Annotated in this window: 54 protein-coding genes and 1 riboswitch (1 of these 55 running past the window's edge); of the genes, 43 read left to right on the forward strand and 11 right to left on the reverse strand. The window is 38.5% G+C overall.

Going from position 1 to position 57671, the window contains the following annotated elements:
- From ACSKT4_RS17295 to ACSKT4_RS17420, 26 genes are all read left to right on the forward strand, one after another.
- Positions 1–183: hypothetical protein (locus ACSKT4_RS17295; protein ID WP_465823695.1), on the forward strand; the 183-nt coding region annotated here is incomplete at its 5' end.
- Between the two features lie 221 nt (positions 184–404).
- Positions 405–3794, forward strand: a complete 3390-nt coding sequence (locus ACSKT4_RS17300) for a phosphodiester glycosidase family protein (protein WP_465823696.1) — start codon at positions 405–407, stop codon at positions 3792–3794.
- 348 nt (positions 3795–4142) lie between these two features.
- On the forward strand, positions 4143–4442 hold the full coding sequence (locus ACSKT4_RS17305) for a hypothetical protein (RefSeq protein ID WP_186870688.1): 300 nt from the start codon (positions 4143–4145) through the stop codon (positions 4440–4442).
- 122 nt (positions 4443–4564) lie between these two features.
- Positions 4565–5659, forward strand: coding sequence for a nitric oxide synthase oxygenase (locus tag ACSKT4_RS17310; protein WP_255488155.1), 1095 nt, complete (start codon positions 4565–4567; stop codon positions 5657–5659).
- A 345-nt stretch (positions 5660–6004) separates the two neighbouring features.
- Complete coding sequence (locus ACSKT4_RS17315; RefSeq protein WP_186870690.1) at positions 6005–6142, forward strand: hypothetical protein; 138 nt, start codon at positions 6005–6007, stop codon at positions 6140–6142.
- A gap of 13 nt (positions 6143–6155) precedes the next feature.
- Positions 6156–7496 carry a cytochrome ubiquinol oxidase subunit I gene (locus ACSKT4_RS17320; protein ID WP_186870691.1) on the forward strand — a complete coding sequence of 447 codons (1341 nt, stop codon included), beginning with the start codon at positions 6156–6158 and terminating at the stop codon, positions 7494–7496.
- Positions 7493–8524: a cytochrome d ubiquinol oxidase subunit II gene (locus tag ACSKT4_RS17325; protein WP_186870692.1), complete on the forward strand. Its 1032-nt coding sequence runs from the start codon at positions 7493–7495 to the stop codon at positions 8522–8524. Before ACSKT4_RS17320 ends, ACSKT4_RS17325 begins: the two co-directional genes overlap by 4 nt.
- An 11-nt stretch (positions 8525–8535) precedes the next feature.
- Complete coding sequence (gene cydS, locus ACSKT4_RS17330) at positions 8536–8643, forward strand: cytochrome bd oxidase small subunit CydS family protein (RefSeq protein WP_425516502.1); 108 nt, start codon at positions 8536–8538, stop codon at positions 8641–8643.
- A 218-nt stretch (positions 8644–8861) separates the two neighbouring features.
- A riboswitch (Lysine riboswitch) is annotated at positions 8862–9039 on the forward strand.
- 192 nt (positions 9040–9231) lie between these two features.
- Positions 9232–10632 (forward strand): YfcC family protein, encoded by a 1401-nt coding sequence (locus ACSKT4_RS17335; RefSeq protein ID WP_186870693.1) that lies wholly within the window; start codon positions 9232–9234, stop codon positions 10630–10632.
- A 295-nt stretch (positions 10633–10927) separates the two neighbouring features.
- Positions 10928–12091 carry a M20 metallopeptidase family protein gene (locus ACSKT4_RS17340; protein WP_186870694.1) on the forward strand — a complete coding sequence of 388 codons (1164 nt, stop codon included), beginning with the start codon at positions 10928–10930 and terminating at the stop codon, positions 12089–12091.
- A 442-nt stretch (positions 12092–12533) separates the two neighbouring features.
- On the forward strand, positions 12534–13604 hold the full coding sequence (locus tag ACSKT4_RS17345; RefSeq protein WP_465823697.1) for a phosphate/phosphite/phosphonate ABC transporter substrate-binding protein: 1071 nt from the start codon (positions 12534–12536) through the stop codon (positions 13602–13604).
- A gap of 80 nt (positions 13605–13684) precedes the next feature.
- Entirely contained in the window at positions 13685–14467 is a 783-nt protein-coding gene (gene phnC, locus ACSKT4_RS17350) for a phosphonate ABC transporter ATP-binding protein (protein ID WP_186870696.1), read from the forward strand.
- On the forward strand, positions 14460–15275 hold the full coding sequence (gene phnE, locus ACSKT4_RS17355; RefSeq protein WP_186870697.1) for a phosphonate ABC transporter, permease protein PhnE: 816 nt from the start codon (positions 14460–14462) through the stop codon (positions 15273–15275). Before phnC ends, phnE (ACSKT4_RS17355) begins: the two co-directional genes overlap by 8 nt.
- A gap of 15 nt (positions 15276–15290) precedes the next feature.
- The gene (gene phnE, locus ACSKT4_RS17360) at positions 15291–16097 is read left to right on the forward strand and encodes a phosphonate ABC transporter, permease protein PhnE (protein WP_186870698.1); all 807 of its coding nucleotides are present in this window, start codon (positions 15291–15293) and stop codon (positions 16095–16097) included.
- Between the two features lie 555 nt (positions 16098–16652).
- The gene (locus ACSKT4_RS17365) at positions 16653–17318 is read left to right on the forward strand and encodes a sugar transferase (RefSeq protein WP_255488157.1); all 666 of its coding nucleotides are present in this window, start codon (positions 16653–16655) and stop codon (positions 17316–17318) included.
- An 89-nt stretch (positions 17319–17407) separates the two neighbouring features.
- Positions 17408–18592: a glycosyltransferase family 4 protein gene (locus ACSKT4_RS17370; protein ID WP_186870699.1), complete on the forward strand. Its 1185-nt coding sequence runs from the start codon at positions 17408–17410 to the stop codon at positions 18590–18592.
- A gap of 18 nt (positions 18593–18610) precedes the next feature.
- Complete coding sequence (locus ACSKT4_RS17375) at positions 18611–19615, forward strand: polysaccharide deacetylase family protein (RefSeq protein ID WP_186870700.1); 1005 nt, start codon at positions 18611–18613, stop codon at positions 19613–19615.
- Positions 19616–19643: 28 nt separating this feature from the next.
- Positions 19644–20915: an O-antigen ligase family protein gene (locus ACSKT4_RS17380; protein ID WP_186870701.1), complete on the forward strand. Its 1272-nt coding sequence runs from the start codon at positions 19644–19646 to the stop codon at positions 20913–20915.
- Positions 20912–21661 (forward strand): YveK family protein, encoded by a 750-nt coding sequence (locus tag ACSKT4_RS17385; RefSeq protein ID WP_186870702.1) that lies wholly within the window; start codon positions 20912–20914, stop codon positions 21659–21661. The genes ACSKT4_RS17380 and ACSKT4_RS17385 overlap by 4 nt, the downstream gene beginning before the upstream one ends.
- Positions 21662–21686: 25 nt before the next feature.
- On the forward strand, positions 21687–22319 hold the full coding sequence (locus ACSKT4_RS17390) for a CpsD/CapB family tyrosine-protein kinase (protein WP_465823698.1): 633 nt from the start codon (positions 21687–21689) through the stop codon (positions 22317–22319).
- 21 nt (positions 22320–22340) lie between these two features.
- On the forward strand, positions 22341–23168 hold the full coding sequence (locus ACSKT4_RS17395; RefSeq protein WP_186870704.1) for a GNAT family protein: 828 nt from the start codon (positions 22341–22343) through the stop codon (positions 23166–23168).
- Between the two features lie 42 nt (positions 23169–23210).
- Complete coding sequence (locus ACSKT4_RS17400; RefSeq protein WP_186870705.1) at positions 23211–24047, forward strand: peptidoglycan bridge formation glycyltransferase FemA/FemB family protein; 837 nt, start codon at positions 23211–23213, stop codon at positions 24045–24047.
- A gap of 37 nt (positions 24048–24084) precedes the next feature.
- Positions 24085–25380 carry an oligosaccharide flippase family protein gene (locus tag ACSKT4_RS17405; protein WP_465823699.1) on the forward strand — a complete coding sequence of 432 codons (1296 nt, stop codon included), beginning with the start codon at positions 24085–24087 and terminating at the stop codon, positions 25378–25380.
- Between the two features lie 20 nt (positions 25381–25400).
- Positions 25401–26462 carry a UDP-glucose 4-epimerase GalE gene (galE, locus tag ACSKT4_RS17410; protein WP_186870707.1) on the forward strand — a complete coding sequence of 354 codons (1062 nt, stop codon included), beginning with the start codon at positions 25401–25403 and terminating at the stop codon, positions 26460–26462.
- A complete protein-coding gene (locus ACSKT4_RS17415) occupies positions 26452–26805 on the forward strand; it encodes a helix-turn-helix domain-containing protein (RefSeq protein WP_465823700.1) in 354 nt (117 codons plus the stop codon). The genes galE and ACSKT4_RS17415 overlap by 11 nt, the downstream gene beginning before the upstream one ends.
- A 76-nt stretch (positions 26806–26881) precedes the next feature.
- Entirely contained in the window at positions 26882–27436 is a 555-nt protein-coding gene (locus tag ACSKT4_RS17420; RefSeq protein ID WP_186870709.1) for a metallophosphoesterase, read from the forward strand.
- A 454-nt stretch (positions 27437–27890) separates the two neighbouring features.
- On the opposite strand, the gene ACSKT4_RS17425 is transcribed toward ACSKT4_RS17420, so the two are convergent.
- Positions 27891–29009, reverse strand: coding sequence for a C39 family peptidase (locus ACSKT4_RS17425; protein ID WP_186870710.1), 1119 nt, complete (start codon positions 29007–29009; stop codon positions 27891–27893).
- Positions 29010–29259: 250 nt separating this feature from the next.
- Between ACSKT4_RS17425 and ACSKT4_RS17430 the strand changes: the two genes are divergently transcribed.
- Positions 29260–29589, forward strand: coding sequence for a hypothetical protein (locus tag ACSKT4_RS17430; protein ID WP_186870711.1), 330 nt, complete (start codon positions 29260–29262; stop codon positions 29587–29589).
- A gap of 201 nt (positions 29590–29790) precedes the next feature.
- On the opposite strand, the gene ACSKT4_RS17435 is transcribed toward ACSKT4_RS17430, so the two are convergent.
- The 4 genes from ACSKT4_RS17435 to ACSKT4_RS17450 all read right to left on the reverse strand — a co-directional run bounded on the left by ACSKT4_RS17435 (position 29791) and on the right by ACSKT4_RS17450 (position 33735).
- Positions 29791–30558, reverse strand: a complete 768-nt coding sequence (locus tag ACSKT4_RS17435; protein ID WP_465823701.1) for a LamB/YcsF family protein — start codon at positions 30556–30558, stop codon at positions 29791–29793.
- 14 nt (positions 30559–30572) lie between these two features.
- Positions 30573–31523 (reverse strand): 5-oxoprolinase subunit C family protein, encoded by a 951-nt coding sequence (locus ACSKT4_RS17440; protein WP_465823702.1) that lies wholly within the window; start codon positions 31521–31523, stop codon positions 30573–30575.
- A complete protein-coding gene (gene pxpB, locus ACSKT4_RS17445) occupies positions 31504–32211 on the reverse strand; it encodes a 5-oxoprolinase subunit PxpB (RefSeq protein ID WP_186870714.1) in 708 nt (235 codons plus the stop codon). Before pxpB ends, ACSKT4_RS17440 begins: the two co-directional genes overlap by 20 nt.
- Before the next feature lie 555 nt (positions 32212–32766).
- Complete coding sequence (locus tag ACSKT4_RS17450) at positions 32767–33735, reverse strand: sugar phosphate isomerase/epimerase family protein (protein ID WP_186870715.1); 969 nt, start codon at positions 33733–33735, stop codon at positions 32767–32769.
- A 172-nt stretch (positions 33736–33907) separates the two neighbouring features.
- Here ACSKT4_RS17450 and ACSKT4_RS17455 point away from each other — a divergent pair, with 172 nt between their 5' ends.
- From ACSKT4_RS17455 to ACSKT4_RS17490, 8 genes are all read left to right on the forward strand, one after another.
- A complete protein-coding gene (locus ACSKT4_RS17455; RefSeq protein ID WP_186870716.1) occupies positions 33908–34894 on the forward strand; it encodes a LacI family DNA-binding transcriptional regulator in 987 nt (328 codons plus the stop codon).
- Between the two features lie 36 nt (positions 34895–34930).
- Positions 34931–35938: a Gfo/Idh/MocA family protein gene (locus ACSKT4_RS17460; RefSeq protein ID WP_186870717.1), complete on the forward strand. Its 1008-nt coding sequence runs from the start codon at positions 34931–34933 to the stop codon at positions 35936–35938.
- Between the two features lie 86 nt (positions 35939–36024).
- Positions 36025–37008: a Gfo/Idh/MocA family protein gene (locus ACSKT4_RS17465; protein WP_211742546.1), complete on the forward strand. Its 984-nt coding sequence runs from the start codon at positions 36025–36027 to the stop codon at positions 37006–37008.
- 46 nt (positions 37009–37054) lie between these two features.
- Complete coding sequence (locus tag ACSKT4_RS17470; RefSeq protein ID WP_186870719.1) at positions 37055–38017, forward strand: ABC transporter substrate-binding protein; 963 nt, start codon at positions 37055–37057, stop codon at positions 38015–38017.
- 381 nt (positions 38018–38398) lie between these two features.
- A complete protein-coding gene (locus ACSKT4_RS17475; protein ID WP_186870720.1) occupies positions 38399–39919 on the forward strand; it encodes a sugar ABC transporter ATP-binding protein in 1521 nt (506 codons plus the stop codon).
- On the forward strand, positions 39916–40989 hold the full coding sequence (locus tag ACSKT4_RS17480) for an ABC transporter permease (RefSeq protein WP_186870721.1): 1074 nt from the start codon (positions 39916–39918) through the stop codon (positions 40987–40989). The genes ACSKT4_RS17475 and ACSKT4_RS17480 overlap by 4 nt, the downstream gene beginning before the upstream one ends.
- A 53-nt stretch (positions 40990–41042) precedes the next feature.
- Positions 41043–41711: a hypothetical protein gene (locus tag ACSKT4_RS17485; RefSeq protein WP_186870722.1), complete on the forward strand. Its 669-nt coding sequence runs from the start codon at positions 41043–41045 to the stop codon at positions 41709–41711.
- 5 nt (positions 41712–41716) lie between these two features.
- Entirely contained in the window at positions 41717–42691 is a 975-nt protein-coding gene (locus ACSKT4_RS17490) for a Gfo/Idh/MocA family protein (RefSeq protein ID WP_186870723.1), read from the forward strand.
- 314 nt (positions 42692–43005) lie between these two features.
- Here the strand turns inward: ACSKT4_RS17490 and ACSKT4_RS17495 are convergent, their stop codons facing one another.
- From ACSKT4_RS17495 to ACSKT4_RS17510, 4 genes are all read right to left on the reverse strand, one after another.
- Positions 43006–44181: an amidohydrolase gene (locus ACSKT4_RS17495; RefSeq protein WP_186870724.1), complete on the reverse strand. Its 1176-nt coding sequence runs from the start codon at positions 44179–44181 to the stop codon at positions 43006–43008.
- Positions 44174–45412, reverse strand: a complete 1239-nt coding sequence (locus tag ACSKT4_RS17500; RefSeq protein ID WP_186870725.1) for a Zn-dependent hydrolase — start codon at positions 45410–45412, stop codon at positions 44174–44176. Before ACSKT4_RS17500 ends, ACSKT4_RS17495 begins: the two co-directional genes overlap by 8 nt.
- A 21-nt stretch (positions 45413–45433) precedes the next feature.
- Positions 45434–46630, reverse strand: a complete 1197-nt coding sequence (locus ACSKT4_RS17505) for a hypothetical protein (protein ID WP_186870726.1) — start codon at positions 46628–46630, stop codon at positions 45434–45436.
- A gap of 265 nt (positions 46631–46895) precedes the next feature.
- On the reverse strand, positions 46896–47087 hold the full coding sequence (locus tag ACSKT4_RS17510) for a hypothetical protein (protein WP_186870727.1): 192 nt from the start codon (positions 47085–47087) through the stop codon (positions 46896–46898).
- A 262-nt stretch (positions 47088–47349) separates the two neighbouring features.
- Here ACSKT4_RS17510 and ACSKT4_RS17515 point away from each other — a divergent pair, with 262 nt between their 5' ends.
- Positions 47350–48174, forward strand: coding sequence for an aldo/keto reductase (locus ACSKT4_RS17515; RefSeq protein ID WP_186870728.1), 825 nt, complete (start codon positions 47350–47352; stop codon positions 48172–48174).
- A 113-nt stretch (positions 48175–48287) separates the two neighbouring features.
- On the opposite strand, the gene map is transcribed toward ACSKT4_RS17515, so the two are convergent.
- Positions 48288–49028, reverse strand: coding sequence for a type I methionyl aminopeptidase (gene map / locus ACSKT4_RS17520; RefSeq protein WP_186870729.1), 741 nt, complete (start codon positions 49026–49028; stop codon positions 48288–48290).
- Between the two features lie 644 nt (positions 49029–49672).
- Between map and ACSKT4_RS17525 the strand changes: the two genes are divergently transcribed.
- Positions 49673–49852 carry a hypothetical protein gene (locus tag ACSKT4_RS17525; RefSeq protein ID WP_465823703.1) on the forward strand — a complete coding sequence of 60 codons (180 nt, stop codon included), beginning with the start codon at positions 49673–49675 and terminating at the stop codon, positions 49850–49852.
- A 62-nt stretch (positions 49853–49914) separates the two neighbouring features.
- Here ACSKT4_RS17525 and tkt read toward each other — a convergent pair whose 3' ends face one another.
- Positions 49915–51912, reverse strand: coding sequence for a transketolase (gene tkt / locus ACSKT4_RS17530; RefSeq protein WP_211742554.1), 1998 nt, complete (start codon positions 51910–51912; stop codon positions 49915–49917).
- 243 nt (positions 51913–52155) lie between these two features.
- Between tkt and ACSKT4_RS17535 the strand changes: the two genes are divergently transcribed.
- The 6 genes from ACSKT4_RS17535 to deoC all read left to right on the forward strand — a co-directional run.
- Complete coding sequence (locus ACSKT4_RS17535; RefSeq protein ID WP_465823704.1) at positions 52156–54225, forward strand: BglG family transcription antiterminator; 2070 nt, start codon at positions 52156–52158, stop codon at positions 54223–54225.
- Between the two features lie 39 nt (positions 54226–54264).
- On the forward strand, positions 54265–54753 hold the full coding sequence (locus ACSKT4_RS17540) for a PTS sugar transporter subunit IIA (RefSeq protein ID WP_186870733.1): 489 nt from the start codon (positions 54265–54267) through the stop codon (positions 54751–54753).
- On the forward strand, positions 54753–55037 hold the full coding sequence (locus tag ACSKT4_RS17545; RefSeq protein WP_186870734.1) for a PTS sugar transporter subunit IIB: 285 nt from the start codon (positions 54753–54755) through the stop codon (positions 55035–55037). The genes ACSKT4_RS17540 and ACSKT4_RS17545 overlap by 1 nt, the downstream gene beginning before the upstream one ends.
- Before the next feature lie 91 nt (positions 55038–55128).
- Positions 55129–56388 carry a galactitol-specific PTS transporter subunit IIC gene (locus ACSKT4_RS17550; RefSeq protein ID WP_186870735.1) on the forward strand — a complete coding sequence of 420 codons (1260 nt, stop codon included), beginning with the start codon at positions 55129–55131 and terminating at the stop codon, positions 56386–56388.
- A gap of 88 nt (positions 56389–56476) precedes the next feature.
- Positions 56477–57508, forward strand: a complete 1032-nt coding sequence (locus tag ACSKT4_RS17555) for a zinc-binding dehydrogenase (RefSeq protein WP_186870736.1) — start codon at positions 56477–56479, stop codon at positions 57506–57508.
- Between the two features lie 32 nt (positions 57509–57540).
- Positions 57541–57671, forward strand: partial view of a deoxyribose-phosphate aldolase gene (gene deoC / locus ACSKT4_RS17560; protein WP_186870737.1) — the 5' portion only. 541 nt of this gene lie beyond the right edge of the window; 131 of the gene's 672 nt are visible here — the first part of the coding sequence; its start codon is at positions 57541–57543; its stop codon lies off the right edge, out of view.

The following is a 57671-nucleotide window of genomic DNA, read 5'->3' on the forward strand; positions in this document are numbered from 1 at the left end:
TCCATTTTTGCTTCGAAGCTTTGGACACCTCGTATGATACCAAGAGGGCTCTTTTTGTTTCAATCCTCAAATTTCTTCATTACAGGAATGCTCCTATTTCCTTGTACAAGAAATATTCTCAAGATGAGTCTAGCTATTTTTAAGGTAGCAATACCTAGGAGAGAAATCGTTCTATTATCCTAAATATTTTTAATCCTACTTAACACTGCTTTGTTAGCATAAATACTAGTATTAGTAGAGGGGAGGCACGTATGTAAAGACGGTTCTTCATACTTAAGTCTCAGGTTTGGGTTTATGTTTCTGTCGGATTTTGCCGATGATTTAGTTCTATTGCTGTGTATAGCTAATTTCAGACTATTAGTACAATAAGAGTGAAGGATAGTTTCATAGAGGAGGGGCTAGTATTGAATCGAAAATGGTTAAGTGGGTTCTTAGTTGGGGTACTTGCATTATCTAGTTTTACACCAGTAGTAGGAGCTGAAAGAAGTCCAATTGCAGATGCAAGATCAGCTTCATCGAATAAGTATGAACCAGTTGTTACGGTCGGTCCTAGTGGGAAAACGATACTAACAAATGAAGAATCGACCAAAATTGGTCCCGGAATGGAATTGACCGCATTCGAACGGTTTGATGCACGTGGCTGGTTGAATGGAGAAGTGATGACCATTGATTTAGGTCATCGTGCTGTTTCAACTGATTTATTGTATTCTGGAGTAGTTACAGATGCAAAGCCGGTCTCGGAGTTGGTTAAGCAATCGGGTGCAGTTGCGGGGGTGAATGGGGATTTTTTCGATATTAATAATACAAATGCACCGTCTGGGGCAATGATTCAAAATGGTAGTTTATTAAAAGGACCACAAGGGTCGCATACGTTGACTGCTGGGGTCGATGAAAATGGAATTGGAAGCATTTCTAATCTCTTCTTAGAAGGTACGGTTCAGCTTCCTTCCGGTAGTGTAGAGCTGGCAGCGCTCAATCAATCTAGTATTCCGACAGGAGGTATTGGTCTATATACATCCGTGTGGGGACAGGCTCAGCGTCCAGGTGGGAGTACAGGATATGAGGTTGTAGTACGTGATGGTGTGGTAGCGTCAACATCTAGTCAGGTTGGTCGTGGTGAAATTGAGGAAGGAAGCTTTGTTCTTGTTGGTAGGGAAGCTGGCGCAAATAAATTACAATCGATATCGGTTGGGGATGAGGTTGCGGTATCCTATGCACCTAAGGTAGATGGCGATTCGTTAATGAATTTTGCAATTGGTGGCAATGCTATTTTAGTAGAAAATGGCGAGGTTCCAAGAAGATTAGATGACAGTACTACAGCTCCTCGGACAGCAGTTGGTTTTTCAGAGGATGGACAAACGATGGTGTTAGTGGTCGTAGATGGTCGCCAATCCAATAGTCGTGGGATGACATTAAAGGAATTAGGGCAATTGATGGCAGAATTCGGTGCTCACCAAGCATTGAATATTGATGGCGGTGGTTCCACAACGATGGTAGCACGTATGCCAGGGAAGGAAGATGCAGAAGTTGTAAACAGTCCATCAGATGGCACGGAGCGTTCAGTACCTAATGGAATCGGAGTTTTCGTGGAAGCTGGAAGTGGTGTATTAAAGAGCTTTGCTGTAGAAACGGTGATGAACAACGAGCAAAGTGATCGTGTATTTCCTGGGCTAACAAGAAGTTTTATTGGAAGAGGGTATGATGAGAATTATTCACCTGTTTCAGTTGATAACATCAAGTGGAAGGCACTACCAGCTAATGTCGGATCGTTTGATAAAAATGGTGTTTTCCATGCGGAAAAGTCTGGTAAAGCTGTTGCTCAAGCACAGGTTCGTTCTTCTAAAGGGACGACGGAACTTACTGTACTTGGTGCGTTAGACCGGATTGAGCCTTCTTCTTCCTATATTGGTTTAGAAATGGGAAGAACTGCTAGCTTTTCTGTTAATGGTTATGACAAGAATGGCTACTCAGCACCAATTGAACTACGTGATATGACATTGGAATATGATGAATCTGTAATCTCGTTAGAGGAAAATGAAAATGGTAGTTATACTGTTATTCCAAATGAAGATGGTGGAGCAACGACAATCCAGATAACCGTACTGGATAAAGTAGTACAGCTACCGGTTACAGTTGGTCTTACCACAGTAGAGATTTCTGATTTTGAAACGACAGAAGGTTGGAGCTTTACCAAGTATCCAGACGCAGTAGGTGCTTCCATAGAGTTAGTGGAAGGTAGAAGTGGGAATGGGATTCAGCTAAACTATGATTTTTCAACAACCACCGCGACGCGGGCAGCTTACTTGCAGACCTCTCCAATGCTAGAGCTACCTAGAGATGTACAAAATATCGGTTTGTGGGTACATGGTGATGGAAATGGTGCCTGGTTACGTACAGTAGTAGAGGATGCCACTGGTACCCGGTATACGTTGACACTTGCTGATGCAGTAAATTGGACAGGCTGGCAGTACGTGGAGACGACTTTACCAGAGGGGATTCAATATCCAGCGAAGCTATGGCGAGTTTATCCAGTTGAAACAAATAGTAATAAGCAATATACTGGCTCACTTATCTTTGATGATTTAACCGTGAAAGTGCCGCCTGCATTAGATGAGGTAGAAGAATCAAAGGTGATACCGGATTCCCTTATTGTACAACAGAATGGATTTAATCAAGATGCTTGGAAGTTTGCTGTCTTAAATGATTCTCAATTTGTAGCACAGGCACCTAATAGTGAGCAGGTTCAAATGGCTCGGAAGGCATTACGTGAGATTGTGGCACAGGAGCCAGAGTTTCTTGTTATTAACGGGGACTTAGTAGATACAGCTTGGAAAGAGGACTTTGATTTAGCTAAGGAAATATTAGAAGAGGTAGTTGGGAATACAATTCCTATCTATTATACTCCTGGAAATCATGAAATTGTTGGAAGTGGTTCTTTAGATAATTTCTTAGAGGTATTTGGTGATAATCGTTATACCTTTGACCATAAAGGAACACGATTTATATTACTTGATTCCTCAACAGGCAGCTTTAGAACAAGTGATTTTGACCAAATAATTGAATTGAGACAGTCATTGGTTGATGCTGCTTCCAATCCAAAGATTAATAATGTAGTAGTATTCGGACACCATCCAACCCGTGATCCACTGCCAACCAAAAATAGTCAATTGTCTGATCGTAAGGAAGCGGAGCTGATTGAAAATTGGTTGACCGAATTCCGAGAAGCATCCAAAGGAAAAGGGGCCATTTATATTAGTGGTCATGCTCACACGGTTCATTTAGAACGCGTTGAAGGGGTACCGTATATGGTGACTGGTTCAGCAGGGAAATCACCGTATGGTTCACCAGCTAATGGTGGATTTTATTCTTGGACGATGTTCGGTGTGGATCCTACACCGACTCCGGATAAACTATTCGGACCAGAGCATGCCTCTTCTAGTAAGGAAAAAGGGGCGGAATGGATTCAAGCAGAAGTACGCCCAATTTTAGAGGACATTACGATTGATGCACCAGACAGAATCCATGTCGGTGAATCAGTAATCATTTCTGCCGATGGACACCAATCAGGAAATCTTGTTTTCCCACTTCGCTATCCAGCATCGGTTACATGGGAAGGCAGTGCGGACGTATTTGTTGGCACTGGTGCTGCGTTAGAACGTGCGAAGGATTCTGGCAAGTATATAGCTACTTTTAATCCGAGTACTAGGGAATTAACCGCTATAAAGAGTGGATTAGTGGAGTTAGCGGTAAGTTCTAATGAGATGAAGGCTGTGGTCGAGGTTGTAGTAGAGTAAACAAATTAATGCATATAAAAATCTATTTTCTAATGTATAAATTGTTTACCTTGTGGAGATAATAATTGATAGATTCATATTTTAATCTCCCCCTTATTATAGGAGCACAAATGATACAGATCATTTGTGCTCCTTTTTATTTTTGAATGATATAGCTTTGGTGACACTAATATGATCCCTTAAAGTATCAGCCTGAATCAGCAGGGTTGCAATTATTAGTCGCAACTTGTTCAGCCCATCTATTTATAAAACATAAATCAGGCTATAATTAGGTGAATATTAATATTGCTTCATGTATGTGCTTTAGACTATCTTTAAAAGTAAGCATATATTCGGAGGAGCCTGTTCATGAAAAATAGCACCTTTATCTTATATCAATCTCTATTATGGGTTGTGCTTCTAGTAACTAATATTGTATTGAATCCATATATTGGACCTCCATTTGAGTGGATAGATGTCGTTTCGATGATGATGTTATTCCTCAGCTTTTTCATCGTGTTTCTTCTCTTAAAGAAAGTATTTATCCGACATGTACGATCGGTGCGGTATAAAATAGGCCTATCTATCCTTGCTTTTATTATTGCCGTACTGTTTTTAGTGGTATTAGAAAATGTGTGGTTTGAAGTAACTGGTAAGATGTTGTTTTAAACTACTCTATTCAGCTTTTTCATAGAAGTAGGACTAATTTCCTGAAAAGTTCATAAAATCGGCTATTTCTCTATCATTTAGTCGTTATGCTTCGTGGTAGACTAAAGTTGGAGTTGATGAAGATGAATACAACACATGATGAAAAATTAATAAATGAAGCAATAACATTCATTAAAGCCTGTTATGATGAACTTCAACTTTCAGAGGAACAACAACAAGAGCGAATAAACGAGATTGAAAAGGAAATTCTCCAAACAGGGAGTTATACCCATAAAACGTTTGAATTGACCCACGGAGCAAAAATGGCTTGGAGAAATAGTAATCGTTGTATCGGGCGTTTGCTCTGGAATACATTACATGTGTTTGATGAGCGGGACATTCAAACAGCAGACGAAGCGTTTGACAAATTAAAGAGACATATTGAATTTGCTACGAATAATGGAAAAATCCGGTCAGCTATCACCATATTTCCACCACGAATGAATGGAAAAGATCCGCTTCGTATTTGGAACCATCAATTAGTCCGCTATGCTGGATATGATGAAGGAGAGCAAGTTATTGGTGATTCCACATCTATTAAATTTACTAAAATGTGCCAAGAATTAGGATGGGAAAGTAAGAAAACCCCTTTTGATATCCTACCTCTAGTTATCCAAGAAGATGGAAAAGCGCCTAAATTATACAACCTACCAGAGGAAATGATTAAAGAAGTACCTATAACCCATCCGGACTATCCTGATCTGAAGAAATTAGGTGTAAAGTGGTATGCTGTTCCGATTATTTCCGATATGCGTATGGAAATCGGTGGTATTGATTACCCAATGGCACCATTTAACGGCTGGTACATGGAAACGGAAATTGGTGCCCGTAACCTTGCAGATGAAGAACGCTACAATCTTTTGCCAAAGGTAGCAGAAATCCTAGGCCTAGATACAAGGTCCAATCACTCCCTTTGGATGGATAAAGCATTGGTAGAGCTAAATATTGCCGTACTACATTCTTATCAAGAGGCTGGTGTTACACTCGTAGACCATCATACCGCAGCAAAACAGTTCAAAAGCTTTGAACGAAAGGAAAAAGAATCCGGGAGAGAGGTGACTGGCAACTGGGTATGGTTAATCCCACCTGTATCACCAGCCACTACCCATATTTTCCATAAGCGATATAACAACCAAGTGAATGTACCAAATTATTTCTATCAAAACGAACCAAGCTAATGTAATAGGAGCAGAGGGATTGAAACCCTTCTGTTCCTATTTTTATGGATTAGAAATTCTCCATTGTTTAAGTTGCAAATGATTCATTAGAAAGAGTGCGTTTGTATGATGAATGATAGAAACACGCATTTACTCAAGTAGGAAGTAATGAAGTAGGAGAATAAAAAATTGCCAGGTGCGTGTAATTAATCAATTAACTCGAAATGAAGTTAATTGTACGAGGAGTCTCTATTTCATTCCGTTGTTTCCGATGATCTAGCTCAATATCTTAATAACAGAATAAAATTAGAAATACAACTCATAATAACTCTGATACATAATCGCAAGAAAGTAAGGATGATTATAATGAGACGAGTGGTTACGGAAAGAAAACAACTATCCAAGCCCAAATACCAATCCCATGAAAAGAAATTAGTTTGGTTGTCCTTTATTGTTGCGGCAATTATGCTGTTATCGATTATCGGAAGATTGGTTAGCGGCTAAAGGAGGAAGAATATTGATTAACGAGGAAGCGGTTTATTACAGTAGAATCTTAACGGAGGTTACGCTTTCCTTTCATATTATTTATGCAACCATTGGGGTAGGGGTTCCGTTATTGATTATGATTGCCCATTGGGTTGGGATTAGGAAAAATGATAATCATTATATATTACTTGCTAGAAGATGGACACGAGGCTATGTTATCACGGTCGCGGTTGGGGTAGTAACTGGTACAACCATAGGTTTACAGCTTTCACTATTATGGCCAAACTTCATGGAGCTCGCCGGTAACATCATTGCACTCCCAATGTTTATGGAGACCTTTGCATTTTTCTTTGAAGCAATCTTCCTTGGGATTTATTTATATACATGGGATCGGTTTGAAAATCAGTACAAGCATTTGTTGCTGTTAATACCTGTTGCTATCGGCGCTTCATTTTCAGCTGTATTTATTACGATTGTTAATTCGTTTATGAATGCTCCTCAAGGGTTTGATTTGGTAAATGGAGAAATTGTGAATGCAAATCCAATCTTAGCGATGTTTAATCCAGCAATGCCGACTAAAGTTTCCCATGTGGTTGGAACTGCCTATATGACTTCTGCCTTTGTACTTGCTTCGATTGCTGCATTTCGTTTGATAAAAGGTTCTAATCACATATATCACAAGAAGGCACTCCTATTAACGATGAAAGTAGGATTTGTTTTTACTGTTACCATCTTAATCACAGGAGATTTATCTGGGAAATACTTGGCAGAATACCAACCGGAAAAATTGGCCGCTGCAGAGTGGCATTTTGAAACGACTGAATCTGCGGAACTAATTTTGTTAGGAGTAATGAACGATGAGGGGGAAGTGAAATATGCGTTACGAATCCCTTATGCGCTGAGTATTCTTGCTCATGGCTCACCGACAGCGGAAGTAATTGGGTTGGATCAATTTGCTGAAGATGAAATACCACCGCTTTCTATTCATTATCTATTTAATATTATGGTTGGTGTTGGCATGCTAATGATAACTATATCCATTCTATTTATTTTCAGTAAGTATCGAGGTTGGTCATTTGTAGATACGAAACTTTTTCGTTGGTTGATCGTGTTAGGTGGACCGTTAACGATTATTGCAATAGAAGCTGGTTGGTGGTTAGCAGAGGTTGGTAGACAACCATGGGTCCTTAGAGGGATTATGCGTACAGCAGAAGGGGCAACAACTAATAATGATGTTGATCTTATGCTCATTTTATTCTGTGGGCTGTACGTTATCCTTGGAATTGGTTCAATTGTTATTTTGACAAGAATGTTCCGTAAGAACCCGGTGGAAAGAGAACTAGCGGAACGAAAAGGAGATGTTCCATCATGAGTGTAGACCTAGAGATTATTGGAATAGTTGTATTATGGACATTTCTCTTCGGTTATATATTAATTGCATCGATAGACTTCGGTGCAGGTTTTTTCAATGCTTATGGTCTCTTTACCAATAGACAACATATTCTAACTAAAATCATCCAACGCTACCTTTCTCCGGTTTGGGAAGTGACCAATGTATTTCTTGTTTTCTTTTTTGTTGGGGTAGTTGGATTTTTCCCGAGTACGGCTTTTTATTATGGGACAACGTTACTTGTTCCGGTGAGTATCGCGATTTTGCTTCTGGCTATTCGGGGGTCTTACTATGCATTTGAAACATATGGTTCCCGTTCCCATAAGGGGTATGCATTTATGTATGGATTATCCGGCCTCCTTCTACCTGCTGCTTTATCTATTGTATTGACGATATCAGAAGGTGGTTTTGTGTTTATGCAGAATGGGAATCCGGTTCTCGATTATTGGGCATTGTTTAGTAGTCCGCTGACCTGGAGTATTGTGGTGTTAAGTGTTTCCGCGGTACTTTATATCTCTGCCGTATTCCTTACCTGGTATGCGAATAAAGCTAATGACAAACCCGCAACCGCTTTACTCCGTCGCTATGCATTAATCTGGGCATTGCCAACCATTATTACTGCTGGTGGAATTATTTATGAGCTTAGATTTCATAATCCAGAGCATTATGAGCGTCTCCTGGGGTTGGGGTGGATGTTTTTGATTTCAGGAGTATTATTTGTGGGAACAGTGTGGCTTGTTTGGAGACGGAAGAATTATGGAGTAGCGTTTGTTCTCCTCTTTGGGCAGTTTGCATTTGCCTTCTATGGGTATGGTATTTCACATTATCCGTATTTGTTGTATCCACATTTAACACTATACGACAGTTTTACGAATGAAGCTATGGCGATTGCGCTCATTATAGCATTTATTGCTGGGCTGGCTTTGTTGATTCCATCACTATATTTAATACTTCGGCTCTTCTTGTTTAATAAGGAGTATGTCAGTGGAAAATCAAAACAGGAACATTGAGGTGACTTTGCATGGATTTTTTTCTAATCTTTATTGCGCCATTTCTTGTGCTCCTTACAGGGATTGTGGTGGCGTTTTGGTGGGTGCTTCGGGATGAGGGAGTCCATAGAGGAAAGTAATAAAAAAGATGGCACTAGAAAAGTTTGGGTAGGAATAGATAGAATACCTTGAGGACAAATAATGCACCCAAATTATAAGTGAAATGTTGACAACTAGCTAGTATGTGTAAGCGAATGGGATTCCAAATCTAGTTAAATTTCATGAGTAAGCTTGACAAATCACTTTATTCTGGTAATATAGTGAACTATATTTCAATTTCATATTGAACCTTGTCATTCGATGAGGTAGAGGTGCGGGTAATAAGAGTAAGCAATCGGAGTATGACATCGATGAGGATTGCCTGAAAGGATTATTTGCCGAAGCGTAATGAAGGTCAAATTCATTATTGCTGGTGTGTCTTCTGAATAAGAAGCATACTGTCATGCAATTTTAGTGCATGGAGAACTACTGATCAGGATGGAGGATAACGTATTGTGTAAAGACAATGGTAGGTTATTTTCCTATTCGTTGTCTTTTTTGTTTAGTCTTGTTCGTTTGCTTTACCCCAGCTAGCGGAACGTTACTCATAACAAAAAGACCTCAATCATACCTCTCTCAAGTTTTCTATGCACACCCAAAAACGTTATTTATAGAAAGGGATGTGCATCATGAGCAAAAACTCACCAAAAACACGGAAAAAATTTGAATTTCCACATAGCTTTATTATTTTATTTGGCTTAATGATTATTACAGCTATTACGACCTACTTAATTCCAGCAGGACAATATGAGCGTGTAGTAGATGAAAACGGTCGTACGATTGTAGCTGACGGAACCTATCAAACAATTGAATCTACCCCAACAGGCTTTATGCAGTTATTTGAATCGTTGCATCTGGGAATGGTTGATGCAGCGGAGATTATATTCTTTATCTTTATCGTTGGTGGTTCCTTTGGAATATTAGCTGCAACGAAATCAATTGAAGCAGCATTTGGTTCCCTTACGAAAAAACTAAATGGGAAAGAAATCTTCTTGATCCCGGTTATTATGCTATTCTTAGCGATTTGCGGTGGTTCTTGGGGAATGGCGGAAGAAGTTATTCCATTTATTTTAATTGCGGTACCACTTGCATTACGTATGGGATTTGACTCGATGACAGGTACAGCAATGATATTAGTTGGGGTATATGCTGGGTTTGGATCAGCGTTTATGAATCCATTTACTGTAGGAGTTGCCCAAGGAATTGCAGGCTTACCTACATTCTCTGGAATGGGAGTCCGTATTGTTTTCTGGCTTATCTTTGTTGCAGTAGCTATTGCTTATGTGATGATTTATGCAAGAAAAGTAAGAAAGGATCCGACTATCAGTTTAATGTATGAAGAAGATAAGAAACGTGATATTAGCCTTGATGACCAAAGCAGTCAAGGACTAACAAAGCGCCAGGTAGCAATTTTAGTTGTTCTTGCGCTGACACTAGTTGGACTTGCTGTAGGGGTTATTACACAAGGCTGGTATATTACTGAAATCGCAGCATTATTTGTCATCATGGGGATTGTTGTAGGGATTATTGCTAGATTTAGAATGAATGAGATTGCTAATGCCTTTGTAAAAGGCTGTGAAGAAATGGTACAAGGGGCATTAATTGTTGGCTTCGCATATGGTATTTTAAGAATCCTACAAGATTCTAATACAATTGATACCATTCTTTATTTTGTTTCTAATCTAGTTGCAGACTTACCTACAGCACTTGCAGCAATTGGTATGTTCATCGTACAAAGTCTATTAAACTTTATTGTTCCTTCTGGAAGTGGACAGGCAGCAATCAGCATGCCAATTATGGCTCCACTTAGTGATTTATTAGGGGTTAGTCGCCAAACTGCAGTACTTGCGTTCCAATATGGTGATGGAATTTCGAACGTCTTCACACCGACAGCTGGTGTTTTAATGGCTTCATTAGCTCTTGCGAAAATTCCTTGGATTAAATGGTTGAAATGGATTCTACCATTAGTATTAATTCAATATGCTCTAGGGGCAATATTTGTAACGGTGGCTCATTTATTTATATGGTAGGTGGATTTTTAAGGTTACCAAGTAATGGGTGATATGTCCGTGGGAGATAGAACTTACATGGACATATTGGAAAATAGTGACAAGGAAGTATTGTTAGTACATCAGTGACTCGTGATGGGTTGGAATAAAGGCTTTGTTCAATGAATCAACCATTGTCTTACCCTATAATTCCTTTTCATTTATCATGCACTTTTAAGGGATAGAGAGAAATAGCGCAGAATTCTACCAAAAAGGGTATAATATATAAAACATATTTATAAACGAGTTAACCAGTAAGACATCGGAGGAATAGAATATGCTAGAATCAATATTTACCAGATTAGAAGAAATTTATCCAGAGTTAGTTAAGCTTCGTCGTGATTTTCATATGTATCCAGAGCTTTCCCATCAGGAAGTGAATACGCCTAAAAAGATAGCGACATATTTAGAAGGTCTAGGAATCGAAGTGAGAACAGAGGTCGGTGGAAGAGGTGTCGTTGGGACGTTAAAGGGTGGTAAACCTGGTAAAACGATTGCGTTACGTGCGGATTTTGACGCCTTACCAATTCAAGAAGAAACCGGACTTGCCTTTCAATCTCGTGTGCCCGGTGTGATGCATGCATGTGGACATGATTTACACACTGCTTCACTACTTGGGGTTGCTAAAGTATTAAGTGAATATAAGGATCAGATTCCTGGAACAGTGAAATTTATCCATCAGTTTGCTGAAGAAGCTACCCCAGGTGGAGCACTACCGATGATTAAGGATGGTTGTTTGGACGGTGTTGATGTCATTTATGGTGCCCATGTGATGTCTACGGAAGATTTAGGGACGGTAAGTGTAAAAGAAGGTTACTTCTCTTCTGCACAGGATGATTTTAATATTACGATTTATGGAAAAGGTGGACATGGTTCACAGCCACATCTAACGGTTGATCCACTTGTCACAGGTAGTCAACTCGTCGTTAATTTGCAACAAATCGTAAGTCGCCGTGTCGATCCACAACAAGCGGCAGCTGTAACGGTTGGTTCATTTGTTAGTGGGGAAGCGAATAATATTATTCCGGATACAGCTGTCATAAAAGGAACAGTTCGTACATTTGATGAAGAGGCACGCACAATCATTGAGGAAGCATTGGAAAGTGTTACACGATCTACCTGTGCACAAAATGGCGCGAAAGTAGATTATGAATATATTAAAGATTGTCCATCTATTTATAATGATCCAACCGAAACAAAGCGAGTAGAGGACGTTGCTAAAGGATTGTTTGGTGAGGAAAATCTATCGACGGATGCACCAATGATGGGGAGTGAGGACTTCGCGTTTTATACGAAGGAAGTTCCCGCTGTTTACTTTACTGTCGGTGGTCGAAGTGAAGCGTTAGCGGGTGATTATCCGCATCATCATCCAAAGTTTGATGTAGATGAACGTGCGATTATAAATATTGGGAAGATGTTTATTTCATTGGTAACAAAATAAAACTACTTTAGCACTAAGGCGCATCTTATGACGTCTTAGTGCTTTTTTAATCTATTAGAGGGAGGACAGTCCCTACTTCAGGAGAGAATCTTTCCTCATTTAGGGCACATACAGCCTCTCTCTGTTCCCTTTTTTCGCGTTCTTTCTGGTACCAACCGAATATATAATTGAGTAGAAGGAATATACCATGAAACGAGACTTAATGAGGGTGGAAGGGTTAGAAATGCTAATCGTGCCAACAGAGTAATTCATAGAAGGATCAAGTCACACCCCAAACTTTTTGATTTAGAAGAGCTATTAGTGTATAGGTGCTAGTAGCTCTTTCTATTTGGAAAGATTCTATTATGCTATGAAGTATTTTTTACAAGTATCTCATATAAACTTCATATTCTAGCTTTATAATTAAATCGGTTAACACAATATGATTATGGGGGAACAAAAATTGAAAAAATTATTGTATGCCATCGTGTTTGGTATGTTTATTAGCTTGTTAGCAGCATGTGGATCTTCGGATGATGCAGAATCAAATAAGGCAAAAAATCCAGATAATAATTCAAAGGAAGGGTCTAGTAATCAAGCAATTGATAGGTTATCAATTGGATTCGTTCCATCGAGGGAGCCTGACGAAATTATTACAGCGTCAGAACCACTGAAGAATTTACTAAAAGAGGAATTAGCAACCTTAGGTTATGATATCAATGAAGTAGAGATAACAGTAGGTACGAATTATGAAGCAGTTGGGGAAGGGCTATCAGCTGGAACTATTGACGTTGGTCTAATCCCTGGTGGTACCTATGTATTATATGATGATGGTGCAGAGGTTATCTTAACTTCAACTCGTGCCGGCTTAAGTATTGATTCAGAAGACGCTAAGGATTGGAATGATAATAAACCGACAGAAGCTTCGGAAGAACAAGTTACATATTATCGCGCATTAATGATAGCAGGCCCTTCTGAAAAAGGGCAAGCTTTAGCAGAAAAGGTTAACAATGGTGAGGAATTAACATTTGAAGATGTAAACAGTGCTTCATGGGCAGTTATGTCTTCTTCTTCTCCAGCAGGTTATATTTATCCTGCGATTTGGCTAAAAGACAACTTTAGTAAAACAATTACTGATTTAGAAAAGGTCGTACAAATAGATTCATATGGTAGTGCATTTGCTCGTCTAGCAGCAGAGCAAATCGATGTGATGGTTACTTATGCAGATGCTCGACGTGACAATGCTGATGCATGGGAAGCAGATTTTGAACGTGAAGCATCAATTTGGGATGAAACGAATGTAATCGGTGTTACACCAGGAATTTACAATGACACAATCAGTGTCAGCAAAAACTCTGAATTTATGGATGAAGATTTCAAAAAGGCTATCCAAACTGCATTTATAAACATTGCAGAAACTGATGCTGGAAAAGAAGTAATTTCTATTTATAATCATGAGGGGTATCAAGAAGCAACTTCATCTGATTATGATAATGAAAGAAAAGCACAAGAAATAGTACAAAGCCTAAATTAATTCTATTTTCTACTATGATGAAAAAATAAATGAGAGCATCCAATGTGATGTTCTCTTTTTTACAAGAATGGGGATTATACATGATTGAATTTAAAAATGTAGAGAAAATTTATTCGAACAATGTAAGAGCATTGCAAAATATTAACTTAACTATTAATCAGGGGGAGTTTGTGGCGATTATCGGCTTATCTGGAGCAGGTAAGTCTACATTAATCCGATGTATTAATAGAATGCATGACATTACCAGTGGACAATTGTTCGTAAACGGCATGGAGGTAAGTTCTCTCAAAGGAGGAGAAATCCGTAAGTTTCGCAAACGAATTGGTATGATATTTCAATCATTTAATTTAGTAACCCGTATGTCTGTACTGAATAATGTTCTTGTTTCGTTTGTACCGGAACTTCCATTTTGGAGAAAACTTACAGGAGTTTTTCCAAAAGAATATAAAATTAGAGCGTTAAGTGCATTAGAACAAGTTGGCATATTAGATAAGGCGTTTGTTCGGGTCGATCAGTTATCAGGAGGTCAACAACAACGAGTAGCACTGGCAAGGACATTAGCACAAAATCCGGAAATTATACTAGCTGACGAGCCGATTGCTTCATTAGATCCTGTTACGGGTAGGCAAGTATTGAATGATTTCAAGCGAATTAATCAGGAGATGGAGCTTTCCGTTATTATGAATATCCACCATGTAGAGATTGCCCTGGAATATGCTAATAGGATTATCGGTGTGAGGGAAGGACAAGTTGTATTTGACGGGAAAGTAGAAGCTGTAACACAGGAGGTTCTGGATTATATCTATAATAGCCATTCTAAGGAGGGACTAGCGACTAGTGAGGGAGAGACAGTTCATGTATGATAAAATTTTCCCGCCAAAATCGCTTACCTTACCAAATGGTAAGATCGTAAAAGAAAAGCGTTCTCGGACACCAATTGTTATCGTTTTCCTTATGATTGCATTATTCTTTTCAATTAAATATACCGGATTTGACATCAATATGTTAGTAAATCGCTGGCGGGAATTTTTTGTGATTGTATCTGAAATGATTCCTCCTAAATGGGAATATGTTTCTCATATATGGCGACCACTTCTGGATACAATTAAAATGTCTTTACTTGGCTCGATGATAGGTTCACTCTTCGCGGTTCCGGTAGCTTTCCTTGCTGCTTCTAACATGATAAAGAATAAATGGATTGTCGGGATATTTAAGATTTTATTAAGTATGTTGAGAACCATGCCAACATTAGTTTCAGCACTTATTGCTACATATATTTTCGGGTTAGGAACACTAGCAGGTACTATTGCCATTTTCTTATTTACTCTTTCATATGTAGGTAAGCTCTTGTATGAGCAAATTGAAAATGTTGATATGGGGGCATTTGAGGCAATGGAAGCTATTGGGATGACAAGGATGCAAGCATTTCGGTATGCTGTTATTCCGCAAATTTTGCCTAATTATCTATCGGTATCTTTATTTTGCTTCGAAGGAAATGTTCGCTATGCAGCTATCTTAGGTTATGTTGGTGCAGGTGGTATAGGACTCATTTTAAATGAAGGCATGGGATGGCGTAACTATGCTAGTGTCGGGATGATTCTATTAATGCTTATTGTTACCGTTTATGTGATAGAAGCAATAAGTGAACACTTCAGAAAAAGGTTAATCTAAAGGAGTAATTCATAAATGGATATATTAGAAAAACAACTTTATGGTTCAACGAGAAATACGCGTTATTTATGGATGATTGCCAGTATCGTTTTTGTGTTATTTGCGTGGTCTTGTTCTGCTATTCATCTACAAAATGTAGAAAAAAGTGGTTGGACTATTGCTTCTAGCATTTTATCGGGTATCTTTAGTCCTGATTTAGATTTATTAGTTAATTTTACAAAGCAGGGTGTCCTCTATTTACTCGTAGAGACGGTCGCTATAGCCTTTTTAGGTACCATTATAGGATCAATTTTGGCTTTACCATTAGCGTTTTTATCCGCCTCTAATATTGTTCCAAAACCGGTTGCATGGTTAACTAGACTATTATTGATAGTTATTCGAACAATTCCAGCCCTAGTTTATGGGTTAATGTTTATTCGTGTAACAGGACTTGGTCCGTTCGCAGGTGTATTAACCATCGCACTTGTTTCAATAGGGATGCTAGCGAAATTATTTGCTGATGCGATTGAAGAATTAGATAAGAAAATTCTAGAGTCGATGACATCTATCGGTTGTACAACCTTCGAAAAAATACGATTTGGGATTGTACCACAGCTGGTTTCTATCTTTTTGTCCGTTATTATTTATCGATTCGATATGAACTTACGAGAAGCATCTGTGCTTGGTCTTGTAGGAGCTGGTGGGATTGGTGCACCCTTAATATTTGCAATGAACTCTTACCGCTGGTCAGAAGTAGGTTCCATTCTAATAGGCCTTGTCCTACTCATTCTAATCGTCGAATTTATATCCAATCGGATACGACAAAAGTTAGTTCACGGATAGTCGTATGCTAATGCTTGTGGACCTTATCAAATTACATATGCTAGACTTGCCGATTTAGTTGACGATTCGGTCGTGGACAATAATATTATGTTTAAGAGGTTGTAAACGGAGGGGGGACGTACCCCCCTTTTTCTATATAACTATCATCTTTACGAAAAATTGCGATGATTTTGATAAGAGGAGAAAAACAGACATAATATCGTGAGACAATAGTATTATAGAAGTATAAGAGGATATAATCTTGATTAAAAAATATAAAATAACTATTGCCAAGAAACATATTATATTTTATGCTATACTTATGTTCTATATAAAGAACCACAATACGCACTTAATTGAACTGAAAAAGGTTTATATAAGTGTTTTTGTTTTATAATTTGGTTCTTTATAGTGAACGAAGTCGGCGATGTCTACTATGCCGTTATCGTTGTAGGCACTCGGTCATGCTGTGGGTTGAAATTACCTTAGACGCTTGTCGTCGATAGCCTGATGTGAGGGCGGGTTAGATGCCCAAGATAAAATTTATAAGTATTCCGATGAGAAGGAGGAATAACGTTGAAAGCTAACACAAACACAACTAGATTGAATAACGATTATACGACTTCAACAAGCATGCCAAACCTCCAGGAAAAACAAAAGGCTGACTTCTATCGTTACTTTAAACGGACAATAGACATTATGATGTCACTACTTTGCTTACCGGTTGCCATTTTAATAGTGGGGATATTTTCTATTTTAATTAAGCTAGATTCACCTGGTCCTTTATTTTATCTGCAAGAAAGAGTAGGACAATATGGTCGGTATTTTAAATTGTACAAACTTAGGTCTATGTATGTAGACGCGGAAAAAGATGGGCCAAGATGGGCATCAGAAAAGGATCCTAGGGTAACAAAGGTGGGCAGGATGATGAGAAGAACGAGAATAGATGAGCTCCCGCAAATTATCAATATTTTAAAGGGGGAGATGTCTTTCATTGGACCACGCCCTGAAAGACCTATATTTACTGCAGAATTCGAAGCGAGGTACCCTGGGTTTACAAAACGATTAGCAGTAAAGCCTGGATTGACTGGGCTAGCACAGGTCAAGGGTGGCTATCATATTTCTCCTAAAGAGAAGCTGGAGCTAGATCTTTATTATATAGAAAATAAAGGGATTCTACTGGATTTACAGATACTATTGAAGACGGTAAAGGTCGTCTGTTTAGGGCAAGGAGCAAGGTAATAGTCTTGTGAGGTGAATCATACGGTAATGTTCCTTCTGTCATTCAGTACTGGATTGGGATGAAGAAATCCATTGGAGGGGGACTTAAAATGAAATGTTTAATCGTAACAACATTAGAGCGGCAAATTTTATTATTTCTGATACCACATATTCAGTTACTACAGGACATGGGCTATCATGTATCCATTGCAACCTCAATCGAAGATAAAGACACACTTCAAGAAAAAGTACCAAATGTATCGCTGTACAATATATCATTTTCCCGTAGTATTCAGAGCTTATCAAATTTCAGAGCCTACTTGGAGTTGAAGAGTCTGTTTCATAAGGAGTCATTTGACCTCGTTCATGTACATACCCCTATTGCATCCTTTGTTGCTAGATTAGCTGCACCAAAAAAGGTACCTATTGTATATACTGCTCATGGATTTCATTTTAATGAAAATGGCTCAAAGCTAGGAAATCGGATATTTTATCTTGCTGAGAAACTTGCAGGAAAAAAAACGCAGCATTTAATTGTCATGAATCAGGAAGATTATCAAAAGGCACAAGGGTTGTTAGATAAAGAAAGGATCCATTTCATACATGGTATTGGTGTGGATACGGACTATTACAATCCAAGAAGCATTTCTCACAGTGATAGGTTTAACCTGAAAGAGAAGTTAGGAATAGAGGAAAGGAAATTAGTCATTACCCATCTCGCAGAATTTAATGAGAATAAGAGACAAATAGATATTGTTCAAGCAGCGGAACAATTAAAAGATGCTTATCAGGATTTCATTATTTTATTAGTGGGAGACGGTACATTATTCGGTGCTATCAAACAGGAAATCAATCGGCGGGGATTATCTGATTTTTTTCGCTGTCTAGGATTTCGGCAAGATATCCGGGAGATTTTAAGCATTACCGATGTTGGGTTATTAGTCTCATTGAGAGAGGGGTTGCCTAAGTCATTAATGGAGATGATGGCTATGGAAATTCCGATAGTCGTTACGGACATCCGAGGAAGTAGAGAGTTAGTTCGCGATGGGAAGAATGGATTCCGAATTCCAATTAAAAGTCCTAATGAATTGAAGAATAAGCTATTATATTTACTTAAATCTCAGTCGCTACGAAACAGAATGGGGGATATTGGAAGACAAGAAGTGTTAGCTAAGTATGATTTAAAGCTAATTCTTGAAGAAACGAAAAGCGTTTATGAAAGAATCCAGGTGCGTAATCTGAATAAAGCGGCTATACGTACGGAGGAAATACAATCAATCCACTATATGGATTAGGTTTATCGGTGGTGAAAAATGCATAACAAAGGTAAATTTGTCATTTCACTTGATTTTGAATTAAATTGGGGTGTATTTGATGTATTAGATTTCAACCAATATAAGCAGCATTTAATCGGTGCTAGAAAGGCTGTTCCGGTGATGCTACACCGATTCAAGCAGCATGATATTCATGCGACTTGGGGGGTTGTTGGTTTTTTATTTTTTTCAACGAAACAGGAATTAGTAAAGGAAGTACCGCAAGTACAACCACAGTATGAGGATAGTACTTTATCCTCCTATCGCCATATTCAGAAGATAGGGGAGAATGAAGTGGAGGATCCGTATCATTATGGGTTGTCACTTATTAAGCAAATCAAACGTATTCCGCATCAGGAAATAGCAACACATACGTTTAGTCATTATTATTGTCTTGCTCCTGGACAGGATGCTCGTACATTTGAAGCTGATTTAGTCAAGGCAATCCAAATAGCAAAACAACACAGTATCTCAATCAAGTCTTTAATTTTTCCTCGTAATCAAGTAAATCAAGCTTATTTATCCATATGTGAGGATCATGGTTTAATTAGCTATCGAGGTTGTGAGGCACATTGGTTATACCAAATCAAGTCCAGTGTCAACGGTAAGGTAAAACGAGCAATCCGACTTATAGATAGCTATATAAATCTTTCAGGCCATCACATATATCCTGTGGAGAACAGGGGACAGGAAGCTAGTCTGGTGAATATCCCATCAAGTCGTTTTCTAAGGCCATATTCCAAGCAGTTCCGATTTCTTGAGGGATTAAAGCTAAAGCGAATTAAGGCGAGTATGACGAGAGCCGCAATAGAAGGGAAGCTATATCATCTTTGGTGGCACCCACATAATTTTGGGGTTCATCTTGAAGAAAATATCCAAATGCTTGATCATATCATCGAGCATTTTCACATGCTAAGACATCAGTATGGGATGGAAAGCCTAACGATGCAGGAAGTAAGTGAGCGAATGGCAAGCCAATTAACAAACGAAACAAAGATCATCTAGCAAAAAAATATAAAATGTGGTGTTTAGAATGTATGTTTCTCTAAAGAAACTGGACTTCTTTCTAATCGGATTATTAGTATTTTGTTTACCATTTATGTTTCATCTTCAAGTAATCATTCAGTTAAATGCTTCTATTAGTGATATTATCTTGATTTTCCTATTGTTTTGGGTCTTTGTAAATAAGGAAAATTGGGATATTATTTCCCGTGTTCTAGCTTATTACCATCTTATTATTATCTATGTTCTACTTCTACTCTACTTTTGTCTAGTCAGCATGATTAACTATTTTACTAATATTTTTGTTGATTATCCGTATGGGATATCAGCTGTAATGAAGTTATCGATTAATTTTATGTATGTAGTGGTGTTTTTGATCTATATCGAAAAATATAAAGAAGAAATGCTTTTACATGTCTTGCGATGGTGGAAATATGCGGCAGTTGTAATATCGATTCTCTGTATTGGTAGTGTGCTATTGTTTCGATTGGGGATTGATAATGGCTTAACATTGCAAGGACGTGCACAAGCAACGTTAAATGATCCGAATTTAGCAGCGTTGTATCTAATCGTTTCGCTAGCAATCATCGCGCTTTATTCGCTTCAAAAAAAGAAAAAAATAGCAATTAATCTATCCATTTTCCTTGTACTGGTTGCTCTTTTCTCAACTGCTTCACGTGGTGGAATCTTAAGTATTGTAATCGGAGTATTGGTGGTAATCTTTCTAGTAGTCATGGCAGGAAGGCTGAAGGAACTCATTCTATTTCTATGCCTAGCATTAATTGGTTTCGTGATCATCTATTTGGTCAATACCTCCTCTAGCATATTAAGCTTTGCTGTAGAGAGAGTAACTAATATCGGATCTGAAGGGGACGGCACCTCTTATCGAGTATTCTTATGGGAATCTGCGATTGAAATGTGGATTCATAATCCTTTGATTGGGGTTGGTATTGGTCAGTTTATTGCGTATTCACAGGAGATGTTTGGGGTTACTTTTGTCAATATTCCTCACAACACCTATTTATCTTTTTTATCAGAGACTGGATTTTTAGGGTTCGCTGCATTTATTTGGTTTCCATTGTATCTGATGAGTAAGCTGGTCCTTGGTTTGATAAGTAGTAGTAATACAGTATTCTTCTATTTGCTTATTACACTAACTGCCATTGGCATTCAAGCGATATCAATAAACATTGAAAACATCCGCTTTATCTGGATTTTTATAACCTTAGCGTTTGTGTTAATTAGGAATGTAGTGAACCACGAATCTTCTCTACAAGTACAGAATCTGGAGGTGAAAAGATGAAGGACACCCTTTCCATTCAAGAAATCATTCAGACCTTAAAAAAACGAATGGTTTTAATTATTGGCATAGCGGCTGGCTTAGTTTTAATTGTCGCACTACTTAGCTATTATGTACTACCCTCTACTTATCAATCTTCCTCACAATTTATCGTTATCGAGCAGCAGAATGAAAACATCCAATTCAGCATGAGCCATTTAGAGACTAACTTGGAGCTGATTAATACGTATAAGGAAATCATCAGTAGTCCATTTATCCTGGAAAAGGTGATAACGGAGTTGAATCTTTCTATCCCACTGGATGACCTTCAAAAGGATATTGAAATCACCAGTGGAGATAACTCGCAGGTTGTTACTGTTTCAGCTATTGGACCTAATCTAGAAGAGGCAGCCTTATTAGCTAATACAGTCGTTAATCAGTTCCGAAGTAATATTTCCGATATTATGCCCGTAGAGAATGTTTTTGTGTTATCGGAAGCAAATCCAGCTCTTTCACAGAAACCAATTGCACCAAGACCAATGATGAATATGATAATTGCTAGTATTGTTGGGATGGCGACAGGAATTGGGTTAGCTTTATTTCTAGAACTAGTTAATACGAAGGTAAAGGTCGAACGAGATATAGAAGAGCTAGGAATTCCTGTGTTGGGAGTTGTTTCCACTATGAATAAACATAAACCGAATAGAAGAAAGAGAAAATTAAGCTCTAATCGAAAGGAGGAGAAAAGACTAGATGCGCAAGAGGGATAAAGGTATGCGAGGAACCCTTGTTACGATGGAACGAGTTGAAAATCAAATATCAGAGGAATTTCGAAGTCTTCGATCCAATATTAAATTTGCGTCATTTAATAAGAATATCAAAACAATCGTGATTACCTCGCCAAGCTCTGGGGATGGGAAGACGATGACTGCAGCAAATCTTGCTATGGTATTCAGTCAAGAGGGAAAGAAAGTACTATTAGTAGATGCGGATTTAAGAAAGCCTAGTATTCACTATATGTACGGATTAGTGAATGACTGTGGCTTATGTAATTTTCTTATTGGTCAAAAGGATATCAACGCCATCATTCGAAGTGTCTATCCTAATATAGATGTGATAACTAGTGGACTTACTCCGCCAAATCCACCTGAATTACTTGGTTCTGTCCAAATGAGCGATTTTATTTCTGAGGTAAGAGAACAATACGATGTAGTGGTTTTTGACACACCACCTGTATTAGCTGTAACAGATGCTACTTTAATCGCTAACCAGAGTGATGGTTGCTTATTAGTGGTAAGGGTGAAGAAGAATGATGTAAAAGATGTGATAAAGGTGAAGGAGCAGCTTCATTTTGCTGGAGCTAATTTACTTGGAGCCGTTATAAATGGGAAGAAGCAGGTCAAGAACGAATATTATTATAAGAAATAATGGCTAAAGGAGATTAATAGTATGTTACGCGTTCGGTATAAGCGAGGGTTTCTTAGAGTATTAGAGGTCATGGAATATGAACAAATGGAGAAAGCAACATCGATTGATCTTGCTTTCTATTCTAAAGTAGTCTATCCATTTGAACACCAAAATATGCCATTACGAGATAGAGAGGGTAGGAGTCAAGTAGTGGTACAGCATTGTAAAACGTTACTAATAGATTTACGTGAAACAGAGGAAGCGATTTTTCAAGCAATCCATAAAAATACTAGATACAAGATTAATCGCGCAAGAAAAAGGGATCTGATTTCGTATTATGAAGTAGAGTCACCAACCGATGCAGATTTACATCGGTTTTGCACGTTTTACAACAGCTTTGCCAAACAAAAGAAGATTCCACCGGCAAATATCGACAAACTGCAAGGTTTACGAGACCAACAATCGATTATCTTAACTTATATAACAGATGAAGATGATAGGATGCTATGCTGCCACATCCATTATCTAGTAAAGGAATCTGCTGTCTTGCTTTATTCTGCTTCTGGACGATTTGATAATGCCGAAATGCGGAATATAATTGGAAGAGCAAACCGATATCTGCATTGGAGAGATATGTTGAGCTTTAAAGCTAAAGGGATTGATTGGTACAATTTCGGTGGTTTGTTTGTCGATCCATCTTCTAGTGAAACGAGTAGTATTAATCGTTTTAAGAAGGAGTTTGGGGGTATAGAAGTTAACGAATGGAAACTGCTTCATGCCCAGTCGTTTCTAGGTAGGTTAGTAGCTTTTGCATATAGGATGAAGATTTGTAAGCGGCCAGAGTATGTCAGGGCAAAGATGGTATTTTGAGAAGTAGATCCAGTATACACTCGGGTAGAAAGGATGAATGGCATGTTACAGGTTTTATATAAAAGAGGATTATTAAAGATGGTGAATGCGTTTGAAGTAACAAATATAAAAGAGTGTCAGCCTTCTGATACGGTAATCACGACAAATGTTATCTTCCCTGGAAGCAACTTAGAATGGAATTCAGATGATAAAGCTTTCGTATATTTACTCGGTAAAACATCGCTTATACATTTAAATAGGGAAGAGGAGGAGATCTTTGCCGATATTCACAAAAATACAAGATATAAGATTAATCGAGCAGAAAAGCGTGACCCTATTCAGTGTTATGTAACAGACTCCCCTAGTGACGTACAGCTTCAACAATTTGTAACCTTTTTTAATAGTTTTGCAAAGCACAAGCAAATTCAAGCTGCCAATTTGGAGAGATTAAAATCTTTTCGTGATCGACAAGCTATTATTTACTCTTATGTAACCGATGAGAAAGATAGACTTCTTTGTGCACATATTCACTATATCGTAAATAATTATAGCTGTTTGCTTTATTCTGCTTCGGCAAGATTTGAAAACTCTCAAATAAGAAATATGATTGGTAGAGCAAATCGACTCTTGCATTGGCAAGACATCAAATTAGCAAAGGCAAAAGGATTAACATGGTATAACTTTGGTGGCATATCAACGAATGAAAAGGATATACCACACCAAAAGATTAATCAATTTAAAATGGAGTTTGGTGGCCAAATAGTAGATGTGTTAACAAGCGTATATGGAATTACGATGTTTGGGAAATGTGCTGCTTTTCTATATAAATTAAAAGCTAAACATCGTCCAGAATATATTACGCAAGAAACAGTAAACAAACATAGTACCTATTCACATTAAAGTGTAAAAAATATAATGGGGCATAAGGAGAAAAGTCGTGATAATTGAAAAATTACCTTTATGGAAGAACATGTCATGGACGGTGGTTGGGAATATTTATTATTCTTTGTCACAATGGTTTATGCTTATTATTCTTGCGAAGTTAGGGACACCAGAATTAATGGGAATATATATGCTAGGATTAGCGATCACGGCACCTATTATATTTTTTTTCGAAATGGATTTACGCGTTATCCTAGTAACGGATGTGAAGCATAGTGTTGAATTTAGTCATTATTTAGGAACAAGAATGATTTCCTTGTTATTTGCTATCCTGACAATCTGTTTATTAGCTATCTTGTTCAATTATACTTTGCTGACGATGTGTATTATTATCATCATTGGGCTGGCAAAAGTCTCGGAATCGATTAGTGATATCATACATGGGCAATTGCAACGATATGAGCGGATGGACTTTATTTCCATTTCTCATATTATAAAAGGAACATTGACTTTGTTGATTTTTTTTCTTCTTTTATTCTTCACTGGGAACTTAGCAATGGCACTTATCGGTCAAGTAATCACTTGGTTTTCCATCCTTTTTTTATTTGATCGAGTCGTATTGAAGCGCTATATCTCCATGAAACCCAAGTTTAAAGTCCCGATTATGAAATCACTACTAACAATTGGATTTCCATTAGGAATTGTTACACTTCTCGCGACATTAAATACAAATTTACCCTTATACTTTGTGGAATATTTCTTAGGGAAAGAAGTGCTTGGTTTTTTTGGCGCACTTCTTTATTTATTATTTGCCGGGAATCGGTTTGTTAATGCTTTAAGGCAACCAAGCATTCCGATTTTATCCAATTTATTTGAGCAAAAAGCGTTGAAAGCATTCAATCGTTTTATGATTAAATTAGTAGTCGTTGGTGTTGGCATTGGTATTGTTGGAGTACTACTAGCCTACTTTCTAGGAGAGTGGATTCTAACGATGCTCTATTCGGCAGAATACACTAGCTATAAGGAGGAGTTTGTTCTAGTTATGGTAGCTGGAGTCTTCTTGTATCCACTAATGTTTCTAGACGCTGCTGTTGATTCTGCAAGATATTTTAAGATTCAACCTTATCTCACCCTGCTTTGGATTATTAGTAGCGTGATTATTGGGGCGTTGCTTATCCCGAATTATGGGATAATTGGAGCGGTGTATGTGGTGCTCCTTTCATCTATTATCCAATTTTTCACCTATGTGATTGTTTATAGCTATATTTTAGTTAAGGCAAAAAGGGTGGACAAAGTCGAGGGAGTTCATCCCCACCGAGAGGTTGTTCCCGAGATGAAACATGTACCGTAAGTTTAAAGGAGGGGGATCTATTGGCTATATTAGTGACAGGTGGTGCTGGCTATATAGGAACACATCTTTGCGTAGAATTACTTTATGCTGGATATGATGTGGTCGTTATTGATAATTTTTCAAACAGTAATCCAGAAGCACTTAGAAGAGTGAAAAGGATGACTGGTAAGTTACTTAAAATATATAAACTGGATTTAATGGATAAGAATCGGCTAGCACAGGTATTTTCAATGGAACGCATTGATGCTGTTATTCATTTAGCTGGTTATAAATCCGTTAGCGAATCTACCTCAACACCATTAAAGTATTATGCGAATAATATTGCAGGGACGATTAATCTCTGTGAAGTGATGCAGCGTAATCAGATTAAAAGGTTAGTGTTCAGTTCATCTGCAACGGTTTATGCACCCACTGCTCAACAAGCTCCCATTACAGAAGAACATCCTGTAGGTGCTAGTAATCCATATGGTTACACGAAGCAAATGATTGAAGGGATTTTGCATGGAATAGCACAATCCGATCCATCTTGGAGCATTCGTGTTTTACGTTACTTTAACCCAGTGGGTGCCCATGAAAGTGGACGTATAGGAGAAGATCCTCTAGGTGTACCGAATAACTTAGTTCCTTATATAGCAAATGTTGCGGTCGGTAATTTACCGACGCTTTTTATCTATGGAAATGATTATCCGACAAAGGATGGTACAGGAGTAAGGGATTATATCCATGTAGTCGATCTAGCTAAGGGACATCTACACGCGCTCAAGAAAGTAATGGAATCAATAGGCTTTGATACGTATAACCTAGGAACTGGTAAAGGGTACTCAGTATTAGAAATGGTAAAGGCGTTTGAGGAAGTATCGAACAAAATAATTCCGTACAAAGTTGTATCGAGGCGAATAGGTGACGTAGCAATTTGCTATGCAGATGTATCCAAGGCACGGGAGAAGTTAGGCTGGGAGGCAAAGCGGGATATCATGGCAATGTGTAGGGATACATGGAGGTGGAAAAAGCGTAACCCAAACGGTTATGGCATAGGGGATAGCAAAGCCGATGAAAAAGAGGTAATGGTACATGATTGGTGAAAATCTTAAAAAAGTTAGAGAAATTAGGGGACTCAGTCTATCCGAGTTAGCTGAAAAAGCAGGAATATCTAAGTCTTATTTAAGTAATATGGAACGAAATCTCAATGAAAATCCTTCTATCCAAGTATTAGATAGGATTTCGAAAGCTTTACAAGTTGATATTCAAACATTGGTTGGTGTAAAGACATCAGGTAATGTTGAATTGGATATAGAGTGGATGGATTTTATTGATGAACTAAGGGAATTACGAATTGAAAAAGAAAAGATAAAAGAGCTACGACCCATCATTGAGTTTTTAAAATGGAGGCAAGAGGTTTCAAGTAATGATGGGGAATTGGATTAATGGATTAGGGCCATCTCTCACCTAAATAATAGATGGAAAGCGGGGGACATCCTTTTCTCGCCGAGGAGAGTATAAAGTGAAGAGAATATGGAGGAAATTAAGTCGTATCTTTTTCATTTTAGGACTATGCATGCTAGCTATTTATATTTTAAATGAAATTTCATCTGAAACAATTGGTAGGATTGCGTATTATCCTGACGAGTCATATGGCAGGAGTTGGGAGTATGTCGCCTATCAAAAAAAATTATTGTTTGGGTTACATAAAGCGTTAGAAAGGAAGTCTGAATCCGATTTACTCATTGCACTAAATCATTTTCCAGTAGTAGATGAACGGGTAGATGAAATCATTGATAGTACACTTTTATCTTGGCAGAACTTTGATCTAATCATCTCTGGACATTATCATGGTGGTCAAATTCGAGTTCCCATCCTGGGTGCCGTATTTGTTCCAGAATCCTGGTATCGTTCTGGTTTTTTCCCACCACAGGATCGTGTAAGGAGATTATGGGAGTACTATAACACAAAGCACTATGTAAGTACGGGGTTAGGGAGTAGTAATGCGGTTTCGTTTTTGAACTTTCGATTGTTCAATTCTCCTGAGATAAATTTATTAACGTTTACGGGAGGATGATTTATTAGGTATAAAAAGTGGATGGGAAAACTATTTCTAACATAGGATAAACCGAACATTAAAGTTAGCGCATCAACCCCACCCCGGAAATATATTTGCGGTTGCTTTCAGTACAGGGGCGATATCTGCTCGAAATGACCTCGCAGTGTCTTCTTTACACTTTATCACAGCATAAGTGCACATCTGCTCGAAAAGACCATTGCAGTGTCTTCTTTACCGTTGGGCGGCTGGTGAGCCTCCTAAGTGCTAACGCTCCCCAGGGGTCTTACCGATGCCTTTCCTCCCACAGGAGTCTCCGTATATTTCCGGGGTTAATGTGGTGATGGTTCGTTCTTCATTACCTTTGTTTTAGTTTTGTCCCAGCCTCTGGTATTTGTAAAATAACTCAATTTTTATAAGTGTGTCCTTTCTTTAGTATGATGAAAGATAAAGAATAGATTCACTTTGGACAATTTTAATGTACGATTAATGCATGCTTACCCATTTCAAAATAACTATTAAAAAATACATCCGCATTATATGTGACCTGTCCTTGTAGTGGGTCCATCACATGAACTTGATCACCGATTTTTCCGTATAAAACTACCACATGTAAATTAGTAGTCGCGGCATAATACTCTCCAGAATCTTGAAAGTACCAATGAGAATTAATCTTAGGTGCACTTAAATCTAATGTTACCCACATGACAACAGGAATTCCTTTATGAAGATAATCGATAATTGCTTCCTTACTGCTTCCTGTTATATTGTATGCTTTTTTATTACTTCCTTGTTCACTTAAGTATGTATTCGCAGCGGTTACAATAGGTGGGGCATAACTATACCATCCACCAGGCTGTTCCCGAGGATCCCCAACATAATATTCGTATGGATTCGGTCCAAAGCGCTTTTCTCCTTCATATGTAAAAGGCTTCTTTGGTAAATAGTTATCTGCCATGTTCGTTTTGGATACCTGATAACCATAATAGTTTAGTACACTTGTTAAGGTGGTTATCTCGCAGCCATTTGGTAACTCTGGTTTTTGCATGATGGTAGGAACTGGAATATATACTTCTTGTGCTTTCGCTTCTTTTTTCTTCTTTTCTTCTAATCTGTTTTTTTCTTCAGCTGCCGCTAAATTGCTAGGTTCCAAGGATTGTAGTTTGTTGTAGGTAGTCTCATCCACTATTCCATTAGGTTCGAGTTGTACGTGGGACTGAAAGCTTTTCACAGCTTTTTTTGTTTGGGGATTAAAATTACCGTCTGCAAGAATGTCGTAGCCAAATTTTTGAAGTAGAATTTGTATCTCTTTGACATTTATTCCAGAATCCCTGAGTTTAATGGGGAGGAAAGATTCGTTTTCCATATCTTGTTCTGGGGAGATAGAACGATATAACGCATCATCTTTTGAAAATGCCTTTGCTGCTGAGGTCGCTTGACTTTCTGTATGTCCCGTAATTATGGTTGAATCATTACCTAATATGGTATCTTCATCAGATTGAAAAGTTGTCGCAGAGTCAATCTCGGGAAGTAATAATTGCGCAGCGGCTATTACAATGATGACAATTACTATAAGGGTGACCCACTTTTTCACTTGTCCGCATCCTTTCCATAAAGTATCCTGTATTGCTACGAGTTAAAAATACGCAAAATTCCGTTTATTATAATTATACCATATAATCGAATAGAAAATGACTTAAATGAGTTTCACTATCTAAACCGATATGACAGCTACTGGCTTCAATTTGGATTTTTTAGTATTACCTACACTTGATTTTAAACACTACAACAAAGTGTGGTAGAATAAAGAATATAAAATAAACTGAAAATTTGAGGGGTATAGATTGGAAAAAGAAACGAATAACCGAGGTCCATGGACGTTAGTTGCGGTGCTATCCGTCATCTTAATTGTGGGCTTACTTTTAAATCAACCAATGAATCGAGACAAGGCAATTGAAAAGGCAAAAGAATTCGCACCTGCTGAATTTGAAGAAGTTATCTCAGCCCAATTCATTCCTATAAATGAGAATCAGCTAGGAGCGGAATTATGGGAAATTCAGTTGGGTAATGATGACAATCAGAAGGCCATTTTAACTATTAATGCGCAAAGCGAAAAATTAGTTGAAGGTAAAATAATTGATGGCGATACTGGAGAAGTATTGGACGAGTTTTAGTGTGGTAAGTAAAAGTAGCTATGGAATCCTACAAGGTAAAGATTGAGGATTTCATAGCTGTTTTTGTTGAATGTAAGGTGTTATTATTATCCAACTAACTAATCATCCTTATGCATTTCATAATTTAGCTGTATATGTATAACCTTACGATATTATAAAAATCTTGAATACTCATAGAAACGGGCTATTAAGTTGAATTTTTCAGTAGTTAGAAGAAGCAATCATTATCTGATTCTCTTCCAACTTTTCCCGGATCACGCGAATCATCTCCACAGCAGATGGTGTATCACCATGCACACAAATTGTTTGTCCTTCTACTGCTATTTTCTCACCAGTAATAGTCGTAATATAGTTCTCAGTCACCATTTTTAACACATTCATGGCAACTTGATGTGGGTCTGTTATTACCGCTCCTACCTGGCATCTTGGTACTAACGTTAGATCCTTATTATAGGCTCTATCCGCAAATAACTCTAATACGATAGGCTGTCCCTTTTCGTTGGCTACTTTTTCTAATTCTGAGTTTGGCTTAACATATATAGGAAGCTTAGGATTAATAGATTGGACGGCATCAACGATAGATGTCGCAATCATTGTATCAGTATCGGCCATATTATTTAAGTTGCCATGTGGCTTTACATGCTGCATGGTTACGCCATGCTTTCGGCAAAAAATATCAAGTGCGCCAATTTGATAGATAATCAGATTAGTTAGTGTCTTAGACGGTATATCCATGTTCCAACGGCCAAATCCGAGTAGATTTGGAAATCCAGGATGTGCTCCGATACCAACATTATATTTATTTGCCATTGCAACGGTATGGTCCATTACATCCGGGTCACCACCATGGTATCCACAGGCGATGTTTACAGAGGATACGAGCTTAATTACGTCATCATCATTTCCTAATTGATAGGCACCAAAGCCTTCTCCCATGTCACAGTTTAGATCAATCTGTCTTCTTTGCATGGTAAACCTCCTTTTTAGTACTGGCCTGCTTTTAATTGTTGGAACAGTTTTTCTTGTTCACGAAGTATCGCGTGTGCTTCCGTTAGCGTAACACATTCAAACGTAATCGAGTCCTTAGGTCTAAGCTGTGCTACCTTAGGAAAATCTGCCTTGATGACTCCGGCAATTTTCGTGTAGCCGCCTACACTTTGCCTACCTACTTGGAAAAGGATGGGTTGGCGATTTTGTGGAACTTGTATGGCTCCTTGGAATAATCCTTCTGAAACAATATCAGCACCGTTCCTGTGCTCGATAGCTGGTCCTTCCAAACGACAGGCCATCCGATCTGAAGCTATTGATACTGTATATTCAGAGGAGAGAAACGTATTGATCCCCCTCATAGTAAATGCATCATCTTGAGGGCCAAGTACAACGCGAATCTTGATATGGTTAGGATATTCCGGAATTAGGCTTGGCAGTAATCTTCTTCTAAAAGGACAGTTAGAAATTCGGGGATAGGTTTCAATGATATCGCCTTTTCTTAAGGCTCTTCCTTCTATCCCGCCTATTCCGCCAATTATATCAGTCGCTCTACTGCCCATTACCATTTCTGCGTTAATCCCTCCAGCCACAGCAATATATGCACGGCATCCGGATAAACTTCCATTAAATTTCAGTATATCGCCTGCTTGAATAGGGAATGAAGTCCACATCGGGGCGGGGTGATTGTTTACTTCGGGTTGTAGATTACCACCGGTGATGGCGATGACCATATTATTCAGTACCTTTAATTGTAAGCCGACTAACGTTGTTTCTATTGTTGCCTCCTGTTCTCTATTTCCAACGAGAAGATTTGCTATTCGATGTGCATAGGAATCCGCTGCGCCGGAGACTGCGAGACCATATTTTTGATAGCCTTTTCTACCTAAATCTTGTATGGTCGTGAGAAGACCGGGTTTCAATACTTCAAATATAGGAATCACCACCTTGCTGTTGGCGAATGAGTTGATCATGTTCTTCCTTTGTAATTGCTTTAAATGTAACCCTGTCACCAGGTGAGAGTAAAAAAGGATTATTCCGTTGTGGGTCATATAAAGTTATTGGCGTATGGCCGATTAATCGCCAACCTCCTGGACTAATTACTGGATAGATACCGGTTTGGTTGTTGGCAATCCCAACACTCCCTGCATGAATCCGTGCCCGTGGGTTTGCTAGTCTAGGAGTTGCGATTTTACTAGATAAGCCACTTAAAAATGGGAACCCTGGTGTAAATCCTAAGAAGTTTACAGTATAGCTAGGAGTGGTGTGAATTCGAATCACTTCTTCTTCAGATAAATTATGGTAATGCGCTACGTCAGCTAAATCAGGACCAAGCGCTCCGCCGTATAAGACAGGAATTTCAACTTGGTTAGTCTGTTCTCTTTTGGATAAGTCGATTTGCTGAAGGAGCTCTTTCAGTATTTGAAGCATGGACTCATAGGTAATTTTCATTGGATTATAGTGAACGAGTAGGCTGGAATAACCTAGAATTACCTCTTCCATTCCTACTACCTTTTTTTGTTCAACGAGCTCTGCAAGTTTTCGAACGGATTTACTAGTTTCATTACGAATATGTTGTCGAGAGAAAGTAACTAGAATGGATTGATCTCCTGCGATGTTAAATGTGACATTCATGTGAAGCCCCCTTCTCCATTATACATGAAGTGAAAAAAATCACTCAATTTGAATGTGCTTCATAAAAATTCATAGTAGTGTTTGAATACATATTACTTTGCTTGATATGAAACCTATCCATGTATAGAAAATCCATGATGACCAAGAGTTTATTTTAGTTCCGTCTAGTAGATCTACTAAATTGTAATAGTTAACAAAGAGTTTACAGAGGATTTATATTCTACTAATAAATGGTATTTATAATATAAATTGTAGTAAGGATTACTCTTCATTAGTTGTTTTCTGGTTTATGATATATACCCCCTACTTAAGATAAAAGGACACGAACTGCTCACACCACTACGGCAGTTGGTGTCTTTTTATGTTTGGTTTAGTATGTGTGTACGGCGGATGGCTTTGGCATTTTTCGAACCATAGAAGATTTATTAAAGGAAAGAGCAGCGTAGAGATTTTTAAAACTACTGTAAGCTCACCAAACAGCCCACCGGTTTCCCCATGACTTCATGGGACTAGTAGGCTGTTCTCATTGTTAATGAAAAGGTTGTTAGTACGATATTACGTCCACCACATATCTTCAATAGACTCTTTCACCATAACGGCTTTTAAGGTTTGGATGGCTTTTGTGAAGCCTTCTTCTATCGACATTAGTCCGTCTTCGTGTTCAATACTTACAACGTAATCATAGCTGTAAAGGCGAAGTGTGCTAATCATATCAGCCCATTCTTTTCCGTCATGACCGAATCCTACTGTACGAAAATACCATGCACGATTTTGCATGTCAGAATAGGGGGTCATATCGGTTAAGCCATTTTTGTTCGTATTCGGTTGGTCGATAATCGTATCCTTGGCATGGAAGTGATGAATAGCATTTTCCCTACCAAGTATTTTAATGGCCTCAATTGGGTCAATGCCTTGCCACCACATATGACTTGGGTCCAGATTTGCTCCAATGGCCGGTCCACATGCTTCTCGTAGTCGTAATAGTGTTGCAGGTGTATGTACAGAAAATCCCCCGTGGAGTTCAAGACCAATTTTTACATGATGCTTCTCGGCAAAGGCTGCTTTTTCCTTCCAATAAGGAATGAGCTTTTGTTCCCATTGCCACGTTAAAATTTCTTGAAAGTCATTTGGCCACGGTGCTACTGGCCAGTTTGGGTATTTTGCATCTTCATGGTCCCCTGGACAGCCTGAGAAGGTATTGACTACTGGAATACCTAGTTGGCTAGCTAGTTTAATTGTTTTTGTCAGTGTTTCATCTGCTTCTTTTGCGATCTGTTTTTGTGGGTGAAGTGGGTTACCATGACAACTTAAAGCGCTTACAATCAATCCGCGATCATTAATCTTATTTAGAAAATCCGCTTGCTTCTCTTGGTCATCTAGTAGTTCATCTAATGAGCAGTGAGCATTTCCTGGGTACCCACCTGTACCTAACTCGACTGCTTCGATTCCTTTTGCGACAACATAATCTAACATATCTTCAAGACTTTTATCGGAAAATAGTACGGTAAAGACGCCTAACTTCATGTAAAAAACCTCCTAAAAATGTAATCCGTTACATTCATTATACATAAAAGTAATCAAAATCAATATAATTTTATAAAAAAATAGTCAATTCATTATTGACAAACAATTCTTATAACTCTACAATCAAATTGTAATCGATTACATTTAGAATGAACTGAAAGTAGGAATCATCATGGCAAATATACATCAAATCGCCGAGCGGGCAGGTGTTTCTGTTGCAACGGTGTCCAGGGTATTAAATAATGCACCTACCGTATCACCAAAAACTAGAAGTAAAGTGGAGAGCGCGATCAAAGAATTAAATTATCAACCGAGCATGCTAGGAAGGAATTTACGAAATTCAGAGAGTCGTCTTATCTTAGTATTATTACCGACCTTCTCTAATCCATTTTATTCCGAAATTATTAACGGCATTCAAGATACGGTGATTGCTAAAGGGTATAATATTCTGTTATGTGAAACAGATTCAAGACCAGAGCGAGAAAATATTTACTTTAATATGGTAAAGAACAAGCTTGCTGATGGTGTAATTTCGATGGATCCAACCATCAATATGAAAAAACTAAAAGAATTAGCGGAAAGCCATCCCGTCATCCTTTGTAGTGAATATGAAGAGGGTGGTTGTATTCCATATGTGACCGTTGATAGTGAGCTAGCTGCTTATCAAGCGGTAAAGCATTTAATTCAGCTTGGCAATGAAAAGATTGCGCTAATCAATTCGGATGAAAAATTTCTCTATGCTCGACAACGACGTGCAGGATTCGAGCGAGCGTTAAAGGAATTTAGTTTACCAATTCGTGAGGAATGGATATATCATACGAAGGGATTAGATTTTCAGCATGGTGTTCATGCGATGCGCATGATACTTCAACAAGAAGAAAAACCGACTGCAGTGTTTGCGGTTTCTGATACATTGGCTATAGGCGCATTGAAGGCAATCAATATGGAATTGAGAGCGATGGAGCCAATTGCAGTTGTCGGTTTTGATAATATTAGTTTTTCAAGTATGACGAACCCGACTCTAACAACGGTATCCCAGCCAATGTATAACATGGGCTGTACGGCAGCAGATATGCTGTTGAATAGTATGAAGGGGGAGCGGGTGGAAAATATCGTATTGGATCATGAATTAATTATTCGTGAATCCACGATGGGATAGTACCAGTGATTTTCACCAAAGAGGGAGGTTTTGCTGATGGGGTTTAATGTAGGTATCATCGGATGCGGATCTATTACAAGGTTCCGACATGCTCCAGAATATAAAGCGAATCCACATGTGGAGGAGATTGTTTTTTATGATCGAAATATCGAGCGTGCAGAGAGTCTTGCTTTAGCGTTTGGCGGGCGGGTTGCAACGAGTTTAGAGGAGCTGTTAAATGATCCTTCCATCGTTGCTATTAGTGATTGCTCCTCTAATGAAGCCCATCACATTCATACCACTAAAGCGCTTTTGCAGGGCAAGCATGTATTGTGTGAAAAGCCACTAGCTATAAGTGTGGCACATGCAGAAGAAATTGTCGAAGCAGAGAAAACGTCAGGAAAAATCCTCATGCTTGATCATAATCAACGGTTTACTAAGGCACATATAAAAGCAAAAGAAATCATTGCCAATAAAGAATTGGGTGAGGTCTTAACATTTAAAACTACCTTCGGACATGAGGGGCCAGAAAGCTGGGGCGTTACGAAATCGAATGCAACCTGGTTTTTCCAAAAGGATCGTTCCTATTCTGGGGTTGCAGGTGATTTAGGGATTCATAAGATTGACCTCATTCATTGGCTACTTGATGATGAAATTGTAGATGTAAAATCCTTTTCCGGTTCACTTGATAAAGTAGATGAGAATGGAAATCCTATCGAGGTTCCAGATAATGTTGTTTGTGCGCTAAAAACGAAACAAGGTAGGCTTGGGACGGCCACTTTTTCTTGGACCTATTATGGAGTAGAGGATAATTCCACAACGATTTACTGTCAAAAAGGAATAATTAAACTCTATCACGACCCCAATGCACAGCTGATTGTAGAAATGCGTGATGGAACGGTTGTGAAATATGAAATGGAGCAGCTACAAACCAATGATAATCAAACTAGTACGGGTGTCATTGATGCATTCATTGATTGTATTGTAAATGAGAAAGCTTCCCCTGTTACGAGTCGAGAGGCGATTGCATCATTGAAGGTAATTGAAAAAATACTTCAAGGATAAAATTCCCTTACTATTGTAATGGATTACATACAGAATAAAAATCCTTCATCAGTCATCAAAAAAACTAGATTGAAAGAGTGAAGGCAATGAAGAGAGTAGCCCTTGTAGGACTAGGGTTTATTGGAAAAAGTCATCTTGAGGCTTATCGGCAAATGGAGAATGTAAAGGTTGCCGCTATTTGTACAAAACATAAACATGATGCGAAAGCGTGCTCATCAATTCCTTTCGTTTCAGATTACGATGCGTTATTAAATGATGAATCTATCGATGTGATAGATTTATGCGTGCCTACGTATTTACATGAAGAGTTTATCATAAAAGCAGCACAAGCAAAGAAGCATATTATTTGTGAGAAACCACTAACTCTCACAAAGGCCAGTGCAGATCGCATTTATGAGGAAGTTCAACAACATGGTGTGCGATTATTTGTTGGGCAGGTGCTGAGATTTTGGCCTGAGTATCAAACAATTAAGGATTATCAGGGAAAAAAGTATGTAGATCATGTGGAGATTGTTCACGCTAGGCGTCTAGGGCAATTGCCTTCATGGAGTACATGGTTCCAACATCCAGAAAAAAGTGGTGGCGCTTTATACGATTTACATTTACATGATATCGATTTCGTTTATTACTTGCTTGGCGAAGTTGACAGCGTGTACGCAGTAGGAACACAGAATCCGTTTGGTGCATGGAATCATATAATGACAACGCTTTCTTTTAAAGGTGGAGCAAAGGCATTTATCGAAGCGTCTCATCGAATGCCAGAAGGTTACCCATTTACAATGGCTTTTCGCATTCAAGGGAGCAAGCAAACAATCGATTTCGAACTGAAGGCTTCAGAGAATATTGATCAGATTAAAGGAAGCAACTTTACTGTTTATGATGAAGGAAGTAAAACAGATATCCTAATTCAACAAGAAAATGCGTTCCAAGCAGAGCTTCGTTATTTTATAGATTGCATAGAAAATAATCAAGTAAATAGCATTGTTCCGTTAGCAGATGTTTTATATGTCATAAGGCTTCTAGAGGCAGTAGAGACATCACTGAAGACGAATCAAGTAGTAAAGGTTTGATAAACATTGGTTTCATTATTTTTACTATATTTTAGGGGGTTAGGAAATGAGAAAGTTTGTGAAGGTGTTTATTTTACTTGTGCTAGTCATAGTGCCAGTGCTTGCTGCCTGTGGAGCTGACAATACGTCAGGGGATGAGGGTACTGGCGATAAGTACAAAGTCGGTATTCTTGCACCTGCTGTTACACACGGTTGGGTAGCGGCTGTAGCTTATCATGCAGAAAATCGTGCGAAAGAATTATCTGATGAAATAGAGTATCAAATTTATACGAGTAGTGACGCATCAGAAATGACTTCCCAATTAGATGATCTTATTACATGGGGAGCTGAGGCAATAGTAGCTTTCCCACAATGGGAAGGAATGGAAGTTCCGATTCAACGTGCATTAGATGAAGGAATAAAAGTAGTGAATTTCGATATCGTCATTGATGTGGATGATGTCTATCGTGTTGCAGGTGATAACTATGATATGGGTGTGCAAGGTGCTAACTATATTGTAGATAAGATTGGAACGGAAGGTGAAGTTGTTATTCTAGAAGTGCCTTCATCTGGTTCTGTATCTGAACTAAGAACAGGAGGATTTCTGGACACTATCGAAGAGATTGCACCAGATATAAACCTGCATACGTATGCGACACAATTTACGAGAGAAGATGGTTTGAAGGATTTTGCTGATATTCTAACAAGCTTAAATCATATTGATGCCGTGTTCTCGTTAGATGATGAGACTTCGATTGGTGTATTACAGGCAATTGATGAGGCTGGTAGATCGGATATCCAAGTAGTAACAGGTGGTGGTGGCATGCAAGAGTATTTTAACATGATGCCAGAGAATGAGGACATTTGGATTCAATCTGCGCTTTATAGCCCGGCGATGGTTCAGGATGCAGTGGATACAGCAGTTAAGATATTAAAGGGTGAGGATGTAGAGAAGGAGACAATTATTCCTACTACTGTAGTAGATCGGGATAATTATGAAGAGTTTCTGGATGCAGTGTCTCCTTATTAAAATGTTGTCTGGTACACTTGCGATTTGGGATTTAATTTATCTAACGTGATGAAATAAGTGAACAAGAAGAGGCTGGAAAGCAGCAGGTAGATGAAAGGAAAACCCTAACGCTTAAGTTAGTATTCGTAATAGTTATCGGATATATATTGGACTATCGACTGGTAAGGATCACCATGCATTATTTTCAGTGGTAACGATATATTTTCCGGAGTTGGGGTATAAATTTGGATTTTGCATTTCATTTAGCACACTTCCATCCTCTTCTTTCTAATTGGTCCATTTTCTTACTTGGTATGAAAAAGCTAGACCGGATAAATGAAGACTTTTATTTCATAGTTTCTTTTTATAGCTTTTTTTATAAAATTACTTGGAAGTGATGGCATGAGAATTGAGATGAAAAATATAGTTAAATCCTTCGGAAGTAATGATGTGTTGAAGGATGTTTCCTTCTCGTTAAAGGGGGGAGAGATTTGTGCATTGCTTGGTGAGAATGGGGCTGGTAAGTCGACGTTGATGAATATCCTTGGTGGTATTATTCCGATGGATGCAGGAACTATACTGGTGGATGGCGAGGAGATAGCATTCCATTCGCCTGTCGATTCTATGGAAGCGGGAATTGCTTTTATTCATCAGGAATTAAATCTTATCAATGATTTACCTGTCTATGAAAATATGTTTCTTGGGCGAGAATTAAGGACGAAGCATGGAAGTTTAGACTTAAATCAGATGTATGACCGAACAAACGAGATGTTTAACAAAATGAATGTGGATCTAGATCCTGGGAAGATGGTAGGGGAGCTAGATGCGTCTTATAAGCAAATCGTTGAAATTTGCAGAGCTATGATGATGAATGCCTCTATTATTATCATGGATGAGCCTACTACATCCTTAACAGAATCTGAAATTGAAAGAGTCTTTGGGATGATGAGAACACTCGCAGAACACGGTGTTGGCATTATTTTTATATCTCATAAATTAAATGAAGTAATGGAAATTTGTAATCGTTATGTTGTGTTAAGAGATGGAAAATTGGTATCTGAAGGTACTGTAAAAAATGTTACGAAAAACGAATTAGCTAGCTTTATGGTTGGCTTTGATGTGCGGACAGAATCATTAAGAAGAGATAAGGATAAAGAAGAAATAGGGGAAGAGGTGTTGCGAATTGAAGCTTTAACAGAGGAACACCACTTTCGCGATATAAGCTTTTCGATACATGCTGGTGAAATAGTAGGAGTAACAGGTCTTCTTGGTGATGGGCGAAGTGAATTATTTCAAGCTATCTTTGGGGCTGAACAGTATACGTTAGGAAAAATATTTTTGAATGGAGAGGAAGTAACCATTCGTAGTACATATCAAGCAATTAAACAAGGAATTGCCTATCTTCCAAGAAATCGGAAGGAGAACGCGATTATAAAGGATATGGATATTCTTGAAAATGCATCGATTGTTACGTGGCCTAAGTTTGCGAAGCGGGGTGTGATCAATCGAGCAAGACATAAACAAATGTTTGAAGGCCACCGAGATAATCTGAGGATTAAAATGGACCAATTAACCGATAGTATTACAAGCCTTTCAGGAGGGAATCAGCAGAAAGTCGTCCTGTCGAAATGGCTCGCTGCCAATCCTAAGGTTCTTATATTGGATAATCCGACACAAGGAGTAGATGTAGGGGCCAAGGAGGATATTTACGATATTATTTTAAAACTAGCGGAAGAAAATATTGCAGTCATCGTTTTATCTAGTGAAGCACAAGAGATTATTCGTGTATGTGATCGAGCATTGGTTATGTATCATGGCGTAATTCAAGGGGAAGTCACAGGTGATGAAATGAATGAACATACCATTATGAGGCTGGCTACAGGCGGGAAGCTTGAGGAAGTAAAGGGGGTACATCCGAAATGAAACCAGAAATGGAACCTAAGGTAGATAGTACAGGGGATATAACAGAGAATAGAACATTCATTAGATGGATTAAGTGGAAATGGAAGAACGATCCGTTATTTAGTATTCTTATTGCCCTTATTATTATGGTTATATTACAAACATTGACACTTGGATTTGACTATAATTCCTTCGGTGAATGGTTCCAAGCTTGGACGAATAACTGGATAAATATTCTACGCAATAATGCAGGTGTTGGAATTGTTGCGTTAGGGATGACCTTTGTCATTATGACAGGGGGAATTGATCTATCAGTTGGTTCTACTTTAGTTATTACAGGTGCTTTTGCTATGTATTTATTAGATACTGGGGCACAGGGAATTCTTAGTTCAGTTGGTATCACTGGAGTTCCGGCTATTATACTAACCGTTGTTCTCGTGATGGCTTTTGGCTATTTATTAGGCACTTTAATCGGTGTTACCATTACAAAGGGAATGGTTCCGCCATTTATTGCTACATTGGGTGCGATGATGATTTTTCGAAGTGTTACCCAGCATTTTGCCCAAGGATATAATACAACCGTTCCAACAGAATTTTTACAGATTTCAAGTTTTAAGATTGGTAATTATATGATTATGCCAATTGTTTATTGGATTATTATTGCGGCAATTCTCTATTACGTATCGAAGCGGACTATATTCGGGCGGCAGATTATTGCGGTTGGGTCTAATGAACGGGCAGCTAAGCTATCTGGTGTTAATGTGAATAAGGTGAAGCTTCGTGTTTATAGCCTAATGGGGCTTCTCGTATCGATTGCTGCGATTATTCAAGTATCTCGTATCGGTTCGATGGACTTCTCTAATGCGGGGAGAGGGATGGAAATGGATGCAATTGCTGCAGCGGTTGTTGGTGGCACAAATATGCTTGGAGGAAGAGGGTTTATTCTTGGGACAGTATATGGAATGCTGATTATTGCTGTTATGAATAATTTATTAAATCTATTTGGTGTACCACCTTATTTAAGAGAAGCATTTAAAGGTGTCATTGTCATCGTTGCGGTTCTGTTGCAGCGGAAACAGAAAGCGGCTTAAATTGGGACAGGATGGTTTCCTGTTCCTTTTCATGTGGGATAGGAGGAGTTTTTATGGTGAAAGTTGTTATAGCAAATTTAAAAAAGGTTCAATTGGATAGAGAAGTTGTTCGTTCGCTAGATGGCGTTAGTGATCAAGCAGTATTAATGGATTGGCATGACGTTTCATGGGACGAATTGGGAGAGCATGATGTATTTGTTCCAGCTAGCTTGCTAGATTCGATTGTAAATGATCAAGCATTTATTTATCATGAGCTTAGTTTATATCCATTTTTCCAAGAAATAAAAGCGAGAATAATAGAGGATGGAAGTCCTTCTGGTGTGTTTCGATTTAGGCGAGTGGTAGATGAAGCAGTAAACAGTGCTATTATTACGAGTGATTTATGTGTACTGGAATCTATCTTTGGTCAGCCAGGAAATCTTGTATTGAAGCGTAGCAATGAAGATGTTGTACCACATCATGTTATTTTGATGGTTCAATATAAAAAGGTAATCGCTCATATTGAATATACATTCTCTGGTGATGAATCTATTCAAATAGAATGGAGTGGTGCTTTGAAGATGATAGAATTTCATAGTGATGAACGAACATCATTGAAACCTGGGGGGAATAAGTTACCTCTTTCGTATCGGATAGATTCTATTTTAACTCACTCCAAGAAGTACGAGTTAGTGATAGGGACATTTAATACTTATCAGAAGCAGATTGAAATGGGGGGATAGGAATCATGAAAATAGGAATCATGAGTTTTGCTCATATGCATGCCTTTCGTTATGCAGACTGCCTTAGAAGTTTAAAAAATGTAGAACTAGTCGGGATATGGGATGATAATATCTCTCGTGGGAAGGAGGTAGCCGCTAACTATAAGACAATGCATTATATCGATCAAGATGCCTTCCTTGCACTCGATATGGAGGCTGTCATTATTTGTAGTGAAAATGTACGTCATAAAGAGATGGTGCTAAAGGCAGCGGCTTGCGGGAAGCATATTTTATGTGAAAAACCAATTGCTACGAATCTAGATGATGCAAAAGAGATGATAAAAGTATGCGAGGAGAATGGCGTTATATTGCAAATAGCTTTTCCTGTACGATTTAGTGAACCTATCATTCATTTAAAGGAGCTAATTGATGCAGGAGTACTAGGTGATATTGTGGCTTTTCGCACCACAAATCGTGGTCAAAATCCAGGGGGATGGTTTATTGATAACGCGTTAAGTGGAGGGGGAGCGGTATTAGACCATACCGTACATATGATTGATATTATGCGCTGGTTCCTAGGGAAGGAAGTGGTAGAGGTTAATGCGTTAGTAGATACGTATTTTAATAACATTAATATGGATGATGCGGGTTTACTTACATTGGAGTTTGAAAATGGTGTCATCGCCTCACATGATGCAAGCTGGTCAAGACTTCGTGAATATCCGATATGGGGAGATGCAACAATCGAAGTTATTGGTACTAAACAGACAGTGAGTGCGGATGCCTTTGGGGAATATTTCCGTCTATATACAAATGATCGTAAACCACTAACCTATGTTTTATATGGTAGTGATATGGATTTAGCCTTAATCAAAGATTTTGTGGCATGTGTTGAAACTGGTCGGGAGCCGTTTATCACTGGGGATGATGGACTGAAAGCATTAGAGGTTGCATTAGGGGCATATGAATCTAGTAGGAAGGGGATGCGAGTAAGGATTTAAATAGTCGTTTGATTAAAAACTGTTTGTGGAGTAGGCGGAATGATTGATAGAAGTGTTCAATCGATTAAAACAATCTGGGATATTAGAGATATTGATTAATAAAAGCAGTTAATTATTCAAAGTCGAGAGGGAGTGGAGAGAATTGATTAATAGTAGTATTAAACTATCCAAACCTAAAAGCAAGACCAGATAAAATGGGGTTGTCAAATGAATAGTGTAAGTTTTAATACACACTTCCTTTCAATCTACCAAAAAAACAGGTCAGCCCTACCTCATTTCAGGTGAACTGACCGTGTGATGTATGCTATGCATTACTATTTATTTAAATATCCCCATGCATACTGAGCATAAAGCTCTGCCCCTACGACAAGAGCGTCCTCGTCGATATTGAATTTTCCATGATGATGCGCCCATTCGGTATCTTTTTCTGGATTACCACTACCGACAAGTGCGAAGCAACCAGGTGCCTTTTTAAAATAATCGCTGAAATCTTCGCCACCCATGGTTGGCTTTTCGTGATACAATGCGTTTTCTCCAAAAGCTTCATGTACGATGTTTTGTGCCAGCTTAGCACTTTCCTCATCATTAATAACGGCTTGTGTTCCTCGGGTGTATTCTAGTTTTGCGGTCGCCCCATATAAAGCGGCTACCTGATCTGCATAGTGCTGGAGCTGGCTTTCGATATGGTCCCGTACTTCGGGATCAAAGCATCGAACGGTTCCCTCGATTACGGCATTTTCGGCAATGACATTGAAGCGGGTACCGACATCCATTTTTCCGATGGTCACTACAGCTGGTTGCTGTGTATCGATCGTTCTTGATACAATGCTTTGCACATTCATGACAAAGGAAGAGGCTACAATAGCTGTATCGACACAGGCATGAGGAAGTGCTCCGTGTCCACCTTTCCCTTTGAAGGTTACTTTAAATAAATCAGCAGAGGCAAAGGAAGGTCCTGCTGTACAGGATACTGTCCCTGTCGGCATTTGCGACCATATGTGAATGCCAAAGACATTGTCTACATCATCGACAGCCCCCTGCTTAACGAATGCTTTCGCTCCTTCTGCTACTTCCTCAGCTGGTTGGAATAATAACCGTACATTGCCGGGCAGGTCGGCTTTTCTTTCATTTAACACCTTAGCTGCAATCAATAGCATAGCAGTATGGGCGTCATGGCCGCAGGCGTGCATTTTTCCGGGGTACTTAGAAGCATATGGTAAAGCTTGATTTAATTCTTCAACAGAAAGGGCGTCCATATCACCTCTTAATGCTACGGTTTTTCCTGGTTTTCCCCCATGAATAGTAGCAATTACACCAGTTGGCTCTGTTCTACGATAGGAAATTCCTAATTGACCGAGGTAATCACAAACAAAATTGGTTGTATTGTATTCTTCCCAAGAAAGTTCAGGTTCGCTATGAAGTTTCCTACGAAGGGCAGTTAATTCTTCCCTGTATTGTAAAATGCCTTTTTTTATCGTTTCATTAATCATGATCCTCTGCCTCCGTTAATTTCTTGGCAGTTTCAAATAGAATTTCAACCGCTCTAGTAATATCCAAGGAGTCAGACCATTCTTCCGGGGTATGGCTAAGTCCATTTTTACTAGGAATGAATAGCATACCCACATCGGTCACTTCTGCAAGTACCATTGCATCATGACCAGCTCCGCTATTAATGGAACAATACGGAATCTCTAAATTACCGCTAGTTTGTTTTAATAGATTAACAATGGTCGGATTCATTACTTTAGGCTCCATATATAATTGTTGGGTAATCGTAATTTGAATTCCATCCTCCTTATTGGATTCAATTAGATTGTTCATTTTACGAATTACATTTTGGATATGCTCTTCTTTACCAGAACGTATATCTACGGTGAAGACGGTCTTTTTCGGGATGACATTAGAACCGTTTGGAAATACATTTAGTTTTCCGGTAGTTACCACGGTACCATCACCTTCTGCGATTGCCAGAGCAGGTAATTGGCTGATAATCTGTGCTGCTTTTACTAAAGCATCAGCCCGGCGATTCATTGGAGTTGTCCCTGCATGTCCTGCCTGACCTTCTACTGTGATTTCAAATTGAGTTAGACCGACGATTGTTTTGACTACCCCGATCGGGATTTTCTTATCTTCTAATATAGGCCCTTGTTCAATATGCAATTCTAAGAAAGCTTTGATTGTTTTTGGATCTCTCTTTTTCGGAAGTGATGGATTAAGGCCGATTTCAGTCATTGCATCTACTGTAGTGATCCCATTAGAATCCGTTAGCTTAAAAAATTCCTCTTCACTAAGTAAACCAGTGATTCCTCTGGAGCCCATTAATCCACCACTAAATCTAGCACCTTCTTCCTCAATAAGGGCGATCACTTCTAGGGGATATTTAGGTTTAACGCCTTTTTCTTTAAACAAAGCAGCTACCTCAAGTCCGGCTACTACTCCTGCAGGCCCATCATAGGATCCGCCATGCGGAACCGAATCAAAATGGGAACCAATTAGAACACTTGGTGCATCTTTTAACGTTCCTTCAAGTTTTCCAAAAATGTTACCTAACCCATCTTCATGAACCTGTAATCCGTATTCCTTCATCTTTTCTTTTATATATTCCCGAGCTTGTTTGTCCTCCTGACTATATGTGAGTCTAGTTGTTCCTTGGCCAGGGGTTGCTGTGAAATTACTTAAGGTTTCGATATGTGCTTCAATACGAGCTTGTAGATTGTTCATGTTAATCTCTCCTCCATCTATTTACAAGAAGCTTACGAAAATGCCGGCTAGTACTACCGATACAATTGTAACGGTGATAAATCCTCCAACGAGCATCGGTGGTAGCATGTGGCTTGTTAGAACTTCTTTTTCTTTTTCATCTTTCGTTAGCGAGTTGATAACTTCATTTGTAATAATGTAGTCCGCAGGGAATCCATAGAGTGCCGTTAACGAAACAGCAAAGGCCATTTCTTTGCTTACCTTTAAGAGCTTACCAGCAATAAAGGAGAAAATGTACATCCCAACAACCCCAATAATGATAGAACCGAGCAGCGGAAGAATAATTTCCGCCATCATACTTGGTGTTGCTTGCTTTAATCCGTCAAAAATGAAAAGCATCAGAGCCATGATGGCAAAGCCAAATCCGTTTGCCTTTTGCAATACTTGTTTTTCCAAAAAGCCAATACTTTTCCCAATAATACCGAATAGTAAGCAAAGGACAAATGGACTAATGGACACAACAGGTTCTACTAGTGTTGAAACAAAGTATGCTAGGAATGCTACGATAATCAATCTAAAGAATTTAAAGAATTCTGTGTTGTATTTATCAGGTAGATTTTTAAATAGTTTCAGACTAGATTCGTTTGATCCAGTCGTTTTATCAGCTGCTTGTACGTTTTCAGTTACTGCTAATTCACCATTTCTATATTGTTGAAGGAGTCTTTTTCCTTCCTTCTTTAGCATAATGGATGTAATTGGATATCCTGCAAAGCCTTGCATGACATAGATGACGATGGCAAATACAGCTAAAGAAGTAAGTCCCGCAGCACTAGCTCCATCAGACATGATAATTGCGGATACTAAACCACCAATTAATGGGGGAATAGCGACAACCATGGTTTTAAATCCAAAAATGAAAGTACCAATTCCGAGTAAAAATACGATAATTCCGACAATTCCGGATATAGCAATAAGAATCGTTTTCCATTGGGCTTTCAGTTCTTGTAAGGAAAGAAGTGTACCCATGTTGGTAATTAACAAATACATTAGCATCGTGGCTACTGCAGATGGGATACCAGCGATGGAGACAATATCTTGTGGGAAAAAGGTCCAATATCCAATAAGGAATAGGACAGCACTAATGAACATAGACGGTATCCATGCCTTTGTTCTAATGGCGACCCAATCCCCAACTAAAAGGATAAAGACAACAATAACTAATGCTAGCATTTGGGACATAAATACACCTTCTCTTTGTGTTTTTTCACAATTATTTCGAAAAACGAAAAATTGTGATGTTATTAATAGTAATACTATTTAATTAATATGACAATCGTATTTTTTGATGTAAAGGTTTCCATATGAAAGATTATTAATTGCTAATATTATGATAAAATTTGCTATTTTGAGGGGGGTTATAATAAATGAAGGGGACTTACCCTTCTTGTTATTAGGTCCAGTCCCTATAAGACTTTCTATCTTATTAGAAGTGAAAAATTCACCTTTAAAATTGTCTTTTATTTTTATCTAGATCTAGTATAACGGATATCATTTCACCGTCGTATATTGGTGTTGTACTAATAATTTTTGCTCCACTATATGCTGCATTCCGTTTAATCTCTTCCAACTCCTTCTGACTATAGACTAATCGTGTGATTCTAATGACATTCCTACTTTTGCTTTGTAAGCTTGTCACGAACTTTCCTCCTTCTTCTATGATATGGAGATTCGCTCTTGTAGGCTTTCCGGATTCGATTCCTTTTTACGCGTAAATTTGGTTGCTATCAATCTATGTTTTTTGCCTTTAACCGCCCTCTGAGTAATATTCAGTGTATGAGATTAGTGCTTTTATCATGCGTGTAGTTTTAGTAAAAAAAGCTTGTTCTCCTTGTAAATTAGTAATAATTCGAACTACTCATGATAAAATTAGTTTACTAGGAGGAAGGGAGTGTTGTTGAATGATTAAGAATTTGGCGGATACAGTAGTATTAAATAATGGTGTCAAAATGCCTGGTTTCGGCTTAGGGGTATACAAGGTAGAGGACGGTGAAACAGTAGTCTATGCAGTCCGTACAGCAATTGAATATGGTTACCGACATATTGATACAGCATCTTTCTATCATAATGAGCGTGGAGTAGGGAAGGCGATACGGGAATCTGGAATCCCACGTGAGGAGTTGTTTATTACTTCTAAAGTGTGGAATGATCAACAAGGCTATGAATCTACCTTAAAAGCATTTGATGAGAGCTTAGAAAAGCTTGGGACGGATTACTTAGATTTATATCTAGTTCATTGGCCAGTCTCTGGGAAGTATAAAGAAACGTACAGAGCACTCGAAAAGCTATATGAAGATGGTAGAGCTCGGGCCATCGGGGTTAGTAATTTCCATGTGCATCATTTAAAAGATTTACTAACTGTTTGCAAAGTGAAGCCTGCTATTAACCAGGTGGAGTATCATCCTCATTTGACTCAAGTGGATCTGAAGGCTTTTTGTGAACAAGAGAATATACAGCTTGAGGCGTGGTCTCCATTAAAGCGCGGTAGACTGCTAGATAATCCTATTTTAACTGAAATCGGAAAAAAATACCGTAAGTCCGTACCACAAGTTATCCTACGATGGGACATTCAGAATCATGTGATTACCATTCCAAAATCAATAAAGGCAGAAAGAATTCGCGAAAATGCTGATATCTTTGATTTTGAATTAACAGATGGTGAAATGAAGCAAATCAATGAATTAAATATTAATGAAAGATCTGGATCTAATCCGGATGATTTTTAACATGAAAAGCTCCTTGTCGATAGGACAGGAGCTTTTTGTTTAGAGAGGAGGCCTATTTGAGCTCGTGATAAACTTGCAATATTTATGTTGTAGAGCAACTGTATTTTATTGTTCTATAATGTAGTAATAATTGGTCCTTCTTTTGTCAAAATAATTGTATGCTCATATTGAGCCACAATGCTTTCATCAGTTAGGAAAGTCCATCCATCTTCTGATTGGAAAACTTCCTCTTCTAATGTAGAGATAAAGGGCTCAAAGGCAATTACCATTCCATCTTTTAAAATTTCATCATCCCAGCGAGAATAGTAATTCAGAATATGATCTGGTGCTTCATGAATGGAGCGACCAATACCGTGTCCAGTAAGATTTTTAACGACTGTTAAGCCATGCTGTTTTGCTACATTGTGTGCAGCTTTTCCGAGTCCGCTTAATTTCGAACCGGGTTTTGCTTTTTCTAGTCCAGCGTAGAATGCTTCCTTGGCAACTTCACATACTTTCTGTGAAATGCTCTCTCCATTTCCAACTACAAAGGAAATTCCGGTATCTGCAAAATAACCGTTTTTTGAACCGGAAACATCGATATTAACCAGGTCACCTTCTTGAATAGTCCGGTCACCTGGAATCCCGTGTGCTACTTCTTCATTTATGCTAATGCACGTATAGCCTGGGAAATCATAGACTCCCTTTGGTGCAGATTGAGCCCCTGCTTTTTCGAACATTTCACCGGCAATTTCATCGAGTTCCTTTGTCGTAATGCCAGGCTTAGTACGGTGGACTAATTCATCTCGAATCGCTCCACATATTTTTCCAATTTCTTTTAAACCATTAAAATCTTCTTCAGTCTTTGCAATCATCGTATATCCTCACTTTATAAAGTTTTTATACCATTTAGATTCTAGTATGCATAAAAAAGCGGATTTTAGCTATTATATTAAACTCTCTTTAACTATATAATCTATTTAATAATCTAGGATGAAGGTGGATTCTTGGATAAGAGCGGTTATTGTTGGAAGTTATCTAAAAAAAATAACGGGTGAGATGGGGGAGAACGGTAAAAATGGGGTATCAGTGTCCTAATCACGGTGGAGAGGGAGAAAAAGGTAACAGAGAGCAATTATCGATGCCCTAATCACAGTGGTGAGGAAGAAAAAGGCAACGGAGAGCAGTTATCGATGCCCTAATTATGATGGAGAGGAAGAGAGAGGTAACGGAGAGCAATTATCGATGCCCTAATTAAGATGGAGAGGGAGAAAAAGGTAACGGATAGCAGTTATCGATGCCCTAATCACGGTGGAGAGGGAGAAAAAGGTAAAAGAGCAGGGTTATCAGTGCCCTAATTATGGTGGAGAGGAGGTTAAAGGTAACAGAGAGCAGTTATCAAATCCCTAATAACGGTGGAGAGGGAGAGAAAGGTAACGGAGAGCAATTATCGATGCCCTAATTAAGATGGAGAGGGAGAAAAAAGGTAACAGAGAGCAATTATCAAAGCCCTAATCACGTGGAGAGGAAGAAAAAGATAACGGAGCAGTTTTATCAGTGCCCTAATCACGGTGGGGAAGAGGATAAAGGTTATGGAGCACTGCTATCAATAGAAGAAGCTGCTTCCCCCGCTAATCAACCCCGATTAACATACCGGATACGACGCCCAATAAAGCCTCTTCAATTAGCAATTAAATAACCCCCTTCCAGTAAATAGATTTATATCTACCTACCCAAAGGGGGATTAATGAATTTATTAAATTATAATACTTCTTCTACTGCTTTCACGACGTTTTCTACCGTGAAGCCGTATTTTTCGATTACTTCATTTCCAGGTGCGGATGCGCCGAAGCGGTCAATACCTAGTACTTTACCATCTAGGCCTACATAACGTTCCCAGCCGAATGTAGCTCCCATTTCTACAGCTACACGCGCTTTGACGTTTGAAGGGATTACGCTATTTTTGTATGCTGCATCTTGTTTTTCGAATCGGTCCCAAGATGGCATGCTTACTACGCGGACGTCAATACCTTTTTCTTTTAGGATACTTTGAGCTTGTACAGCTAGTTGTACTTCGGAACCAGTTGCTAAAAGAAGTGCGTCTGGTGTTTCTTTTTCTGAATCACTGATGATATAAGCACCTTTTTGAACACCTTCATAAGCATGTTCTTTTGTTCCTTCTAAAGTAGGAAGTGCTTGTCTAGTTAAAACTAGGGCTGTTGGTGTATCAGTAGATTCTACAGATAAGCGCCATGCTGCAGCTGTTTCATTGGCATCAGCTGGGCGGATTGTAGATAGACCAGGCATTGCACGTAATGCTGCAAGATGTTCGATTGGTTCATGTGTAGGGCCATCTTCTCCAACTGCGATAGAATCATGTGTTAAAACATAAGTTACAGGTTGGTTCATAATTGCTGCTAAGCGAATAGAAGGACGTAGGTAGTCATTGAATACGAAGAACGTACCACCGAATACTTTTAATCCACCGTGTAGCGCCATACCGTTTAATGCAGCACCCATAGCATGTTCACGTACACCAAACCAGATGTTACGACCTGTGTAATCGTTTCTAGTGAAGTCCTCTTCACCGTTAATTGTTGTTTTATTGGAACCAGCTAAGTCGGCACTGCCTCCGATAAAGTTAGGTACAGCTTTTGCAATGGCATTTAATACTTTTCCAGAAGAGTCTCTCGTTGCAAGCTTGTCTACACCAGCTTCGAAAGTAGGGATTGCTTTTTCCCAGCCTTCAGGAAGTTCGCCATTAATTGCTTGCTTAAGCTCTTTGGCTAATTCTGGATATTGTTCTTCATATTGAGCTAATAATGTATTCCATGCTGCTTCTTTTTCAGCACCGGCTTTCACGATTTTTTCATTAAAGTCAGTATATACTTCTTCTGGTACTTCGAAAGGTTCATGCTCCCAGCCGTAAAATTCTTTTGTTAATTTTACTTCATCTCCACCAAGTGGTGAACCGTGAGAAGCAGAAGATGCTGATTTATTAGGTGATCCGTAACCGATAACTGTTTTAATTTCGATTAATGTAGGTTGCTCGCTATTTGCTTGTGCTGCTTGGATTGCTTTTCTAATTTCTTCAATATTAGTACCGTCTTTTACGTATAGCACTTGCCATCCAAGTGCTTTGAAGCGATCTTGTGTGCTTTCTGAGAAGGAACGGTCAAGATCCCCATCCAGTGAGATATCATTTGAATCATATAAAACGATTAGCTTTCCTAAACCTAAATGTCCAGCTAGAGAAGCTGCCTCTTGAGAAATTCCTTCCATTAGATCACCATCACCAACAAGTGAATACGTATAGTGATCCACAACAGCTAAATCTTCCTTATTATATTTACTTGCTAAATGACGTTCTGCCATTGCCATACCAACAGCCATAGCGATTCCTTGGCCAAGTGGACCAGTTGTCGCTTCAACACCGTCTGTATGGTTAACTTCTGGATGTCCTGGTGTTTTAGAACCCCATTGTCTGAAGTTTTTCAAATCATCAATGGTTACATTATAGCCAGATAAATGAAGCAAGCTGTATAAAAGCATAGAACCATGACCAGCAGATAGGACAAAGCGGTCGCGGTTAAACCATTTTGAGTTTTTAGGATTGTGATTCATGAAATCGGTCCAAAGTGTATAGGCCATCGGTGCAGCGCCCATTGGTAAGCCAGGATGTCCTGAGTTTGCTTTTTCAATTGCATCGATTGATAATGTACGAATAGCATTAATCGATAATTGTTCAACAGTCGTCATATCTAATAATCTCCTTTTCTATTTAACTAGATAAGTGAAATGAAATTGCTTTCACAGATTAATAGTATAACGAATAAAGAGGAATAACAAGGATTTAATTGTACATAACTGTGAACAATAATTGTAAATCCTTTGATTAATGATGTAAATCACAATATTGTACAATGGATGTTCAACTAATTGGGATGAAATCGGATACAAAAGGTGTATAATAGGTGTTACAATAAAACATGTCAAGGGGAGATGCAAGTGGTACTAAGTGATCGATACAAAATGATCTTAGATGAACTAACTAGTAATCCAAGTATTACTAGTGTAGCACTTGAGAAGAAATTTAAATTAACGCGTAGGCAGCTTGGTTATAGTATTCAAAAGATTAATGAATGGCTGATGAGTAATAATCTCCCAGTTATTGAAAGAACAAGGCAAGGCCATTTCGTAGTAAACCAAGCCGTGTTTACGAAGCTTAGTGGAAACAGCGAAGCTATTTCTACTACTATCGAAACACCGATTCTTCGTGAGGTAGAGCGAGTTCAGCTTATCTTGATGATGATTCTTAGCTCAGAAGAAGAGTTGTCACTTAATCATTTCACATATGAACTGGATGTTAGTAAGAACACCATTCTAAATGATTTAAAGCAAGCTCAAAGCTATGTGGATGATTATGAATTAACGATTCGTTATTCGAGAAAGTTTGGTTACTTACTCGAAGGAAAAGAATTTCAAATTCGGAAACTGCTCATGCATATGACCTACCATATCTTGCAGCTGAATGATGGCGAAACTCGGTTAAAGAAAATAGCCACCATTCAGGATGAGGAGATTAACGAGTTTAAGAAGCGTGTTGAAAAGGTGGAGAATCAGCTTAATTTGAAATTCACCGACGAAAAACTTCAAATGATGCCACATGTTTTAATCCTATTGTTTAGAAGGATTAAAAAAGGGCATCTAATGAAATCTTTTTCCATTGAATACCAGGAGCTGTCTAATACAAAGGAATATAAAGCAACCGAAGAGTTACTAAATGATATAGATCATATTCCTTTATCGGAGCGACTTTTTATTACATTACACCTTCTGACGACCAATGTCTTTTCAACCGAGATGATGGAAGGAAAAGAAATTCCGAATTTATTACCAGCGATTGATAATATGCTACGTCATTTTGAAAAAAGTGCATGTATCTATCTTCAAGATCGCGATCAGTTATTAGATAAGCTTATGCAGCATATGAAACCAGCATATTATCGAATCAAATATCATCTTACTGACACCGTCCTTTTCCAAGGATCAGTAAGCAGAGAGTTTAAAGAATTACATCATTTAGTGAAACGTTCCATTGGTCCGATTCGAGAATTGCTAGGAACTGATATTCCTGATAATGAAACGGCTTTCATCACCATGTTAATTGGTGGGTGGATGAACAAACACGGTGAAAGTATTGATAAGAAAATCAAAGCAATCGTTGTTTGTCCACAAGGAGTTTCTGTATCCAGGCTGATGTTTAATGAGTTGAGAGAGTTGTTCCCAGAGTTTGTATTTCTTGATTATTTATCGGTCCGAGAGTTTTTAAAATATCCATTAGAATATGATGTGATTTTTTCTCCTATTAATTTAGAAACAAATAAAAAATTGTTTGTAACAAAGGTTTTTCTTGGAAAGCAAGAAAAATATCGATTGAGAAGACAGGTGATGCTGGGTGTCCATGGTTATGTTCAGGATGACATCCAGGTTGAGGGTCTGTTAGATATTATCTCAAAGCATGCTACGGTTGATAATGAAAGGGCTTTAAAAGAGGCGCTATTACAATATCTAGATCCGACTGAACGTGGGAATTATGTCACGCAAGATTTATCTAAAAATGATTTAGGATTACGTGATCTCCTAACAAGTGACACGATTTCATTAGTTGATTCAGTCGATTCTTGGGAAGCGGCGATTCGCTTAAGCGCTAAGCCACTTATAGAACAGGGTAAGATTGAACCTCAATATGTAGATGCCATGATACGGTATTGTGAGAAAGACCCATATATTGTGATTGCACCAGGTGTCGCGATTCCACACGCTGCACCTGAGGATGGGGCACGAGAGGTTGGGATGAGCCTTTTACGAATTAAACATGGGGTATCGTACACGAGTGAAAATGATATTCATTTGATCATTGCAATTTCGGCTGTAGACAAGCAGAAGCATATCCATGCTTTAATGCAGTTAATGAATTTAGTAGGTTCAGAGAGAGAAGTGAATGAATTAATTAGTGCCGAATCAGTAGAGCGTGTATACGAGATTATTACACGTTACTCAATCGACTGAGGTAAGCGGCACGAAAGTTAAAGAAGTGGAGTGACAACAATGGGGAAATTAGTATTTGATGAATCTGTAATCTTGTTAGATGTAGAAGGGGAAACGAAGGAAGTTGTATTAGAAACAGTGGCACAGAATTTGGTGGATAGAGGGCTTGTCAAGACGAGCTTTATCCAAGCTATCTTAAAGCGTGAAAGTGAGTTTGCAACCGGACTACCAACTGCAGGAGTTTCTGTAGCAATTCCACATACGGATGTAGAACACGTTAACGAGAAAACAATTAGTGTTGCTGTTTTAAAAAAACCAGTAGACTTTGTCATCATGGGGGATGACAGTGAAACTACACCAGTACAAATCGTATTTATGCTAGCAATGGATGAAGCACACTCTCAATTAACCCTTTTACAGAAGCTTATGCAAGTCTTCCAAGATGAACAGACATTAAGAACTATTGTGAGTGCGACGGATAAGTCAACTATAAAAACATTACTAGAGGAAAAGTTAGAATTACTTGCATTTGAAGGAGGTGAAAGATAATGGCGAAAAAGACTGTTTTAGTAGCATGTGGAGCTGGTATTGCCACTTCTACTGTTGTAAATAGTGCGATTGAAGAAATGGCTAAAGAAAATGGCATCGATGTGAATCTAGTTCAAATCAAGATTGCTGAGGTAGGTAGCTACGTAGACACAGCAGATTTACTAGTAACTACTGCAATGACAAAAACGGAGTATCCATTCCCGGTTATTAATGCTCGTAATTTCTTAACTGGTATCGGGATTGAAGATACGAAGAAACAAATCTTAGAGGAACTTAAAAAGTAGTGAAGAAAATGTTTGTCTATGTGAGGAGGCTAGCGCATAGATTGGCCTCCCTGGACAAATCTGTTGCTTCACCTCATAAGGGGGAAAAAGAATGCAATCATTCGTTGATTTTATACAAGGATTTTTAGGATTAGGGGCAACCGTTATCCTACCCGTAGCGATATTTTTACTTGGTTTATTCTTCGGCCAAAAGCCTGGTAAAGCATTCCGTTCTGGTTTAACTATCGGGGTTGCTTTCGTTGGTATTTTCTTAGTAATTGATTTGTTAACGCTTAACTTAGGACCAGCAGCACAAGGAATGGTTGATCGTCTAGGCGTCGAACTTAATGTAATTGACGTTGGTTGGCCAGCTACATCTTCTATTGCATGGGCATCTGTTGTAGCGGCATTTATTATTCCGCTAGGTCTAGTTGTAAACGTTGTTATGCTTTTAACCAAAACAACAAAAGTAATGAACGTAGATATTTGGAACTACTGGCATTATACCTTCATGGCTGCTGTTATCTATGCTATTTCTGGAAGCGTTATCCAAGGATTAATCGCAGCTGTAATTTTCCAAATCTTATGTCTTAAGATTGCTGACTGGACTACTCCAATGGTTCGTGACTTCTACGAAATGCCTGGTGTATCCGTAGCAACTGGTAGTACTGTATCTTACGCACCTTTCATTTTCTTAGTAAAAGGGTTACAAAAAATTCCTGGAATCAACAAATTAAAAGCAGATTCTGATTCTATCCAGAAACGCTTTGGTGTATTCGGTGATTCTATGGTAATCGGTTTAGTGCTAGGTGCTGCCATTGGGGCGCTTGCAGGTTATGACATTGGTGACATTATTGGTATCGGTATGTCTATGGCTGCTGTTATGATCTTAATGCCTCGTATGGTTAAGATTTTGATGGAAGGTTTAATGCCTGTTTCTGAGTCTGCACGTACTTGGTTAAACAAGAAATTCGGTGATAGTGATATCACAATTGGTCTTGATGCAGCTGTACTTTTAGGACATCCATCTGTTATCGCAACTGCACTAATTTTGACACCGATTACAGTTTTAATCGCAGTAATCTTACCTGGTAATAATGTATTACCATTTGGTGACTTAGCAACGATTCCATTTGTTATCGCATTTATTGTAGGTGCGGCTCGTGGTAATATCATTCACTCTGTCATTGTAGGTACCATTATGATTGCATTATCCCTATATATGGCAACAGATATTGCGCCGGTATTTACACAAATGGCAACAGAAGCAAGTATCAATTTACCAGAGGGTTCTGCAATGGTTTCCAGTATTGACCAAGGTGGTAACTTAATTAACTGGGTTATCTGGAGATTCTTTGACCTATTTAACTAATTACATCGTTTAATTTCGGTGGGGGTTTAACGATAATCCCCACTGAAATTATTTGATTGTACCGTTATTCATAAGGAGGAGAACAACAATGAAAGCACTAGTAAAAACGGAATTAGGATTTGGAAATCTAGAAGTACAAGAAAAGCCTGAACCATCACCAGGTAGAGATCAAGTGAAAATTGAAGTGAAATATGCTGGAATCTGTGGTTCTGATATTCATACGTATGAAGGGCATTATAAAGTGGCTACTCCAGTAACATTAGGCCATGAATTTGCAGGGGAAGTTGTTGAAGTTGGTGAAAATGTAACCGAGTTTAAAGTTGGGGATCGTGTCACTTCTGAGACAACTTTTTATATTTGTGGAGAATGTGAGTATTGTAAGACACAAGATTATAATCTTTGTAACCATCGTAAAGGACTCGGTTCACAACAAGATGGTGGATTTACAAAATACCTAATTGCTCGTAAAGAAAGTGTTCATCATCTTCCTGAGAATGTAGATTACCAATCTGCTGCTATGACAGAGCCATTAGCGTGTACCCATCATGCTGTAGCGAAAACAGAAATAAATGAAGGAGATTTAGTTGTCGTTATCGGTCCTGGACCAATTGGCTTATTAGCTGCTCAAGTAGCAAAAAGCTATGGCGCAACCGTTATTATTACTGGCCTAACGAATGACAAAGTCCGTTTGGATAAAGCATTAGAAGTTGGAATCGACTATACGGTTAATACACAGGAGCAAGATTTGAAAGCATTTGTTAATGAGTTAACCAATGGTTATGGAGCCGATGTCGTACTAGAATGCTCTGGTGCAATTCCTGCTGCTAAACAAGGTCTAGATATTTTACGTAAGAAAGGTCAGTATGCACAGGTTGGTCTATTTGCTAATCCAGAAATTCAATTTGATTTAGATAAAATCATTCAAAAAGAAATCCGTGTCGTAGGAAGTAGAAGTCAAAAGCCTGCTGATTGGGAGCCTTCTCTAGCATTAATGAACGAAGGGAAAGTGAATGCGAAAGCACTAGTTACCCACATCTTTGATATAACGAAATGGGATGAGGCATACCAAGCAATTAAGAGTGGTGAAGCAATTAAAGTTTTACTCACACCAGCAGAGTAATAGATTACTAGATTTCAGGGAGGCTATGTCAAATGAATAAACAAGAATTAATCGATTTAATAGATTACACATTGTTAACACCTACTGCAACAAAAGCGGATATTAAAGCATTCTGTGAAGAAACCATTGAATATGGCTTCAAAACCGTATTTGTGAATCCTTA

It is taken from the genome of Ornithinibacillus liuyingii, assembly GCF_055550225.1.

What these genes read in the sequence shown, in the direction of transcription:
- ACSKT4_RS17390 (WP_465823698.1), top strand. Translation starts at nt 21,687, where the DNA reads ATGGAACGAGTTGAAAATCAAATATCAGAGGAATTTCGAAGTCTTCGA.
- ACSKT4_RS17555 (WP_186870736.1), top strand. Translation starts at nt 56,477, where the DNA reads ATGAAAGCACTAGTAAAAACGGAATTAGGATTTGGAAATCTAGAAGTA.
- ACSKT4_RS17515 (WP_186870728.1), top strand. Translation starts at nt 47,350, where the DNA reads ATGATTAAGAATTTGGCGGATACAGTAGTATTAAATAATGGTGTCAAA.
- ACSKT4_RS17375 (WP_186870700.1), top strand. Translation starts at nt 18,611, where the DNA reads ATGCATAACAAAGGTAAATTTGTCATTTCACTTGATTTTGAATTAAAT.
- ACSKT4_RS17490 (WP_186870723.1), top strand. Translation starts at nt 41,717, where the DNA reads ATGAAAATAGGAATCATGAGTTTTGCTCATATGCATGCCTTTCGTTAT.
- ACSKT4_RS17495 (WP_186870724.1), bottom strand. Translation starts at nt 44,181, where the DNA reads ATGATTAATGAAACGATAAAAAAAGGCATTTTACAATACAGGGAAGAA.
- ACSKT4_RS17310 (WP_255488155.1), top strand. Translation starts at nt 4,565, where the DNA reads ATGAATACAACACATGATGAAAAATTAATAAATGAAGCAATAACATTC.
- map (WP_186870729.1), bottom strand. Translation starts at nt 49,028, where the DNA reads ATGATTGCAAAGACTGAAGAAGATTTTAATGGTTTAAAAGAAATTGGA.
- ACSKT4_RS17550 (WP_186870735.1), top strand. Translation starts at nt 55,129, where the DNA reads ATGCAATCATTCGTTGATTTTATACAAGGATTTTTAGGATTAGGGGCA.
- ACSKT4_RS17455 (WP_186870716.1), top strand. Translation starts at nt 33,908, where the DNA reads ATGGCAAATATACATCAAATCGCCGAGCGGGCAGGTGTTTCTGTTGCA.
- ACSKT4_RS17540 (WP_186870733.1), top strand. Translation starts at nt 54,265, where the DNA reads ATGGGGAAATTAGTATTTGATGAATCTGTAATCTTGTTAGATGTAGAA.
- cydS (WP_425516502.1), top strand. Translation starts at nt 8,536, where the DNA reads ATGGATTTTTTTCTAATCTTTATTGCGCCATTTCTTGTGCTCCTTACA.
- ACSKT4_RS17340 (WP_186870694.1), top strand. Translation starts at nt 10,928, where the DNA reads ATGCTAGAATCAATATTTACCAGATTAGAAGAAATTTATCCAGAGTTA.
- ACSKT4_RS17465 (WP_211742546.1), top strand. Translation starts at nt 36,025, where the DNA reads ATGAAGAGAGTAGCCCTTGTAGGACTAGGGTTTATTGGAAAAAGTCAT.
- phnC (WP_186870696.1), top strand. Translation starts at nt 13,685, where the DNA reads ATGATTGAATTTAAAAATGTAGAGAAAATTTATTCGAACAATGTAAGA.
- ACSKT4_RS17450 (WP_186870715.1), bottom strand. Translation starts at nt 33,735, where the DNA reads ATGAAGTTAGGCGTCTTTACCGTACTATTTTCCGATAAAAGTCTTGAA.
- ACSKT4_RS17400 (WP_186870705.1), top strand. Translation starts at nt 23,211, where the DNA reads ATGTTACAGGTTTTATATAAAAGAGGATTATTAAAGATGGTGAATGCG.
- ACSKT4_RS17435 (WP_465823701.1), bottom strand. Translation starts at nt 30,558, where the DNA reads ATGCAAAGAAGACAGATTGATCTAAACTGTGACATGGGAGAAGGCTTT.
- ACSKT4_RS17475 (WP_186870720.1), top strand. Translation starts at nt 38,399, where the DNA reads ATGAGAATTGAGATGAAAAATATAGTTAAATCCTTCGGAAGTAATGAT.
- ACSKT4_RS17325 (WP_186870692.1), top strand. Translation starts at nt 7,493, where the DNA reads ATGAGTGTAGACCTAGAGATTATTGGAATAGTTGTATTATGGACATTT.
- ACSKT4_RS17395 (WP_186870704.1), top strand. Translation starts at nt 22,341, where the DNA reads ATGTTACGCGTTCGGTATAAGCGAGGGTTTCTTAGAGTATTAGAGGTC.
- phnE (WP_186870698.1), top strand. Translation starts at nt 15,291, where the DNA reads ATGGATATATTAGAAAAACAACTTTATGGTTCAACGAGAAATACGCGT.
- pxpB (WP_186870714.1), bottom strand. Translation starts at nt 32,211, where the DNA reads ATGAATGTCACATTTAACATCGCAGGAGATCAATCCATTCTAGTTACT.
- ACSKT4_RS17380 (WP_186870701.1), top strand. Translation starts at nt 19,644, where the DNA reads ATGTATGTTTCTCTAAAGAAACTGGACTTCTTTCTAATCGGATTATTA.
- ACSKT4_RS17505 (WP_186870726.1), bottom strand. Translation starts at nt 46,630, where the DNA reads ATGTCCCAAATGCTAGCATTAGTTATTGTTGTCTTTATCCTTTTAGTT.
- ACSKT4_RS17545 (WP_186870734.1), top strand. Translation starts at nt 54,753, where the DNA reads ATGGCGAAAAAGACTGTTTTAGTAGCATGTGGAGCTGGTATTGCCACT.
- ACSKT4_RS17415 (WP_465823700.1), top strand. Translation starts at nt 26,452, where the DNA reads ATGATTGGTGAAAATCTTAAAAAAGTTAGAGAAATTAGGGGACTCAGT.
- phnE (WP_186870697.1), top strand. Translation starts at nt 14,460, where the DNA reads ATGTATGATAAAATTTTCCCGCCAAAATCGCTTACCTTACCAAATGGT.
- ACSKT4_RS17315 (WP_186870690.1), top strand. Translation starts at nt 6,005, where the DNA reads ATGAGACGAGTGGTTACGGAAAGAAAACAACTATCCAAGCCCAAATAC.
- ACSKT4_RS17335 (WP_186870693.1), top strand. Translation starts at nt 9,232, where the DNA reads ATGAGCAAAAACTCACCAAAAACACGGAAAAAATTTGAATTTCCACAT.
- ACSKT4_RS17480 (WP_186870721.1), top strand. Translation starts at nt 39,916, where the DNA reads ATGAAACCAGAAATGGAACCTAAGGTAGATAGTACAGGGGATATAACA.
- ACSKT4_RS17500 (WP_186870725.1), bottom strand. Translation starts at nt 45,412, where the DNA reads ATGAACAATCTACAAGCTCGTATTGAAGCACATATCGAAACCTTAAGT.
- ACSKT4_RS17470 (WP_186870719.1), top strand. Translation starts at nt 37,055, where the DNA reads ATGAGAAAGTTTGTGAAGGTGTTTATTTTACTTGTGCTAGTCATAGTG.
- ACSKT4_RS17485 (WP_186870722.1), top strand. Translation starts at nt 41,043, where the DNA reads ATGGTGAAAGTTGTTATAGCAAATTTAAAAAAGGTTCAATTGGATAGA.
- ACSKT4_RS17370 (WP_186870699.1), top strand. Translation starts at nt 17,408, where the DNA reads ATGAAATGTTTAATCGTAACAACATTAGAGCGGCAAATTTTATTATTT.
- ACSKT4_RS17460 (WP_186870717.1), top strand. Translation starts at nt 34,931, where the DNA reads ATGGGGTTTAATGTAGGTATCATCGGATGCGGATCTATTACAAGGTTC.
- ACSKT4_RS17305 (WP_186870688.1), top strand. Translation starts at nt 4,143, where the DNA reads ATGAAAAATAGCACCTTTATCTTATATCAATCTCTATTATGGGTTGTG.
- tkt (WP_211742554.1), bottom strand. Translation starts at nt 51,912, where the DNA reads ATGACGACTGTTGAACAATTATCGATTAATGCTATTCGTACATTATCA.
- ACSKT4_RS17535 (WP_465823704.1), top strand. Translation starts at nt 52,156, where the DNA reads ATGCAAGTGGTACTAAGTGATCGATACAAAATGATCTTAGATGAACTA.
- ACSKT4_RS17385 (WP_186870702.1), top strand. Translation starts at nt 20,912, where the DNA reads ATGAAGGACACCCTTTCCATTCAAGAAATCATTCAGACCTTAAAAAAA.